This is a genomic window from Mycobacterium kansasii ATCC 12478 (assembly GCF_000157895.3).
In the GTDB taxonomy this organism is placed as follows: Bacteria; Actinomycetota; Actinomycetes; order Mycobacteriales; family Mycobacteriaceae; genus Mycobacterium; species Mycobacterium kansasii.
Genome location: NC_022663.1, coordinates 456,910 through 514,580, shown reverse-complemented (window position 1 = coordinate 514,580; position 57,671 = coordinate 456,910). Strand labels below are relative to the sequence as shown.

32 protein-coding genes and 4 pseudogenes (2 of these 36 only partly in view) are annotated in these 57,671 nt (G+C 67.0%); 25 read left to right on the top strand and 11 right to left on the bottom strand.

Translation table 11 applies throughout. The annotated features are described in order from the left end of the window. Positions 1-1,469: the 3' portion of a proteasome ATPase gene (gene arc / locus MKAN_RS02200; RefSeq protein ID WP_036395977.1), read on the top strand. The gene continues 370 nt to the left of window position 1, outside the view; the window shows 1,469 of its 1,839 coding nt (coding positions 371-1,839); its start codon lies off the left edge, out of view; the stop codon is at positions 1,467-1,469. Between the two features lie 4 nt (positions 1,470-1,473). On the opposite strand, the gene MKAN_RS02195 is transcribed toward arc, so the two are convergent. From MKAN_RS02195 to MKAN_RS02185, 3 genes are all read right to left on the bottom strand, one after another. After that, positions 1,474-2,118, bottom strand: a complete 645-nt coding sequence (locus tag MKAN_RS02195; protein WP_023364691.1) for a hypothetical protein — start codon at positions 2,116-2,118, stop codon at positions 1,474-1,476. A gap of 9 nt (positions 2,119-2,127) precedes the next feature. Next, positions 2,128-3,318, bottom strand: coding sequence for a hypothetical protein (locus tag MKAN_RS02190; RefSeq protein WP_023364690.1), 1,191 nt, complete (start codon positions 3,316-3,318; stop codon positions 2,128-2,130). A 79-nt stretch (positions 3,319-3,397) separates the two neighbouring features. Then, positions 3,398-4,672, bottom strand: coding sequence for a DUF2314 domain-containing protein (locus MKAN_RS02185; RefSeq protein WP_036396029.1), 1,275 nt, complete (start codon positions 4,670-4,672; stop codon positions 3,398-3,400). Between the two features lie 699 nt (positions 4,673-5,371). Between MKAN_RS02185 and dop the strand changes: the two genes are divergently transcribed. The 4 genes from dop (at position 5,372) to prcA (ending at position 8,862) form a co-directional block, all read left to right on the top strand. Beyond that, on the top strand, positions 5,372-6,868 hold the full coding sequence (gene dop / locus MKAN_RS02180) for a pup deamidase/depupylase (protein ID WP_023364688.1): 1,497 nt from the start codon (positions 5,372-5,374) through the stop codon (positions 6,866-6,868). A 133-nt stretch (positions 6,869-7,001) separates the two neighbouring features. Continuing rightward, positions 7,002-7,196, top strand: a complete 195-nt coding sequence (locus MKAN_RS02175) for a ubiquitin-like protein Pup (RefSeq protein WP_023364687.1) — start codon at positions 7,002-7,004, stop codon at positions 7,194-7,196. Continuing rightward, a complete protein-coding gene (gene prcB, locus MKAN_RS02170) occupies positions 7,193-8,059 on the top strand; it encodes a proteasome subunit beta (RefSeq protein ID WP_036395975.1) in 867 nt (288 codons plus the stop codon). The genes MKAN_RS02175 and prcB overlap by 4 nt, the downstream gene beginning before the upstream one ends. Beyond that, on the top strand, positions 8,056-8,862 hold the full coding sequence (gene prcA / locus MKAN_RS02165) for a proteasome subunit alpha (protein ID WP_023364685.1): 807 nt from the start codon (positions 8,056-8,058) through the stop codon (positions 8,860-8,862). Before prcB ends, prcA begins: the two co-directional genes overlap by 4 nt. Before the next feature lie 203 nt (positions 8,863-9,065). On the opposite strand, the pseudogene MKAN_RS31625 reads toward prcA, so the two are convergent. Beyond that, positions 9,066-9,434, bottom strand: a pseudogene (locus tag MKAN_RS31625) (cation:proton antiporter domain-containing protein); the annotation flags it as partial. A gap of 609 nt (positions 9,435-10,043) precedes the next feature. Here MKAN_RS31625 and MKAN_RS28595 point away from each other — a divergent pair. From MKAN_RS28595 to MKAN_RS02120, 8 genes are read left to right on the top strand one after another with little or no spacing between them, the layout of a single operon-like run. Next, positions 10,044-18,338 (top strand): MupA/Atu3671 family FMN-dependent luciferase-like monooxygenase, encoded by an 8,295-nt coding sequence (locus MKAN_RS28595; protein ID WP_023364683.1) that lies wholly within the window; start codon positions 10,044-10,046, stop codon positions 18,336-18,338. Positions 18,339-18,350: 12 nt separating this feature from the next. After that, positions 18,351-19,409, top strand: coding sequence for a phytanoyl-CoA dioxygenase family protein (locus tag MKAN_RS02150; protein ID WP_023364682.1), 1,059 nt, complete (start codon positions 18,351-18,353; stop codon positions 19,407-19,409). Further along, on the top strand, positions 19,402-20,685 hold the full coding sequence (locus tag MKAN_RS02145) for a hypothetical protein (RefSeq protein ID WP_133163563.1): 1,284 nt from the start codon (positions 19,402-19,404) through the stop codon (positions 20,683-20,685). The genes MKAN_RS02150 and MKAN_RS02145 overlap by 8 nt, the downstream gene beginning before the upstream one ends. Next, the gene (locus MKAN_RS02140; protein WP_023364680.1) at positions 20,682-24,536 is read left to right on the top strand and encodes an SDR family NAD(P)-dependent oxidoreductase; all 3,855 of its coding nucleotides are present in this window, start codon (positions 20,682-20,684) and stop codon (positions 24,534-24,536) included. The genes MKAN_RS02145 and MKAN_RS02140 overlap by 4 nt, the downstream gene beginning before the upstream one ends. Further along, positions 24,536-28,984: a type I polyketide synthase gene (locus tag MKAN_RS02135; RefSeq protein WP_023364679.1), complete on the top strand. Its 4,449-nt coding sequence runs from the start codon at positions 24,536-24,538 to the stop codon at positions 28,982-28,984. Before MKAN_RS02140 ends, MKAN_RS02135 begins: the two co-directional genes overlap by 1 nt. Continuing rightward, on the top strand, positions 28,981-29,919 hold the full coding sequence (locus MKAN_RS02130; protein WP_023364678.1) for a chlorinating enzyme: 939 nt from the start codon (positions 28,981-28,983) through the stop codon (positions 29,917-29,919). The genes MKAN_RS02135 and MKAN_RS02130 overlap by 4 nt, the downstream gene beginning before the upstream one ends. A 3-nt stretch (positions 29,920-29,922) precedes the next feature. Further along, positions 29,923-31,704 carry an alpha/beta fold hydrolase gene (locus MKAN_RS28590; protein WP_023364677.1) on the top strand — a complete coding sequence of 594 codons (1,782 nt, stop codon included), beginning with the start codon at positions 29,923-29,925 and terminating at the stop codon, positions 31,702-31,704. Positions 31,705-31,706: 2 nt separating this feature from the next. Next, positions 31,707-32,909 (top strand): condensation domain-containing protein, encoded by a 1,203-nt coding sequence (locus tag MKAN_RS02120; RefSeq protein ID WP_036395967.1) that lies wholly within the window; start codon positions 31,707-31,709, stop codon positions 32,907-32,909. 17 nt (positions 32,910-32,926) lie between these two features. Here MKAN_RS02120 and MKAN_RS02115 read toward each other — a convergent pair whose 3' ends face one another. Continuing rightward, entirely contained in the window at positions 32,927-34,300 is a 1,374-nt protein-coding gene (locus tag MKAN_RS02115; RefSeq protein WP_023364675.1) for an MFS transporter, read from the bottom strand. Positions 34,301-34,753: 453 nt separating this feature from the next. Here MKAN_RS02115 and MKAN_RS02110 point away from each other — a divergent pair. From MKAN_RS02110 to MKAN_RS02075, 8 genes and pseudogenes are all read left to right on the top strand, one after another. Beyond that, positions 34,754-38,608 (top strand): annotated as a pseudogene (locus MKAN_RS02110) (non-ribosomal peptide synthetase); the annotation flags it as partial. 1,375 nt (positions 38,609-39,983) lie between these two features. Continuing rightward, positions 39,984-41,342 (top strand): Pup--protein ligase, encoded by a 1,359-nt coding sequence (gene pafA / locus MKAN_RS02105; RefSeq protein ID WP_099184121.1) that lies wholly within the window; start codon positions 39,984-39,986, stop codon positions 41,340-41,342. A gap of 10 nt (positions 41,343-41,352) precedes the next feature. Further along, complete coding sequence (locus MKAN_RS02100; protein ID WP_023364672.1) at positions 41,353-42,351, top strand: helix-turn-helix transcriptional regulator; 999 nt, start codon at positions 41,353-41,355, stop codon at positions 42,349-42,351. Beyond that, a complete protein-coding gene (locus MKAN_RS02095; RefSeq protein ID WP_023364671.1) occupies positions 42,348-43,316 on the top strand; it encodes a helix-turn-helix transcriptional regulator in 969 nt (322 codons plus the stop codon). Before MKAN_RS02100 ends, MKAN_RS02095 begins: the two co-directional genes overlap by 4 nt. Before the next feature lie 67 nt (positions 43,317-43,383). After that, entirely contained in the window at positions 43,384-43,650 is a 267-nt protein-coding gene (gene tatA, locus MKAN_RS02090) for a Sec-independent protein translocase subunit TatA (protein ID WP_023364670.1), read from the top strand. A 138-nt stretch (positions 43,651-43,788) separates the two neighbouring features. After that, the gene (gene tatC / locus MKAN_RS02085) at positions 43,789-44,646 is read left to right on the top strand and encodes a twin-arginine translocase subunit TatC (protein ID WP_023364669.1); all 858 of its coding nucleotides are present in this window, start codon (positions 43,789-43,791) and stop codon (positions 44,644-44,646) included. Positions 44,647-44,667: 21 nt separating this feature from the next. Beyond that, positions 44,668-47,394 (top strand): DEAD/DEAH box helicase, encoded by a 2,727-nt coding sequence (locus MKAN_RS02080; protein WP_023364668.1) that lies wholly within the window; start codon positions 44,668-44,670, stop codon positions 47,392-47,394. 58 nt (positions 47,395-47,452) lie between these two features. After that, positions 47,453-48,235, top strand: coding sequence for a DUF4333 domain-containing protein (locus tag MKAN_RS02075; protein WP_036395961.1), 783 nt, complete (start codon positions 47,453-47,455; stop codon positions 48,233-48,235). A gap of 14 nt (positions 48,236-48,249) precedes the next feature. On the opposite strand, the gene MKAN_RS02070 is transcribed toward MKAN_RS02075, so the two are convergent. Further along, complete coding sequence (locus tag MKAN_RS02070) at positions 48,250-49,206, bottom strand: 5'-3' exonuclease (protein WP_023364666.1); 957 nt, start codon at positions 49,204-49,206, stop codon at positions 48,250-48,252. Between the two features lie 46 nt (positions 49,207-49,252). Between MKAN_RS02070 and MKAN_RS02065 the strand changes: the two genes are divergently transcribed. Both MKAN_RS02065 and MKAN_RS02060 read left to right on the top strand, forming a co-directional pair. Further along, positions 49,253-50,374 carry a M24 family metallopeptidase gene (locus tag MKAN_RS02065; protein WP_023364665.1) on the top strand — a complete coding sequence of 374 codons (1,122 nt, stop codon included), beginning with the start codon at positions 49,253-49,255 and terminating at the stop codon, positions 50,372-50,374. Positions 50,375-50,402: 28 nt separating this feature from the next. Continuing rightward, positions 50,403-52,643, top strand: a complete 2,241-nt coding sequence (locus tag MKAN_RS02060) for an alpha/beta hydrolase-fold protein (RefSeq protein WP_023364664.1) — start codon at positions 50,403-50,405, stop codon at positions 52,641-52,643. A 27-nt stretch (positions 52,644-52,670) separates the two neighbouring features. Here MKAN_RS02060 and MKAN_RS02055 read toward each other — a convergent pair whose 3' ends face one another. The 5 genes and pseudogenes from MKAN_RS02055 to MKAN_RS02040 form a co-directional block, all read right to left on the bottom strand. Beyond that, complete coding sequence (locus MKAN_RS02055; protein WP_225722985.1) at positions 52,671-53,222, bottom strand: hypothetical protein; 552 nt, start codon at positions 53,220-53,222, stop codon at positions 52,671-52,673. Further along, a pseudogene (locus tag MKAN_RS02050) lies at positions 53,209-54,015 on the bottom strand (alpha/beta hydrolase); the annotation flags it as partial. The pseudogene MKAN_RS02050 and the gene MKAN_RS02055, both read right to left, overlap by 14 nt. Before the next feature lie 67 nt (positions 54,016-54,082). Then, on the bottom strand, positions 54,083-54,316 hold the full coding sequence (locus MKAN_RS30205; protein ID WP_133163582.1) for a hypothetical protein: 234 nt from the start codon (positions 54,314-54,316) through the stop codon (positions 54,083-54,085). A gap of 3 nt (positions 54,317-54,319) precedes the next feature. Further along, positions 54,320-54,778, bottom strand: a complete 459-nt coding sequence (locus MKAN_RS02045; protein WP_023364660.1) for a hypothetical protein — start codon at positions 54,776-54,778, stop codon at positions 54,320-54,322. 76 nt (positions 54,779-54,854) lie between these two features. Next, positions 54,855-56,838, bottom strand: a pseudogene (locus tag MKAN_RS02040) (putative alpha/beta hydrolase). 159 nt (positions 56,839-56,997) lie between these two features. Here MKAN_RS02040 and MKAN_RS32860 point away from each other — a divergent pair. Further along, a complete protein-coding gene (locus tag MKAN_RS32860; RefSeq protein ID WP_373365735.1) occupies positions 56,998-57,591 on the top strand; it encodes a hypothetical protein in 594 nt (197 codons plus the stop codon). Further along, on the top strand, positions 57,592-57,671 hold the 5' end (the start) of the coding sequence (locus MKAN_RS32685; RefSeq protein ID WP_023364656.1) for a hypothetical protein. Its footprint extends 985 nt past the window's final position; only the first 80 of its 1,065 coding nucleotides appear in the window; its start codon is at positions 57,592-57,594; the stop codon falls past the right edge of the window.

Below are 57,671 nucleotides of genomic sequence, written 5' to 3'. Positions count from 1 at the left end.
TGACATGCTCTCCGAACATCGACGCCAAGTCCCTCAAGAAGGGCCAAACGGTCCGGCTCAACGAGGCGTTGACCGTCGTCGAGGCCGGCAGGTTCGAATCGGTAGGCGAGATCTCCACGTTGCGTGAGATCCTCGCCGACGGTCACCGGGCTCTGGTGGTCGGCCACGCCGACGAGGAACGCATCGTGTGGCTGGCCGAACCGTTGGTCGCCGAGGACCTGCCCGACGGCATTCCCTCTAACGACGGGGCCCTCAACGACGACACCCGGCCGCGCAAGCTCCGCCCCGGCGACTCGCTGCTGGTCGATACCAAAGCCGGGTATGCCTTCGAGCGCATCCCCAAGGCCGAGGTCGAGGACCTGGTGCTGGAAGAGGTCCCGGACGTCAGTTACGAGGACATCGGTGGCCTGACTCGCCAGATCGAGCAGATCCGCGATGCGGTGGAACTGCCCTTCTTGCACAAGGAGTTGTACCGCGAGTACGCGCTGCGCCCGCCCAAGGGTGTGTTGCTGTATGGCCCGCCCGGCTGCGGTAAGACCCTGATCGCCAAGGCGGTGGCCAACTCGCTGGCCAAGAAGATGGCCGAGGTTCGCGGCGACGACGCCCGCGAGGCCAAGTCGTACTTCCTCAACATCAAGGGCCCCGAGCTGCTGAACAAGTTCGTCGGCGAGACCGAACGCCACATCCGGCTGATCTTCCAGCGGGCCCGGGAGAAGGCCTCCGAAGGCACGCCGGTGATTGTGTTCTTCGATGAGATGGACTCGATCTTCCGCACCCGCGGTACCGGCGTTTCCTCTGATGTCGAGACGACGGTGGTTCCGCAGCTGCTCAGCGAGATCGACGGGGTGGAGGGTCTGGAGAACGTCATCGTGATCGGCGCCTCCAACCGCGAGGACATGATCGACCCGGCTATCCTGCGGCCCGGACGCCTGGACGTGAAGATCAAGATCGAGCGTCCGGATGCCGAAGCGGCGCAAGACATCTTCTCGAAGTACCTGACCGAGGCGCTGCCGCTGCACGCCGAAGACCTCGCCGAGTTCGGCGACGACCGCACCGTCTGCATCAAGGCGATGATCGAGAAAGTCGTCGAGCGGATGTACGCCGAGATCGACGACAACCGGTTCCTGGAGGTCACCTACGCCAACGGTGACAAGGAAGTCATGTACTTCAAGGACTTCAACTCCGGAGCGATGATCCAAAACGTCGTCGACCGGGCCAAGAAGAACGCGATCAAGTCGGTGCTCGAGACGGGCCAACCGGGGCTGCGGATCCAGCATCTGCTCGATTCGATCGTCGACGAGTTCGCCGAGAACGAGGACCTGCCCAACACCACCAACCCCGATGACTGGGCGCGGATTTCGGGCAAGAAGGGCGAGCGGATCGTCTACATCCGCACCCTGGTCACCGGCAAGTCGTCGAGCGCCAGCCGGGCTATCGACACCGAGTCGAACCTGGGCCAGTACCTGTAGGGGTTCAGGCCATCACCAGCGAATAGCTGTTGGCGAGGTCGTCCTGCAGGACACGGGCGGCGCGGGCGGTGGTATCGATGCGCAGCTCGTCGGTGAGCCTGTTCGGCTGATAGCTCCACCCGCTGGGCAGGTTCAGCCGGTCCGCCAATTTGGGCAGGTCGGCTCGGGACAGGTTGGGGTCGACCACCTGACTCCAGGTCTGCATGACCCAGCGCTGCCCTTCGGGGTCGCGCAGTTCGTAGATCTCTTCGCCGGCGTTGAAGATGAAGACGGTATTGCGGCTGACCTGGTTGACGGTGTACGGCGCTGGGTTCATCGACGACAACAAGACCGTGGCCTGTTGGAGCATCTCGATCCCGCCGAAGCTCTTGATCACCGGCGGACCCTGGGGAGCCTTTTCGATGGCGTTCATCAGCCAGTAGCGCGGACCGTTGAGCAACGCGGCCGCGGCACCGTGTTCGGTGGCGATCGCCTTCGGGTCCAGTGCCGACCACAGCTCGGCGGGGCAGTCGTTGAGCGGGAAGCTGTTGTAGACGGTCGCCTGCGGACCTGCCTCGCCGGGGGTTACCAGAAGTACTTCGCCATAACGCTTCCCGGACAAGTCGCCTGGTGGCTCCAAAACGACTGCTCCGTCTTCGATGGTGGACATCAGGCGAAATTAATCACTGTGGTCAGCGGCGTCAACACGGGGGGAGTAGCCGGTGATGCTGGCGTGGTATCTGTTGCGGGCGATCAGGGTGGCATGCAGGTCGTCGATCAGCGGGTCGACGAACGTGGTGCGGTATTCGGCGTCGTCGACCGCGCGAGCACTGATGTACATGAAGGTCAGCGCGCCTAGGAACAGGCACATATGGATCAGCGAATCCGGCACCGGAAACGTCAGGCCCAACACGGTCGAGCTGCTGGGCGCGCCGCGGGTCCATTCGTCGAGCAGCGCCGAACTCAGCACGATCAGCCCGAGCATCACATAGATCACCGCGGTCAGCAGCGCCACCACCATGATCTGCACCAGCTGCGAGACGGCCAGCACGAAGACCATGTTGACACGTTCGGCCCTGGTCAGCGGGGGGCTTCCCGGGGAATCGGGCAGCATCGCAAACGGTGTGTGTGCCAGCCGTTCACAGTCTCTGGGCAGCGCCGCGGCTGACTGCAGCATGGGCCGGACCCGCTCCCTGGTGGCGGAGACAACGAATGCGGCGGCGATGCTGAGCAGAAACGCAATCGCGAGCCCCAGTCGCTCGGCCCCGATCGTCGCGGCCATGAGCCAGACGTTGCCGTTGAAGAACACCAACGTGGTCAGCAGGACGACCGGCAGCGCCCGCACAGCCAAGGCCCCGATCGTCGCAACCTGCGAGACGGTAATGCGCACCGCCCAGCCGACCACTGACCCGACACCACTGGCGGTCAGAAGCAACACCAGTGCCGTGAAGATGACTGCGCCCGGCAGATGGGACGGGTCGGTTTCGACGACGATCACGATGCCCACCATGCTGACCGCTACGGTGGCTGCGATCGCCCGCTTGCGCCCGTCCGACATCCGCGACACCAGCCAGCCGATCCCCACAATCAGAACAGGGGCCAGCGCGACGATCGTCAGAACAACCCAATCCCGCGGGGTGGGGTTCTCGCCGATGTTGACATCTTCGCCGTTGGTGATCAGGAACAAGGGGAAGGTCCAGCAGTGAAACGCCGCATATGCGGCCAGCGCCGGCGCCGACCTGGACCACAGCCGCCGCCATCGGGACCGCTTGGTCAGCACAGACGGCAAGCCATGCTGCAAGAACCAGCTTTCGGCCGCGGCAGTTGCCGGCGCCAGGCCTGCCGGCATGCGGCGCGGGGAGAGCTTCATGCCGGCTCACCCTAGTCCTCAAATAAGCGAGCCGGACCCGTCACGCCGGGCGTGGTGGCGATGAGCATCGACCGAACGCCTAATTGAGCTGGCTGCGGATCAGTCTCTCGGTCTCGTTGCCGTCGATGACGCCGTCGCGCCGCTTGTGCATGTAGTCGAAGACCGTCGATTCGGCGACCTCGACGGTCTGGCCCGCGTGCAGGCCCAGGCTGCTGGCCGGCTCGTTGACGAGGAACCCGGTGATCGCGTCATCGGTCCAGCTCGCGACCTCCACCCACATCCACTCCCGGATACCACCCGCACCTTCGAACGGGGCTTTCAGTTGCAGGAATTCACCTGGTGCCAGCCCGTCGTTGAACAGGGCGCGTAGCGCCGGCAGCTTGCTTCTGGCCTGTTCGCTGGCGGCGTTGAGTGCATCGTCATGCATTGTCGGAACGACCGGTGACCCGGAGCCGAATGCTGCGGCCAACACCGCGTGGCGCCGAGTGTGAACATCCTCGCCAGTCCCGCGATCAAAAGTGAGTTCGAGGATCCGGTTGTCGGGATCACCGGCTTCGGGCGTCCCCACTTTCAGGGTGAGCGGCGCCGTCCCGGTGCCAGCGGAACCGATGCGGCGGACGTCGAGATCGAACTCTCCACGACGTTCGACGACCGGTCCGTCGGTGATCGCCTGACAGAACGCACTGACCAGATCCCCGACCTGTTGGCTGACCGACCGGGGCAGCTGGTTCACCACGACGTCGGGCAGCCCGAATTTCGCCATGCCAAGCGTGACCAGCCGCACATGGCCGTCGGGCTGGTAGGCGTGAATGACCGTGTGGTCGCTGATATCCGGCGTCGGACCGTTCCATTGGTCGATGCGCATTTCGATCCATGCGGCCGGGGTGAAGACTTCCCGCGTCTCGTTGTCCCAAATAAGGCCGCCGGTGCCGGAGGCCAGTTCACCGGTTAACCGCAGCGCCGTACGCAGGCGGCTCAGGGCTTGGCCCTTCGGATAGACGAAGTTGAGGACCAGCGCGGCTTCGGTGGCTTGCAGCGCCGCCGTCTGCTGCAGGCTTACTCCACGACCGAACAGTTGGACAATATCGGGGCTCGGGGGCGGACAGTCGTGCTGCGGATCGGCGGTGATCCAGGCGTTCACCGTGGGCTCTGTTTCGTCTCCGCTGAGACAATCGGCGTGGTGGAATTCCCTGAATTCCCTGGCCAGCAGCGCATCCAAGGTGGCGAACGGGTCCGCCGACGGCTTCGGTAGGTAGTAGATCGCGAACGCATAGCTGATCTGTTCGGCTTGAAGCGGTCCCGCGGGAATCAAGTCAGCGCCGGACTGCGCGTGCTGAAATGGGTCGGGATTCACAGCCGGTCCCCGCACGTCGTCCGGCGACGGCAGCTCAGCACTGCGGGAATCAACAAAGGCCACAGCCCTTTTGGCGTCAACGCGGATACTCCGAAGTCTGGGGTGCAAATGGTCGGGGCGAGTCGGGGCGACCGTACCAACAGGCAACTGAATGCGCCAGTCGATCAATGCAAGCGCTCGCGATCGACATGCCGCAGGGGGCTGGCTAGCAGAAGGTCGCTAGCCCGATTGCCCGCCTCCTCAACGGCCCGCTACGCGGGCCGCTCGGAAGTTGTGGGTCGGCGGGCCTAGCCCGATTGCCCGCCTCCTCAACGGCCCGCTACGCGGGCCGCTCGGAAGTTGTGGGTCGGCGGGCCTAGCCCGATTGCCCGCCTCCTCAACGGCCCGCTACGCGGGCCGCTCGGAAGTTGTGGGTCGGCGGGCCTAGCCCGATTGCCCGCCTCCTCAACGGCCCGCTACGCGGGCCGCTCGGAAGTTGTGGGTCGGCGGGCCTAGCCCGATTGCCCGCCTCCTCAACGGCCCGCTACGCGGGCCGCTCGGAAGTTGTGGGTCGGCGGGCCTAGCCCGATTGCCCGCCTCCTCAACGGCCCGCTACGCGGGCCGCTCGGAAGTTGTGGGTCGGCGGGCCTAGCCCGATTGCCCGCCTCCTCAACGGCCCGCTACGCGGGCCGCATCGTCGGCGGGCCTAGGCTCTAAAGCATGCAACGGATTATCGGCACGGAGGTCGAGTACGGCATCTCATCGCCGTCGGACCCGACCGCCAACCCGATTCTCACCTCGACGCAGGCGGTGCTGGCCTATGCCGCTGCCGCGGGTATTCAGCGCGCCAAACGCACCCGCTGGGACTACGAGGTGGAATCGCCGCTGCGGGACGCCCGGGGCTTCGACTTGAGCCGCTCGGCCGGGCCACCGCCCGTGGTCGACGCGGACGAGGTGGGGGCGGCCAACATGATTTTGACGAACGGCGCGCGCCTCTACGTCGACCACGCGCACCCCGAATACTCCGCACCCGAGTGCACCGACCCGCTCGACGCGGTGATCTGGGACAAGGCCGGTGAACGGGTGATGGAGGCGGCCGCGCGGCACGTCGCCAGCGTCCCCGGCGCCGCGAAACTGCAGCTCTACAAGAACAACGTCGACGGCAAAGGCGCGTCCTACGGGGCGCACGAGAACTATCTGATGTCTCGCCAGACGCCGTTCTCGGCGATTATCGCCGGGCTCACCCCGTTTCTGGTGTCGCGACAAGTGGTGACCGGCTCCGGCCGCGTCGGCATCGGGCCTTCCGGCGACGAGCCGGGATTCCAGCTGTCGCAGCGCGCCGACTACATCGAGGTCGAGGTCGGACTGGAGACGACGCTGAAACGCGGCATCATCAACACCCGCGACGAACCGCACGCCGACGCCGACCGGTACCGCCGGCTGCACGTCATCATCGGCGATGCCAACCTTGCCGAAACATCGACCTACCTCAAGCTGGGCGCTACGGCGCTGGTGCTCGACCTCATCGAAGAAGGGGTTGACCTGGCTGATTTGGCGCTGGCCCGGCCGGTACATGCGGTCCATGCAATCAGCCGTGATCCCACCCTGCGGGCCACAGTGGCCCTGGTAGACGGCCGCGAAATGACCGGTCTAGCGCTGCAACGGGCGTATCTGGACCGGGTGGCCAAGCTGGTCGACAGCCGCGACCCCGACCCGCGGGCGTCCGACATCGTGGAAACCTGGACGCACGTGCTCGACCTGCTCGAGCGCGACCCGATGGAATGCGCAGAGCTGCTGGACTGGCCGGCCAAGCTGCGGCTGCTCGACGGATTCCGGCACCGGGAGAATCTGAGCTGGTCGGCGCCCCGATTGCATCTGGTTGACCTGCAGTATTCCGATGTCCGCCTGGACAAGGGCCTGTACAACCGGTTGGTAGCCCGCGGTTCCATGAAACGGCTGGTCAGCGAACACCAGGTGCTCGAGGCGGTGGACAACCCGCCCACCGACACCCGGGCGTACTTCCGCGGCGAATGTCTGCGCAGGTTCGGCGCCGATATCGCCGCCGCCAGCTGGGACTCGGTCATTTTCGATTTGGGCGGTGACTCGCTGGTGCGGATACCCACGCTCGAGCCGCTGCGGGGCAGCAAAGCCCACGTCGGCGCGCTGCTGGAGTCCGTGGACAGCGCCGCCGAACTGGTGGAACAACTCACCAGCTGAGATCCGTTGGTACGGCAGGGAGCGTAAACCCGGAAACGTCGGCGCTGACCGGTACTGTTAGGGAAAGACCAGCGGGCGTGCGGTACGGCGCCCGCGGCCTGTAAGCAGGCCATGACGAGAGCAGGAGGCGGCGATGGCTCAGGAGCAGACCAAACGCGGCGGTGGCGGCGGAGACGACGACGACTTCGCCGGCAGCACTGCCGCGGGCCAGGAGCGTCGCGAAAAGCTCGCCGAGGAAACCGACGATCTGCTCGATGAGATTGACGACGTGCTCGAGGAGAACGCCGAAGACTTCGTCCGCGCGTACGTCCAAAAGGGCGGACAGTGACCTGGCCGTTGCCTGATCGCTTGTCCCCTAAATCGGCACTTTCCGGATCCGCTGTAGACCTCTCATCGTTTGCTGACTTCCTGCGTCGCCAGGCGCCGGAGTTGTTGCCGGCCGGCGTGGGCGGCGGCGCGCAGCCAAGCGACCAGTTGCCGCACGGCACCACCATCGTCGCCTTGAAATACCCCGGCGGCGTCGTCATCGCCGGAGACCGGCGCTCCACCCAGGGCAACATGATCGCCGGGCGCGACGTGAAAAAGGTGTACATCACCGATGACTACACCGCCACCGGTATCGCCGGCACCGCGGCGGTCGCCGTCGAATTCGCCCGCCTGTACGCCGTCGAACTCGAGCACTACGAGAAGTTGGAAGGGGTGCCGCTGACGTTCGCCGGCAAGGTCAACCGGCTCGCGATCATGGTGCGCGGCAACCTGGCGGCGGCCATGCAGGGGCTTATTGCGCTGCCGTTGCTGGCGGGCTACGACATTCATGCCGCCGACCCGCAGACCGCGGGGCGCATCGTCTCGTTCGACGCCGCTGGCGGCTGGAACATCGAAGAAGAGGGTTACCAGTCGGTGGGCTCGGGATCGCTCTTCGCCAAGTCGTCGATGAAGAAGCTGTATTCGCAAGTCACTGACGGCGATTCGGCGTTACGGGTGGCTGTGGAGGCGCTCTACGACGCAGCCGACGACGACTCGGCCACCGGCGGCCCGGACCTGGTCCGCGGAATTTATCCCACGGCAGTCGCCATCGACGCCGACGGGGCGGTCGACATCCCGGAGAGCCGTATCGCCGAGCTGGCTCGCGACGTCATCGGAAGCCGTTCGCGCGCTGACACTTTCGGGCCAGACGGCGGTGAAAAGTGAGCTTTCCGTATTTCATCTCGCCCGAGCAGGCGATGCGCGAGCGCAGCGAGCTCGCGCGCAAGGGCATCGCGCGCGGCAAAAGCGTGGTGGCGCTGGCCTACTCGGGCGGCGTGCTGTTCGTCGCGGAGAACCCGTCGCGGTCACTGCAGAAAATCAGCGAACTCTACGACCGGGTGGGCTTTGCCGCCGCCGGCAAGTTCAACGAATTCGACAATCTGCGCCGCGGCGGCATCCAGTTCGCCGACACCCGCGGCTACGCCTATGACCGTCGCGACGTCACCGGACGCCAGCTCGCCAATGTTTACGCCCAGACACTGGGCACCATCTTCACCGAGCAGGCCAAACCCTATGAAGTCGAGCTGTGTGTGGCCGAGGTCGCCCATTACGGCGAGACCAAGCCACCCGAGCTCTACCGGATCACCTACGACGGGTCGATCGCCGACGAGCCGCATTTCGTGGTGATGGGTGGCACCACCGAGCCGATCGCCACCGCGCTCAAGGAGTCCTACGCCGAGAACGCCGATCTGCCCGACGCGCTGCGGATTGCGGTGGAGGCGCTGCGGGCGAGCAGCGCCGACACTTCGGGAAACGGTCAGCCCGCCCTCGGGGTGGCCAACTTGGAAGTCGCCATTCTCGACGCCAATCGGCCACGGCGGGCGTTTCGTCGCATCACCGGGGCTCAGCTGGAAACACTGCTGCAGAAGGCGACTTCCGGGGAAGCCGCAGACTCCGAAGAGTCCGAGGAGCCCAAGGACTCCGACAAGCCCGAAGACTCGAAAGCCGACGGCGAATCGTCAGAGTAGGACCGCGCGCGCAGGTGGACACTGCCGCGGCTTTGCGGTAAGGGGCCGTCCGGTAACCGTTCTGGCTCTGCTGCCGCGGCGGCGTCGATGTCTTCCTGGATAACCCTGTCGGGATAGATGATTCCAAGCGCCGGTTGACAGAACATCGTGGTGGCCAAGGCGACGACCACCATGATGGTGAACATGTCGGTGTCGAAAATGCCGACCTCGTTGCCGACCGTCAGGACCACGAGCTCGGTCAGTCCGCAGGTGTTTATGAGCACGGCGATTGCGGCGCTGTGCCGGACCGTCATTCGCTGCAGGCGGGCACCGGCGAAGGTGCCGCCAAGTTTTCCGACGCCGGCCGCGGTGAGCACCAACAGCAGTTGCGACGTCAGGTCGACTCGTGTGAAGTTGCGCAGCTCTACGTTGAAACCCGCGATGACAAAGAAGACAGGCAACAGCACCAGCGAATTGGTGGTGCCAAGTCGGTCGAGGATCGCTCTTCTGAAATGTCGTGCACCCTGTCTGGGCATGCTCGCTCCGAAAAGGAACGCACCGAAGATCTCGTGTATAGCAATTCTCGCCGTCATGAACGCCGACAGGAGGGGTCCGAGCTCGGCCAACATCCTGAGGTAGGACGTCAGCTCGCTGGGAAAGAGGCGAATATCCGGGCGACCCGGTAACAGGCCGAGCAGGCTGGGTCCCAGCGCAATCCCCGCCACCACTTCGCCGATCAGCGCCGGCTGCCCGAGCCTCTGTGCGACCTTTCCGAACAGCCGGGCAGCCACGACGATGACCGCGATTTCGAGGACATCGAGAAGCACAAGCGTGAGCGTGCGATCTATCGCACCCACCTGCTCGTGTGGCCCCGGGCCGGGGTGGAAACAGCCGCCCGCCATCTTCGTCGCAAGCCCGACGACAATGTCTCACGGCGAGAGCTTCGACCACTCCAATCCGTGTCATCGAGTCGCGCCGGCCGGCGGCTACGTCGGTCCCTGGCCCCGGCTCGAAGCCCATGCCGCGTCGTCTAACTGCGTTTCCCGATGCGTTTTCGCCCCTCGCGGAAGCGGATGTTAGCGACTAACGTGACGGGAGGTCGGAAACGTTGGCTCCGGCCAGCGCTTCGGCAGGCCGACCAGCCGGCCAGTGACCGCGGTTTGAACGCCGCCCGTCGTCGATGCTTCGGTGAGGAGTATCGGATGCAGGGACCCGGGTTCGCTTCGCCAGGCGATTCGCTGGGGGAGCCGATCGACGTCCACGAATTGCTGGCGAAGACCCGAGAAACCCTGGCACGACAGCGCGAGACGATTGAAGGACTCAGGGCCGGCCGCCGCGAACCCGTTGCCGTGCTCGGCATGGGATTGCGATTGCCCGCCGGTATCGAGACGGCCTCGCAGCTGTGGTCGTTTCTGCGGGCCGGCGGCGATGCGATCACGCCCATCGATGACGACGGCTGGAATGTCACGCTCGATCGTGACGGTGCCGGGCGCCGCCACGACGCACCCCCGCAGAGTGCCGCGCTCATTGCCGATCACGATGCATTCGACCCGGCGTACTTTTCCATCTCGCCGAAGGAAGCCGCGGGGATGGACCCGCAGCAACGGATGATCCTCGAAGTCACCGACCGGGCATTCGCGGACGCCGGGGTCTCGATCCGCTGCGCGGCGAGTGAACGGACCGGGGCGTTCGTCAGCACGAGCAGCGACGACTATCTCCTGCAAAGCGCCGATCTTTGTCGGCGTGAGCTTTTCGATGCTTACACCGGGACCGGCACGGCTCGCGCCGTTGCGGCCGGCAGGCTGGGCCATGTCTTCGGACTTACCGGGCCGATAATGCACGTCGACACCGCGTGCTCGTCATCGCTGGTGGCTCTGCACTTGGCTTGCCGCAGCCTGCACGACCGCGAGTGCACTCTGGCGGTGGTAGCCGCCGCGAACCTCATCGCCACCCCGCAAAACCTGTTGTTGCGCAAGGCGTTAGACGCGGTGGCGCCTCGTGGCCGGAGCAGACCCTTCGCCGACGACGCCGAGGGCTTCGGGCAGGGGGAAGGGGCGCTGGCATTCGTGCTGCAGCCGCTGTCAGCCGCGTTGGCTGCCGGGAGACGGCCACGCGCGATCATCCGGGGCTCGGCGGTCAACCACAACGGCCGCGGCGCCGGACTTACGGTGCCCCGCAGCAGTGCGCAGCGCGACGTCATGCGCGAGGCATTGACTTCGGCCGGCGTTGACCCCGACGATGTCGATTTGGTGGAGGCCCACGGCACCGGCACCCGGCTGGGAGATCCCATCGAACTTGCCGGTCTTGGCGAGGTGTACGGGTCGACCCGCACGGTTCAGCTTGGCTCGGTCAAGTCGAATTTCGGGCATCTGGAGGCTGCCGCGGGCCTGCTTTCGGTGGCAAAAATCGTGCTGTGCATGGACAATGACGAAATTCCGCCCACCCTGCATGCGGCTCGGTTGAACCCGGAAGTGCCATGGGAAGCCATGCGATTCGCGGTCACCACCCGGCCTACTTTCTGGTCCCGCCGGCAACGGGGGCGGCTGGCCGCGATCAGCTCGTTCGGCATGGCCGGCACCAATGCCCACGTCATCCTCGCGGATGCTCCTGACCTTGCTCCACCGCAACGTATTCCGCGTCCGGTGCAGGTATTGCTGGTTTCGGGTCGCAGCGACGCGGCGCTGCATGACCTGGTGGCCGGTTACGCTGAGCTGCTGGATTGCGGTGCGGCCGAAGCGTTCCCCGACGTCTGCGCCAGTTCGGCGGTCGGTCGGGACCACCACCGATTCCGGCTCGTGGTCGTCGCACCGGACGCGCAGACGGCGCTGGGCGAGCTCAGGTCCTGGCAGTCGGACCAGCCGTCGAAGTTGGTGGCCGCCACCGAAGCTGACGCGCCCAATCGGATCGTCGTCGTTCGAGACGATGCCGATGCTGCCACAGTCGATGCCGCGCTCGTGGATCTGCTGCCCGGCCAGCAGTGGGTGGCGTGCACCGCATCAGCCGCTGCCCGCCAGGACGGGGTGCGTGTCGAAGTCGCGGCGGCGTCGCGCTGCGCAGCCGAACCCGGCTGGGCCAGCGCTCAACTCGATGACGAGCAGCGGCTAGCCATCGCGCTGCACCTGGCAGGTGCCCACGTTGACTGGTCACGGGTGTATCCCGCCGCGACCTTCGCGCTGGTGCCGCTTCCGGCGCATCCTTTCCGCCGCAGACGACTCTGGATCACGCGGCCGCCGAAACCGCTTGACCGCAATGGCGCAATCAACGAAAGGACAGCCACGATGGCGGATATCTCGCTTGCCGGTGCACGCCCGCCACAGCACAGCGCAGTGGTAACCGCGGTGGCAGCTGTCATCACGGGCTGGATCGCCGAGCTACTCGGCATGCAGCCCGACGAGGTGGAGCCCCGCCGCCCACTGCTGGAGCAGGGCGCGGACTCGATGGTCCTGGTCGAGGTGGTGAGCCGGGTCGATACGACCTTCGGGGTGGTGCTGGTGCTGCGCCAGCTTTTCGAGGAGTTGCTTACGGTCGCGGCGATTACCGATTACGTGACTCAACACGGCGGCACGGCGCCATCGACGGCTGACGACCGCGGCGACTACCTGAGCACGCTGACCGATACCTACACCCGCATGACGGCGCGTTCGATCGCCGAATACCGTTCCCAGCTACCGGTGATGTGCAATAACCGGCGTAGCGCTTCGGAAATACGGCCCGAGACAGCGGCTTTCGCAGCGCCGCTTCGGGTGGTCTCCTCCCGGGGCGCGCATATCACCGATGTGGACGGCAACGACTACGTCGACATCGCAATGGGTTTCGGAGTCAACTTCTTTGGTCACCAAGCGCCATTCATCGTCGACGCGCTGCGCGACCAACTCGCCACCGGGATCCAGCTGGGCCCCGAATCGGCCGTTGCCGGCGAAGTCGCCGCGTTGCTGGCCGAACTCACTGGTCAGAATCGAGTATTGTTCTGCAACAGCGGAACCGAGGCTGTGATGACCATGATGCGGCTGGCCCGTGCGCACAGCGGTCGCGACACCATCGCGATGTTCCGCAATGCCTACCACGGTCACTTCGACTCGACTCTGGTCAACCCGACCGGAATCAACGATATTTCAGCAGCCCCGATGGCCATCGGCATTCCTGCCGGCCTTGTTCATGACGTGATCGTGTTGCCCTACGCCGACAACCGGGCGCTAGCCGAAATCCGCAGCCGCGGCTCGAGTTTGGCCGCGGTGCTGGTCGAACCCGTGCAGAACCGCCGCCCCGACCTGCATCCCGTCGAGTTCCTTCGGGAGCTACGCGACATCACCAGGTCGCAGGATGTGCTGCTGGCCTTCGACGAGGTGCTCACCGGGTTCCGCATCCATCCCGGCGGCGCGGCGGCACACTTCGGTGTCACACCGGATATCGTCAGCTACGCCAAGGTCCTTGGCGGCGGCATGCCCATCGGGGTCGTGGCCGGTCGAGCCGATGTGATGAACCGTGTCGACGGGGGAACGACGCCCCCGGGGCCACCGGTCACGTACACCGCCGGCACATTCTGCCGCCATCCGCTGGCGATGGCGGCCGCGCGTGCGGTGCTGCGCAAACTCAGCGACGACGGGCTGCGGCTCACCAGCCGGCTCAATGCGCGCACCGACGACATGCGCACCGAACTGAACGCACGATTCACCGATCTGGGCGTGCCGTTCGCGATGCACAACTTCGGCTCCTTTTTCCGCTTCTCCCTCAACGGCAATCTGAGCTTTGCCTACCAACCGGTGGAGATGGACTACTTCAACGCCGCGATGCTGACCAAGGGCGTCTACATCGCCGAAGGAGGCACCTGCTTCCTCTCCACCGCGCACAGCGATGCCGATATCCAGCGGATAATCGACGCGGCCGGCGGCGCGGCCCGCGAGTTGCGTGATGCCGGCCTGCTCAACCGGTTGACATCAGACGTTCCGGCGGCTCACCGAGCCGCGCGGTTCGTCGAGCCCAAGGAGCCGGTCGTGTCCGGCGGGTTGGCCGGGACCTGCGCGGTCCCAAGGCAATCCGAACCCCATACGCCGCAGGTGCGGACTTCCGGCGGGTCGCCGGCCCCGGTGCTCAGCCTCTCCTTCTTCGGCGACTACCCACGCAACACGCCCGGCATGTTCGACGTGATCCGCAACGCGGCCGCGGCGGCCGACGGGCGCCTCGCGACGTTGTGGATCCCCGAGCGCCATTTCCACTCCTTCGGCGGCCTGTCGCCCAACCCGTCGGTATTGGGGGCGTTCCTCGCCGGGATCACCACGAAGATCAGAATCCACGCCGGCAGCGTCGTCCTCCCGCTGCACGACCCGATTCGGGTGGCCGAGGAGTGGGCCATGATCGACAACTTGTCCGGTGGCCGGATAGGCGTTGCCTTCGCCTCCGGTTGGCAGCGCAACGACTTCATCCTGGCGCGCGAGCCGTTCGACCGGCGCCGGGAAGTGTTGTGGCGGGACATCGACACCGTGCATCGGCTGTGGCGCGGCGATCCAATCACCTTCCAGCGCAACGGTATCGAGACCGAAGTCAGCCTGTATCCGCAGCCCCGGCAAACGGACCTGCCGACCTGGATCGCTGCACTGGGCTCCCCGGAAACCTTCCGCACGGCGGGAGAGCGCGGCCTGTCGATTCTGACCAACCTGGTCGGCCAGACCACCGAGCAACTCGCGTCGAATATCGCTCTCTACCGGGATGCCCGGCGCGGCGCCGGTATCACGGGTCCCGGGCATGTCACCGCCCTGGTTCACACGCTGGTCACCTCGGACGACTCCGCGGCCCGCCTGGCCCGCGGCCCGCTGCACCGCTATCTCGGGTCGTCGGTCGACCTGTTCAGCGCGGTCACCGGCAGCCGCGAACAACACGCTTTCGAACGGCTCACCGACAGCGAACGCACCTACCTGCTGGATCGGGCGGTCGATCGTTTCCTGCAGGACAACGCGATAATCGGCGATCTCGACCATGCGCTTGACGTCGCCCGCCGCATCGCCGGTCTGGGGGTCGACGAGATCGCGTGTTTCGTCGACTTCGGCGTCGCCGCAGATGATCTGCTGGGCGGTGTGGACCAACTGGTGCGGCTTGGCGAGCGGCTGCACACCACCGAGCGACCCCCCGCGCCGCAGCCCGCGAAGGTGTCGGGTCGCACCGAGCGAGCGCGGGCGGCCGTTGACCTGACCGCCACCATTGACCCCGACGAGGTCATCCTGGCGGTGAAAGCGGCCGTGTCCGCCCAGCCGCACCTGCAGAAGCTCGTCGAGCCGGCGGGTCCGCCCACCGTGCACCTGGTCGACCTCTCCCTGCTGGACGACGCCGAACAGGACGAGCAAACGGCCCAGTTGTGGGACTACGCCGAAGATTTCGGTGCGCGCGATTGCGGCGAAGTGCTCTTGATTCGCCGCTCCGGCGGACGGACCCGGCTGATGGCGAGGCTGCCCGGAACCGCCTCGTCCCTGGACGCCGAGCGACTGCTGGACGCGGTGGTTTCGGTGCTGCGCTCGTCCCGGACCGACGATACGGGCGGTGTGGAAGCTCAGCTCGCGGCCGCGCCCAACGAGCAACTCATGTGGTGGGCCTGTGAGTCCGACCCCGATACGGCCCGAGCATGCCATGTCCGGACCACGCTGGAGGTGGCGGAACGAGTTGACATCGACGCCCTGCAGGACGCCGTGATCGCCGTCGCGGGGCGCCACCAGGCGCTGCGCTCGACGTTCGGCGCCGAGGGCGAGACCCTGCTGGTGCACCGGGACCTCGCGCCCGTCGTACACGTCGTCGACTTCACCGCGTTGTCCGACGCCGATCGAGACGAGGAGCTGGCGCGCTGGTACGCCGAAGACGCGGAGCAGCTCATCGACATGGCCGTGGGACCGTTGTGGCGGATCGCTGTGTTGCGGCTCACCGAGCAGCAATGCCGAATTGTGTTGACCGCCCATCACATTGTCTTCGATGGCGTCTCGGAGCGGATAGTCCTCGACGAGCTCGCGGCGGTGTATCGCGGTGCCGCCCAGGAGTTGCCGGAGCCCGTCGACTTCGCCGCTTGGCGGCGCGAGCACGCCGGGCGCGCAACGGCAGCCGATCGCCAATTCTGGCGCACGTGTCTTGCCGCGCGCACCGCGGTCACCCGCCCCACACAGCTGGCCGCCGGCGCGGGTGGTCGGCTGCGCACGATGCTGCCGGCCGAGACCGTGGCCGCGCTGCAGCGCGTCGCCGCCGATATGGGATGCACCCGGTACGTCGCGCTGCTGGCCTGTTACCTGATGCACCGGGCTCGCTCGTGCGCCGGCGCGGACGCGGTGGTCGTCGGCGTCTCGGCCGACCCGCGCGATGCCGCGGCCCGGCACGGATTGGTTGGCTACCTGTCCAACTTGTTGCCGCTGCGGCTACAGCTGGATGCCCAGCTCCATGTCGCCACGGCGTTGCCGGTTGTTCGCGCCGCGCTGTTGGACGCCTACGAGCACCAGGGGTTGCCGTTCGCCGAGATCCTCTCGCAATCACCGGGGACACATGTGTCCACCTGTTTCAACTGGGACCACGTGACCCAACCGAGGTTCGGGTCGGCCTGCGCTCGTGCGCTGCCGGACCCGGCGAGTTTCGTGCGCTTCGAATTGAGCCTCAACGTGGTGGAAACCGCTGAGCCCCAACTGATCTTGGAGTGGGATTACACCCGCGACTCCTACGACGCTGACGCAATTGCCCGGGTGGCGCAGAGTTACGCCGACATCGTCGCCGAGCTGGTCAGCGGCGACGAGCTCGTTACCGCAGAGACCATCCATGGGCGGTTCGCGGCACGGGCCGCCGAGTCCCCGGCAACGGTGGCCGCGTACGACGGCGCTTCGAGCGTCACCTTTGCCGAACTGGATGCGCGCTCGGATCGGATCGCTGCCGGCCTACTGTCCGCCGACCTGCCGGCCGAGGCTGTCGTCACCATCGTCGGATCGCTGTGTGTGCCAATGGTCGCGGCGATGCTCGGCGTCCTCAAGGCCGGCGCGGCCTTCAGTGTTGTCGCGGCCTCAACGTCTGAAGCCGCGCTCGCCGCACACATGCGGGCGTGTGGATCGCAGTTGGTGATCCACACCGGGCAGCAGCGCGGCACACAGCGGCCGGATGGACACCACGATGTGGCGACACTGGCCGAATCGACGCCAACCGCCCGGATGCCCGTCATCCCGGCCGCGCACGCCGCCTACGTGATCATGACCTCCGGATCGACCGGCGAGTCCAAGCCTGTCGTCGTCTCGCATGCCAACCTGTTGAGCTATCTCGACGCGCTGGCGCAGCGGGTGGACATGACCGGACAACGCTGTCTGGTTGTGGGTTCACCGGCATACGACCTCTGTTACAGCACGCTGTGGTCCGCGCTGACACGTGGCGGCACCCTGCTGCTGGCCGACGAAGACACGAGCGTCGACGCCCAGGCGCTGGCGGACCTGACGTCACGACAGCCGGCCGACGTGCTCAAAATCGCCCCGACTCATCTGGATGCGTTGTTAAGCACGGGCACGGATGTATTCCTTCCGCACGCACAGCTCATCTTCGGTGGCGAGCCGCTGCGCTGGCCCACGGTGCGTCGCGTGCGGGCTGCCCGGCCCGGGCTGACCATCTGGAATCATTACGGCCCAACGGAATCCACCGTGGGCGCCACGATGTACTGCATCGGCGATCCGGATCCGTTCGAGTCGCGGGCCACCGTGCCGATCGGCTCTGCGCTCAACGGACCGGTGCGGGTTGACGGCGACGAATTGCTGGTCGGCGGACCCGGGGTAGCCAACGGCTATCTTGGCTTGCCCGCGGAAACCGCGGAGCGCTTCGTGTGGCGATCCGAGGCCGACGGCGCGCGCAGCCGCTGGTATCGCACCGGGGATGTGGTTGCCGAGGTGGCTGACGGATGTTTGGAGTTCGTCGGGCGCCTGGACGACCAGGTCAAGGTCCGCGGTCACCGGGTTGAACTCGGCGCGGTCGACACGGCCCTGCGGGCGGTGGCCGGGGTGCGGGCGGCCGCCGCCTGCCTGCTGGGTGACGGCGAAGGCTCTTGTCTGGCAGCCGGTTTGGTGCTGACTGAAAACACCACACCGCAGGCCGTGCGTACCGAATTGGCGTCCCTCCTGCCCAGCCATTTGGTACCCACCACCCTGGTGGCGATGCAGCGGCTGCCGCGTGCGGGATCGGGCAAACTCGACCGAATCGCGTTGGCCGCCGCCATTGGCGCTGCCTCGCCGCAGCGGCCGGCGGGCAACGCAACCGGTGCCTATCCGGCGGACCCGCTGGACGCGATGACCCAGATCTGGCGAGACGTGCTGGAACGTGACGCGGTCAGCCCCAACGACGACTTGTTCGACCTCGGTGGCCATTCTCTGCACGCCATCAAGATCGCGGCCCGGATACGCAAAGTGTTCGGCCGGCGGGTTCGGATCCGGGATGTGTTCGACTCGCAGACGCCCCAAGCGTTGCTCACGCATATCACCGAGCTACCGGAAGCCGCTCGGTTGTCCTAAGGAGAGACGGTTATGAGCACGTCAGCCACCGCAGTCCCGGCCACAGTGCTGCGCGCGTTCCCCGCGCTGGCCCGCCAGCTCGACGCGAGCCCCGTGCAGGCCAAAGTGCTGTTCGTCCACGACGACTTTATTGTGCGAGCCGGACCTACCCGGTACAGCCCAGAGATCTTCAGCGACTCCACCGCGGCATGGCGCACGTTCTGCGCCAACAATTTCCGCGCGGACGACCCGCGGCCGCCGGAAGCGGCCAGCCTGCCGTTGCACGAATGGAACACCGAGTTCAGCTGGCGGCCAATCGAAGGACCGTCGCGGCTGCTCGACGAAGCCCAGCGTCGCCACTACAACGACGACGGCTACTGCGTGCTGCCCGACGTTGTGCCGCCGGATGTCGTCGAGACGCTGATCGCGGAGGTAGACCGGCTGGAACGCATCGGCGAGCAACGGTTGCGAGGAATGCAGGAGGGACGCGCCTTCATCGCCCGCGCCGACGAGATCACCTTTACCACCCACATCGTTCGCAATTCACCGTTCACGCGACGCTTTTATACATCAAAGCTGTTCTGCGACATAGTCTTCGACATCATCGGCCCGGACGTGCGGTTGTATTGGGATCAGGCGGTGTACAAGAAGCCGTTCTCGCCCCTGCCGTTCCCCTGGCATCAGGACAACGGGTACACCTTCGTCGAGCCGCAGCAGTACCTGACGTGTTGGGTGGCACTCAGCGACAGCGACGAGTCCAACGGTGGCCTTCAGATGGTGCCCGGCGTGCACACCCTCGGCACCATCGCGCACCGGCGTACGCCGCTCGGATATGTCTGCTACGACGAGACACCGGCCACCGCACAGTCATTGACGACGAAAGCCGGAACGATTGTGTGCATGAGCGGCACCACGCCACATCAGACCGGACCCAACTCCACCGGGGATATCCGGCGCGCGCTGGTGGCGCAGTTTGTTCCCGAAGGCGCCGTGGCGATCACCAGGGAAGCCGACGGCAACATCGTGCGATTGCCGACCAACGACCCAACGCGCCAGTTCCCGATCATCGCCGCAGGTGCCAGTGTTGGCTGACGAGGACACCGCGACGGCGCTGTCCCCGTATCGATTTGCAGAATCGGCGGCCAGTATCCCGCCGGCAGTGCTCGTCGAACTGGCCGCTACCGCGCGACGGCTCGTCGCACTGTCGTTGGCTTTGCCGTCCCGGCTCGCGAACGCGGGCATGCTCGAAGAGGTCTTCGGCGGCGCCGACGAGGACTGGCTGACCTTTGTGCTCGAGCCTCCCGACGGGCTGGACGGATGCCTGTCCAGACCCGATCTCATCTACTCCGACGGCCGGTTTCGCTGCATCGACGTCAACGCGGCCCACGCGGGCGGCTGGCTGATCCACCTGGGTTGGGCCCGGCAGCACGGCTGGTCACCGACGATTGCCGACCCGCTGGCCGCCGTGTGCGATATGGTGCACGCCTGCGCCCGGGAGTCGGGTGTGGCGACAGCGGGGGAATCCGTTGGCCTGGCGGTGGTCCGGGCGCCGGGCTCGGCGGAGTTCACCGAATCCGTCCGCCGCGCCTGCCTTCCGGTGTGGCGCGCGGCGGCGGCTCGGGCCCGCGTCACACCCGGCGGGTTGTACTTTGCCGGTTACGCAGACCTCGACCATGGCCCGAGTGGCATTTCCTGTGCGGGGGAGCGCGTGCACGCCCTGCTGGAGGGTGACGTGCTCGACGGAGCCCCCCGGATGCGGTGCGTCGCCGCGGCCAAGCGGGGCCTCGTCTCGTTGCATAGCGGCCCGCTCGCCGCGGTGGTCAACGACCGCAGGGTGCTCGCCGAACTGAGTCGGCAAGCCGATGAGGCACTACCGCTGTTGACGCCCGCGGAGCGCCGGCTGGTGTGCGACACCGTCGCATGGACACGAACCATCCGGCCGGGCCCCACCCGCTGGCGTGGGCAGTGGGTGGATCTTCCCGGCCTGGCCGTCTCGCGGCAGCGCGGGATGGTGCTCAAGCAGGCCACGTCCGACGGCGGCAAGCAGGTTTATCTGGGTTGCTGCACCCCGGCCGCGGCGTGGCGCGACATCGTCGAAAATGCCTGCGACACCGGGGATTGGGTGGTTCAGGAGTATCTGCCACCGCAGTATCCGCCGGGCGCGTGGGATAGCGAGCCCGCGGTCGACCCGATCTGGAGCGCCTTTGTTGTGCGCGGACGGTACGCGGGCGGGCTGGTCCGGCTGCTGGGCGCCGACGACTACCCGAACATCGCCACCGCCACCAGCATGGCCGAAAGCCCAAACGGTGACGACCACGTTCGGCTGGCGCCTATCGCCACGAACTTCGAACTGAAGGAGGCTAAGTGAGCATCGGCAGCCTGGGATCGGACCTGCGGTCCGATATCGCACGGATACTCGCTGCCTCACCAGACACGTTGGACTACACGGTCATTGAGCGCTGCACCGAGGCGGGTGAGCAACGCCTGGTCGCCTATGTGGTGCCGGCCCAACCGGTGACCAGCCGCGGGGTCCGGGACACGATCACCGCCGGCGCGCCTCAGGCGCCGGTCGACGTGGTGCTGGTCTCGAGCGTGCCCCGCACCGCCAGCGGTGCGGCGGACATCGGGAGCCTGGCGATGCTACCGGTGCTCGACGAAATGACGCTCGCGCGAACCGAAGCGGCCATGCAGTCCGCCTGCGGCGCGGCTGCCGAGATGACCGTGGCCTTCGCACCGGCGAGCGCGGACGGGTATGCCGGCGCGATCAGCACGGCACAACCGTCGGCCCGGGAACCGGTCCGCGACCCACTGGCGCCGGCTGCCGTCCTCAGCGGCGGGCAGGCCCGCGGTGGCGGCCCGGCGACGCTGGGTGCACTGCTCGTTTCGGCTGCCGCCGAATGCCCGTATCGGGACGCACTCCGCCTGCTCAGCCGCGACGGGCGACCCACCGTGGCCGGTTATGACGAGCTTCTCGACGAGGCCCAGCGGGTGTGCGGCGGCCTGCAAGAACGCGGGCTGCGACCCGGGGACCGCATTGTGCTGGCATGCGGTGAACCCACCGGGTTTGTGCCCGGCTTCTGGGGCGCGGTGCTGGCCGGGCTGATCGTTGTCCCATCGCCGCTGCCGGACACCGTTGAGCCGCAATCCGCAATACAGGCACTGCAGGCCGTCATGTCGTCGGCCGCGGCGGCTGTGGTGGTGACCGATCTGACCACGGCGCGAAACACGCCAGGATTTGCCGACATTGATCAGTTGCGCGCGGCCCGGCCCGGCTCGCTGGTGAGCCGATCGCCCGACGACCTGGTTCTCGGATTGCCCACCAGCGGCAGCACCGGCAAGCCGAAACTTGTCGGTCAGACGCACCGCGCGGTCCTGTCCAACGCCGCATCGGCGTGCGCCCACAACGGATTTCGCTCCGACGAAATCTCCCTGAACTGGTTCCCCCTCGACCACGTCGGCGGGCTGGTCATGTTCCACATCCGCGACGTCTGGTTGCGGTGCCGCCAAGTCCAGGTGCCCACCGATAAAGTCTTGCGTGAGCCGTTGACCTGGCTGGAACTGGTTGACCGGTACCGGATCACGGTCACCTGGGCACCCAATTTCGCCTATCAGCTGGTGACGGCGCGGCTGCAAGCGTTGCCGACCAACCAGCGGCCAGCATGGGACTTGTCTTGTCTGACATTCATTCTCAACGGCGGCGAACCCATCATCGCCGATCAATGCTTGAACTTCCTGAGCGCGCTGGCCCCCTACGGCCTGCCGGCCGCAGCGATGCACCCGGCCTGGGGAATGTCGGAAACGTGTTCAGGGGTGGTCTATTCGGCAGCTTTCGCCCCTGGGTTGGTCGATCGGACGAGCACGCATGTGCCGGTGGGACAACCGGTTCCGGGCTGCACGGTACGGGTGGTCGACGACACTGGAGCGGTGCAGCACCACGGACAGCCGGGGCAGCTACAGGTGCGGGGGCCGATGATCGCCGCCGGCTACCTCGACGACGACGCGGCCACCGCGGCGGCGCTGGATCCCGACGGGTGGTTGCACACCGGAGATCGCGCGGTGATCGGGCCTGCGGGCCTGACCATCATCGGCAGGGACAAAGACGTCATCATCGTCGGTGGCCGCAACATCACCGCGAGCGAGGTCGAGGCCGTCGTCGACAAGGTGTGTGGGGTCGACCCGTCATGGAGCGTCGCATTCGGTGTCCGTGCCGGCGGCGCCGCAACCGAACAGATCGCGGTCGTTTTCGTGCCGCTGCCCGGGCACCCCGTCGCGGAGGTGGCCGAACGCGTGCGTCGTGCGGTGCTGCGGGAGTTCCACGTCAGCCCCACACCGATCCATTCCGTCACCCGAAACGACGTGGCCAAGACGTCGATCGGCAAACCGAAGCGGGCACTGATTCGTGAGCGGCTGCTCGGTTGCGCCCCGGGCGCAGATATCCGCCCTGCGGTGGTCGAGGTGCTGTGCACACCCACCCTCGAATCAGCGACCCCGGGGCCGGCCCTGCCGGTGTTGTTGCTGAGCGACCGCGAGGAATTCACCGCCGCGCTGGCCCAAGCGTTGCGAAGTCGAGGACATGCGTTGAGCACCAGCGCTTTTGAGCTCACAGATGCCCAGGAACGCAGACGTATCCGGTCGCTGCTCGACGGCGGCCCCGAGCATGTGGTTCATGTGCTGCCGGTGGGGCCGCCGACACCCGACGAGGTTGCCGGGCGATGCGCCGACCTGGCAGCCCTGCTGCGCGTCATGGAGCAAACCGGCGGGTCGCGACTGTCGGTGGTAGCCCCGACGGGCTGCGAATACGGCCAGTCGCTGGCGGCGTTTGCGCACAGCGCCGGGCGCGACCTGCCCCGGCTGAAGGTCCGGTTCATCGGCTCAGCGGTTTCACCCGAAGCGGTAGCCGACGAGTTGTCCCGGGAGGAACCGGCCGAGGTGGACCTTGGGCTGCCGGTGCGGCGGATCCTGACCACTGCGGCAGCGCCGATCCGGGCGGCCGGGGAGTCTGCACTTCAGCGAGCAGGGCGGTACCTCGTCATCGGTGGCCTGGGCGGTGTCGGACGACACGTCTGCGAATACCTGCTCCGCCAATTCGGCGCGCACCTGCTGGTCGTGGGGACATCGGAGCTGGACTGCACCCAGCCCGCCGGGCCGCGCGGGCGCAACCTGCTCGCGCTGCGCGAGATGGGAGACGTGACCTATCTCGCGGTCGATGTCGCCGACGCCATGGCCCTGCGTGCTGCCGTCGAGGTATTCGAGCAGCAGCACGGCGGGCCCATCGACGGAATGTTCGCGCTGGCCGGCGAGCTGGTGCCACGGTCGGCGGTGCAGCTGTCGGCGGCCGACATCGACGACATGCTCTACGCCAAGGGTCGTGGCGCCATCGCCGTCGAGCGGCTCCTGGCCGAGCGTGCCCACGCGATCGAGGTCTATTTCACGTCGGTGCACAGCCTGGTCGGCGCGCCGGAACTGGCCGCTTACGCGGCCGCCAACCGGTTCCAGGACGTGCTGGCCGCCCGGCACCGGGACCGGGGCAGACGCGCCTGGTCGATCGCATGGAGCCGGTGGGCCGGTCCCGGGATGAGCCTAGACGTCGCCGGCGGTGACCTGGCGGCCGAGATGGGGCTGGCCACCATCGACCCGGCCGTGGGGATCGACGCACTCGACGCCGTCCTGCGTTCCCGGCCGGGCTGGTACGCGGTGGGGCTGGACACCGGTAATCGGCGCCTGGCGCACCTGGCCGGAGGCTTGCGGCCGCTGGAACGGATCGAGGTCCGGATGGCCGGGCCCGCAACGGATGTCACGGCAGCGGTCACCGACGCGTTCGGGGTTCCCGTCCCGGCGCACGTGGTGGGACAGCAACCGGCCGGGCCGCCGGCACCGGCCGCGGCGGGCGATCAGGGCTCGGCCATGGCAGTGCTCGCCGGGATCTGGGCCGAACTGCTCAAGTTGCCCGACGTGTCGGCCGCGGACGACTTTTTCGAGTTGGGCGGTCATTCATTGCTGGTGCCGCGGCTGCAGGAACGGGTGCTGCAACTACTGGGTGTGGCGTTGCCCGCGGTGGCGGTGTTCGAGTACCCGACGCTGCGGGAACTGGCCCGGGTGATCGAGGACCGCAGCGCCTGCGAGGTCAGCCGTGCGGACCAGAACCCGCCACCGGCCGATGATCCGCGTGCAAACCTGCGCCGGCGTGCCTCGCTACGCGAGGCATCCAGGACGAGCTGATGAGCGAGTTCGACGTCGCCGTGATCGGGCTCAGCTGCCGGTTTCCCGGTGCTGCCGACCCAGAAGCGTTCTGGCACAACGTGGTTGGTGGCGTTTGCGCCATCCGCCGGCACTCGCGCGCCGAGCTGCTACGGCACGGTGTTCCGGCGGCATTGGTGGACTCGCCGGAGTATGTGCCCGCCGACGGGTTTCTCGAGGATGCCGACGCTTTCGACGCGGGTTTTTTCGGCATCAGCGATCGCGAGGCGGCGCTGACCGATCCGCAGCACCGGCTGTTCCTCGAATGCGCCTGGGCGGCAATGGAAGACGCCGGGTATTCGCCGCAGTCGCCGACGGCGGTCGTAGGCTGCTTCGCCGCCGCCGGGATGAGCCTTTACGCGGGGGCCAGAATGTCGTCGTACCTCACCGAGGCGGTGCTCGCCGACACCGACCTCGTCGAGGGCAGCGCCGTGCCGTTGATATCGGTGGCGAACCGGGGCGACTACCTGGCCACCCGGGTCGCTTTTCAGCTGGGCCTGCGCGGACCGGCGATCAACGTACAGACCGCGTGTTCCAGTGCGCTTGTCGCGACCCACTTGGCGATCCAGAGTCTGTTGTCGGGCGAGTGCGATATGGCGCTTGCCGGCGCCGCCGCGGTGCACGTGCCGCTTGCCTGCGGCTACCTGCACCACAGCGGCGGGATTCTGTCGCCGAGCGGTCGCTGCCTGCCTTTTGACGCCGACGCTGACGGCACGGTGGGCGGCAACGGTGTCGGGGTGGTGGTGCTCAAGCGGTGCGCGGATGCCGTCGCCGCCGGCGACCCCATCCGGGCGGTCATCACCGGATCGGCCATCAACAATGACGGCCGGGACAAGTCCAGCTTTGCTGCACCCGGCATGCGGGGCCAACGCGAGGTGATCGCCGCGGCCCACGCGCTGTCTGGGCGCAGCCCGCAGACCATCGGTCTGGCAGAGACCCACGGAACCGGTACCCGGCTCGGAGATCCCATCGAGATCCGTTGCCTGCGTGCGGTATTAGACGGCGACGGTGGCACCGGCTGCGCCATTGGCGCGGTCAAGGCCAACATCGGACACCTGGACACCGCGGCCGGCGTGGCCGGATTGATCAAGGCGGTGCTGGCCGTGCAGCACGGCGTCATCCCTCCGGTAGCGGGCTTTCGCACGCTCAACCCCGAGATCGATCTGACCGGCAGCCGGCTCTATGTGCCGACCGCGGCCGCGCCGTGGCCCGGACCGGAAGGGGACCGCCGACGCGCCGCCGTCAGCTCATTCGGTGCCGGCGGAACCAACGCGCACCTCGTGGTCGAACAGGCACCGGTCGCAACGGCACGCCAACCCGGCGCGGGCGGGCGGTACCTGATCGCCGTCTCCGCCCACGACGGGTCGGCCCTGCGTGACTCCGCGCTGCGGTTGGCCGACCGACTGCGCGGCACCGAAGACGTCGACCTCGCCGACGTCTCGTTGACCAGCCTGGCCGGCCGCGCGCCGCTTCGCGCCAACCTTTCGGTAGTGGCCGCCACCACCGCAGAGGCTGCCGACAACCTGCGCATTGCGGCCGAATCCGGCGACAAAGCAACGTATTTGACGCCCGCTGCGGCAGGCCCGGTGATATTGCTGTTCCCGGGGCAAGGGGGTGAGGCTTGGTCGGTGCTACAGCGGTGGCTGGAGGTTGACGAGGATTTCCGACGCGAGTTCGACGCGCTTCACCAGCAGGCCCGCCCGCGCCTTGACGCCGACCTCGCCGAGATCATCGCCGGCAGCGACGACCCGCGGCGACGACAGGCCGCCTACCTGCAACCGGCCTTGGTGGCCGCGGCGATCGCGCTGGCCCAGACGCTGATCACGGCGGGAGCGCGGCCCGCCCTGGTGCTCGGGCACAGCCTTGGCGAGCTGGCTGCCGCCGCGATCGCCGGTGTGTTCAGTCCGGTCGAGGCGGTGGTGTTGGCGGGGGTGCGTGGCCGCCTGATGGACCAGCGGTGCGCGGGCGGCGCGATGGCGGTAGCGGTCACCGACGCTCGGCGCGCCGCTGCCGCCATCGATGCGGCCGGCGCTGCCGATGTCGCAGTGGCGGTGATCAATTCCGAGCACAGCGTCGTGTTGTCCGGGCCGGAGAGCCAGCTGGCCGCCGTTAGCCAGGTACTGCGCTCACGCGACGTGAGGCTCACACCGCTGGGTACCACGCACGCCTTCCACAGCCCGATGATGGCGTCGGTCATCGCCGATGTCGCTGCGGCGGCCGCGATGGCCGACCCGCGCCCACCCGACATCCCGATGCTTTCGAGCGTGACTGCGCACACCGGTGACCAGGTCGCCGACCCCGCGTATTGGGGTCGCCAGGTACGCGACCCGGTGTTGTTCGGCGACGCGGTGCGGGCCCCGGTCATCCCCACCGGTGCCGTTTTCGTCGACCTCTCACCCTCCGGCGTTCTTGCGGAGATCGTCGCGGTCAACCGCGCGGCGCTGGCAGAGCATCTGGTCCGGCTGGACCGTCACGACCAGGCACCGCCCAGCGGGCGCCTTCTGCTCGGGCTGCGTGACCGAGGCATTCCGATTGACTGGTCGGGCACCGCACTGCACCGCCGCGCACGCCGGATTGCCCTGCCCACCTACCCATTTCGGCAAACCAGATACTGGCCACGGTTACGCGCCGCCGGCGGCGCTCCGTTCTTAAGCCCGGTCCGGCTTGCCAGTGTGGTGTGGACGCCACTGGACGCCGGCACGTCGGCCATCGCCTGGACACGCCCGGTTGTGCTGGCACCGCAAGCTGCGGCGCCGGTGGTCGAGGCGTTGCGTAATCGGTTGCCGGGCTGCCGGACGGTTCCGGATTGGGACAAGGTGCTACATGCAGACCTCGGCCGGGCGACCCGGTTATTGGAGAGCGCGCTGCAGTCGGCTGAGGCGATCGTCGATCTCACCGGGGTCGGTGGTGCCGGCCCGGCTGATGCGACAGACCCGGCCCGGGACTGGATCTCGCTGCGCTCCGCGATGGCCGTGGCGAGCGCCAGCCGTCAGGTGCCCGTCGTGAGCGTCACCGCCGGGGCTGCCGATGTGCCGGGATCAGCGTTGAACCGCCCCGATCAAGCAGCGGTCTGGGGTTTCGTCCGGTCTGCTCGTGCCGAGGCACCCGGCATCAGCTGGCGGCTGATCGACTGCGACGGCACCGTCGATGCGCAGACGGTGAGCGCGGAGATGCTCCGAAACGATCACTCGGAGATTGCCCTGCGCAGCACGCTGCGGCTCGCCCCGATGCTGATCGACACGCCCGGCACCGCCGGCAAGGCGGGACTGACCGGACTCACCGGACCGCTGGACACCGTCGTGATCGGGGGCGGCACCGGCGGCATCGCCGCCCGGATGATCGAGCGGTGCGCCCGCAACGGTGCGCGGCGCGTGGTGCTCGTCGCCCGCAACCCACCGGTCCAACCCGTCGCCGGCCCGCCCGGCTGCGTCGTCGAATGGGCACAGGCGGATGTGGCTGTGCGTGCCGACGTGGAGCGACTGGCCCGGTCCCTGCCCCAGGGGTCGGTTTCGCTGGTGATCGCGGCCCCCGGGATCCTTCGCGACGCGATAGCCTCCCGGGTCACCGAATCCGACTTGCGGGCGGTGCTGGCGCCCAAAGTGCTTGGCACCACCTTGCTGGCGTGGCTGGCTGCCCAGCATGGCTGTCCGATGTTGGTGATGTCGTCGCTGGCTTCGCTGTTGGGTTCGCCGGGACAGGCCGCCTACGCCGCGGCCAACGCGGCGCTGGAGTCGATCAGCCGGGCCGCCGGTTCGACGGTGACCACAATTGCCTGGGGGCCGTGGGATCAGGTGGGCATGAGTCGGGGCCTGAATTCGGCCTCGGGGCCGCGGGCACTGCCGGCCGACCAATGGCTCGACGCGCTGGCGCGGGTACCGATGGGCGGGGGTACCTGTTACGCGTTGCCAGATCCCGTTGTGGCAGAAGGCGATTCCGGGGTGATGCGGAGGCCCGAAGCGCTGGCCGCGCAGGTTTGGGCCGAGCCGCCGGATCACGACGCGCCTGCTAGCACCGACCGGTGGCGGGCCGCCGTAGCGGGCGGAGAAATCCCCGGGTTCGTTTGCCGTGCGGTTGCGGCACTGCTGCGCAGTGACGTCGTGGCCGTCGATGCTCCGTTGGTAGATCTTGGCTTAGACTCCCTGGCCGGCCTTCGGCTGCGCCGCGACCTGATGGTTGCTACCGGGATCGACCTGCCGCCGACGCTGATCTACGACTATCCCACGTGCGCTGCCCTGGCCGCCCAGCTGGCCTCCCACCTGGTCTCGGACCAGGCCGCCGTGACGGCGCCCGGCGGCGGCCGGCAGCCGCACTCGGGCTCCGTCGGCTCCATCGGCTCGGTCGGCTCCATCGCCGAGCTGAGCGCCGAATTGAAGCGGGAACTCACACGATCCCTCGAAGCTCTAGATGAACCGGAAAGGACTCTCAGATGAGTGGTGGCGTAAGCGCACACACGATCGACGACCCCGACCTGCGAGCGTTCGAGGAGAACGGGGTCATCGGACCCTTCACGCTCTACTCGCCCGATGAGGCGAAAGCGATGTTGCGACGCATCCGCATCGCCAACCAGGACCGTAGCCACATCCTGTTCGACAACGAGGTCAACTACGATCGTCACTTCGACATCCCCGAGCTGGCAGCACATATCGGGCATCCGACGATCATCGAGAAGGTCAGCAAGATTCTCGGTCCGGATTTGCTCGCGTGGCGCACTGAGTTCTTTCCGAAATTTCCCGGCACGCCGGGCACCGAGTGGCATCAAGTCCGCAATTACCAATACGCCACCGGAACTGCGATGCTGCAGCACAGCACGCAATCCGATGACCTGCCGCTCGACATCACGGTGTGGACCACCTTCACCGAAGCGACCAAGGAAAACGGCTGTATGAAATTCCTGCCCGGATCACACCGCACCCTCTACTACGACGAAAGCAAGTCGATCACTATGGGCCGCGCCGGCGAGTACAGCTCCGTTGATGCCATGGAGAGCAGCGGATCGTTCTTCGGCTACGACTTCAAGGAATTCCGCGTCGACCCCGCGTGGGTGCCGCCCGAGGAGGAAGCGCTGGCCATGGAAATGGAAGCCGGGCAATGCGTGATCTTCACCGCCAGGTGCGTGCACGCCTCGTACCCGAATACGACCCAACGGTCCACCCGGTTCGCGATCGCGTCCCGATACGTGCCCACGGAAGTCAAGGTCTACCCGGGCTGGCCCTCGTTCGAAGCCCACGGCGGGTACTTCGACCTCACGCACTACGGTGCCGTACTGGTAGCCGGCCAGGACACCTACGGCCACAACAAGATTCGTAGCACCGACAACAGAGGCCAGCATTTTCCGCATCACACCGTGGCCGCGGTAGCGGGGTGATCGGTGGCCGGTTACCAGCGACAGGCCGCCGGCTTCGGCCTGCTCTGCTACGGACCTGCGGACATCACGGATCCGCACCGCTCGCTGCTGGCCTTTCCGCACGGCGGAGGCAGTCCGCACTCGTTTGCCAAGCTTAGCCAGGAGCTCGGTCCGGGCTACCGCGTCACCGCCGTCGATCCGCCCGGACGGCCGCGATCGCGTGGGCCCGTCCTGCGCGAGCTGGGCGAGCTGGTCGAGTTCTATCTTGAGCACCTGCCGGCCCACCTGCTCGGCGGGGTGCTGGTCGGTCACAGTGTCGGTGCCTATGTTGCGTCGGCGCTGGCCGCACGTCTGGAACAGCAGGGCCGGCCGGCACGTGCGGTCGTCATGTCGGCCGTCGTGCCGCCGGCCTACCTGGACCCGGCCCGACCGCTGTCGAAAATGACCGACGCGCAACGGCTTGACTGGTGCCGCACGCTGGGCACCTTTCCGGTCGGCGACAAGGACAGCGCCGCTCTTTTCGCGCTGTTCGCCGAGGCGATCCGGGCGGATTGCGAGGTGTACGAGTCGGCGGTGTGCGTATCGCTGGACCATACGACGCCGTTGCTGGTGCTCGTCGGCGAGGCGGACCCGGCGTGTCCGGTTCAACAGGTGGCACACTGGCCAGACACCCACCCTCAGGCGGTGATTCGGACGCTGCCCGGCGGCGGACACATGCTCCCGCAGGATGCCGCGCACAGCTACGCGGCGGAAGTGGCCGGCTTTCTGCGCCACGGCCGCAACGGTTCCATAGCGACACGTCCAGTCGCTGGGCATCGGCGGCCCTGGCGCCGGGAGGATATGTGGTTGCGCGCCCGACAAGGCCGCCGGTGTCTGCCGGTCATCTTTCCCCGCGGCAGGGACACACCGGCGGCGCTGCACCACGTCCTTGTCGAAAACGACTGTCTGGAAACATTTTTGACTGATCATGGAGCGCTATTGGCCCGGGGGTGGAACGTGGCCGACGCTCGCGGGCTGCAGCTCATCGTAGGGTCGACGGGCATTGAACCGACACCCTATGTCGGCGGAAACTCGCCCCGGACCGCGTTGGGAAACGGAATCTATACTTCGACCGAGTATCCGCCCGAAGCACCGATCAGCCCCCACAACGAAATGTCGTATGCGGACCACTGGCCCACGCGGCTGTACTTCTGCTGCCAAGCGCCCGCGGCCCAGGGCGGTGAGACGCTGCTCGCCGACGGTCGCGCCCTGGTTACTCACCCGAGGCTGGAGGAAGTCGTCGATTGCATGCAACGCAAGGGAATTCGTTACCTACGCACCATGCACAGCGGATCGGGGCCGGGCAAGTCATGGCAGCAGACCTTCGAGACTGCCGACCAGGAAACGGTGGCCGGCTTGCTGCGAGATTCGGGCGCAGCCGCGACGTGGCTACCCGGCGGAGCGCTGCGTATCGTCGAGTGCCGGCCGGCATTCATCCATGATTCGAACTCAGGCCGGCAGGTGTGGTTCAACCAGGCCGAGCAGTGGCATCATTCGGCCCTTCCGGTCGAGATTCGCAACGCATTGCTCGATGAGTTCGGCGAAGACGGGCTGCCGCACAATGCGGCCTACGGCGACGGCGAGCCCATACCGGAACGCCATCTCGACGCCATTCGCCATGTCTTGGAAGCCGTTTCGGTGGCACACTCGTGGCGCCACGGTGATGTCCTGGTGGTAGACAACGTGACGACGCTGCACGGCCGAGCGCCCTACCGGGGCCAGCGGCGCGTTCTTGTCGCGATGACCGACCAGGTGGCGCGCGGGTGAGCATGCCAGGTTGGCTGATCGGGTTACGTGAGGCTCGCAGTCCGCTCGGAGCCGATTTTGCTCCACTGGTTTTCGAGGCTTCCGCCATTGACCTGGACATGCTGGTTGCGCGACTGGCCGTCTTGGCATCGCGGCACGAGGCCTTGCGGCTGTTGTGGCCCGACCTGTCCGCGGCTGCGCCCGAAACCGTGGTGGACGCCGTTGCCGGGGCCGATACCCATGCCGGCGACATCGGCAGCTTCGCCGCCGAGCTGGCGCTGGCCGGGTATCGACGAGCGGGGAAACCGTTGTGGCGGGCGCGATTGGTCGCAACGGTTCAGCCGCAGCAGCAGTATGTGGTCATGGGCCTGGACCGATTGATCAGCGACCCGTGGTCATTGCATGTGCTGGCCCAGGAACTCTGCATGTTGTGCCAAGCCGGCCCGCCACCGGACTTGGGCCCGGCACCGGCGCAATTCGGCGCGGCGCTGGCTGAGCGGGCCGGCGGGTCGGACGAGTCCGACGCGAGGACCGAGCGGCTGCACTGGCGGCGACAGCTTGCCGGTGCGAATTTTGGCGCCGATCCGCGGGTGCCGCGCGCTGCCGCGACGACGGCACGTATCCGCCGGGTGCCGCTGACGGTCGCCGACGAACACGCCATGGTTTCCCTGGCTTCGGCGTACCGGACCACGCTGCTGGCCCCGGTTGTCGCCGCGGTGCACATGGTTTGGCGCCGGCAGGTCGACGCGGCCGAAACGGTGCTCTTGACCGAGGTCGGTTACCGCGGCACCCAAGCATTGGACGGCACGGTGGCGCCGCTCATGGAGCCGCGTCCGATGCGAATTGTGTCGGATGTAGGTGCGGGGGCGCTGATTTCGCAGGCCCGCGGTGCTCTTCTGGATGTCTTGGACAACAGCTGCGTGCCACTGGCTGCCGATCCCGCCCCGATGCAGCCGTTTTTCGATCACCCCGACCGGATGACGGTGCTGGCTGAGTTCGATACCGCCAACCGACCCACCGTGCACGAGTCCGCGCTGAATCTGCTTGACGAGCCGAGCATCTGGGCGGTAGGCCCGCCGCGCGCCGATATCCACGTGATGGTCCGGGGCGACCATCGCGCGCCGTCGGTGTATGTGGCCGACAACCCGCTTGCGGTGACCGGGCGATTCGCCGATGAGTTCGCCCACCAATTGGTGTGGGCGCTACGCGAGATGTCGGAGGTGTGATGCCCGAGTGCTCGCTGCTACGCCGGGCACGCCGCGGACAGCAACCCGCGGAAGAACCGATGCGCACCAACCGGCCGGCGCGACGCCGCTCCGGCCCGCTCGGCCAGGCAGCGGCCGGCAGCACCTCGCGAGACCACAACGGCGGCGCCGAAGGCCCCCGCCAGCAGCGGCCAGCCGATCAGCCCCACCGGCATCAGCACGGCCATCACGGCAGGACCGATGACCTGTTGACCGGTGTAGGCAAGGCTGAAGGCGCCCAGGTAGCGGCTCGAGGCCACCTCGGGTGACAGCTCTGCGGACAGTTCGTAGGCGGCAACGTTGTGGAGATTTTCGGCGACCGAGAGCAGGATGACCGCCGTCAGCACCGCCACGACCGCGATGGCGGTGGGTGCGGCCTGGCCGATAGCCAAGAAGCCGCAGCAGCTGATCAGCAGCAGACCCGCCAGTCCCAGTACCCGATTCGCGGCCACAGCCCCGTTTGCGAACCGGGCCACGTAGACCTGCAGCACCGCGGTCAGCACCGTGTTGACCGCCATGAAGACCGGCACCCACCCCGCGGGCACCGCGGTGTGCTTGATCACCCAAATCGGCAGCAACACGATCAGCACGCTGTCGTGCAGCCACAACACGCCGTTGCCGATCGTGAAAACCACGAACCATCGGTCGCGAAACGGGGACCGCGGGCATGCGGCGGCCCCAGCCGTCGGACCGGCCGTCGGAGCGGTTGCCGGAGCGGGCGCTGCCACCGCTTCCGTCCGCGAAACCGTCGGCCACACCATGGCGGCCGCCACGAGGAAAGAGACTCCGTTGGCGACAAAGAGCACGGTAAACACCGACATCGCAGCGGTGGCGAACGCCGCCGCGGCGACCAGGAAGCCCGCGGTCAGGCCCACGTTGCGCACGCCGCGGATTGAGGCCATCGTCCGGGTGCCGTCCTGGTTGCCGATCAACGCCCGGACCACCGACTGCTGCAGCGGTGTGCTCGCCCGGTCGGCGGCGGTCAGGACCATGGTGAGTACCAGGAAACCCTTGAAGCCGGAAACGCCTGCATAGCAGCAGTAGCCGAGACCACGCAGCACCAGCAGGCCGATGTAGAGCCTTCCGGGCCCCAGCCGGTCCGCCAGGCGGCCCAGCGGCACCGGGACGAACAAGGCGAGGATTCCGGCCGCGGTGCTGGCAAGGGCGACTTGGGGCGCACCGATCTTGACGATGCCGACGAAATACAGCGTGAAGGAGGCAAAAAACAGCCCAGTGCCCAGCGAGTCGATTCCTGCACTGATGGCCAGCATGCGACCCGCCGCGCTGCCGGGCAGCAGCATCGCACCCAGCCGGTGTATTCCACCGCGTATCGCCGGGCCCCTGGAGAATCCCTTGCGGTTGATGCCAACCATTGGTGCTGCTGCTCCCTCTCAAGGGCCGCTATCGCGGCGGGTACGTCGACCAGCACAGCTTCGCCAGAGGCGCTACGCGAATCCTTGGCGAATTCTGAAAACGCAAGAGGCGTTAGGTGAGAGCCGGTTCGAGACGTCCGAGCGACGCACCACCGAGCGATCGGTTATTGCCGCGAACGGGTGTAGGTTGGATATCTCGCCGGAGCCGAGTGCAGGGATTGATCGCGATGCGTGTCTGCCCGTACGTCAGCGTGGAAAGTGCCCGTGGCCCCGGATCGATGCGGCGTCATATGTGCCCTCGTCGACGCACTGTCGGCGCCCGGCCCGGTCGTTCACTTGGGCATGGCCGCTGACGGCGTCCAACCTTTGGCGGCCGCGGCGCCGCCGAAGCTGGTGCCGCTGTCCTATGCGCAGCGTCGGTTGTGGTTCATTGACCAACTGGAAGGGCCCTCGCCGATCTACAACATGGCGCTGGCACTGCGGCTGTGTGGACCGCTGGACGTCGAGGCGCTACGCGTGGCGGTTACCGATGTAGTCGGCCGCCACCGATCACTGCGCACCGTCTTTCCGGCCACCGACGGGATCCCCGAGCAGCGTGTCATCGACGCCACCGCCGCCGATGCGGGCTGGCAAGTCACCGACGCCGTGGCGTGGCCGGCGAGCCGGCTGCCGCAGGCAATTGCCGCGCTGGTTCGCTACCGGTTCGACCTAGCCAACCAAATCCCGCTGCGGACAGAGCTTTTCAGCGTCGGCGCTGACGAACACGTGCTGGTCATCGTCATGCACCACATCGCCGCCGACCGGTGGTCGCTCAGCCCGCTGCTGCGCGATCTGGCCACCGCTTACACCGCCCGTTGCGCCGGAGCAGTTCCGGGCTGGGACGAGTTGACACTGCACTACGTCGATTACTGTCGGTGGCAGCGCGACCAGCTAGGTGAGCTCGACGACACCACCAGCCCCATCTGCGCCGGGCTGGCGTACTGGCAGCAAACCCTGGCCGGGTTGCCAGAACGGCTGGAGCTGCCCGCCGACCGGCACTACCCGCAGGTGGCCCGGCACGAGGGCGCCGGTGTGGCCGTCGACTGGCCGGTGGCCTTGCGCCAGAGCGTCGCCCGGTTGGCGCGCGAGCATCGCGCCACCAGCTTCATGGTGATCACGGCCGGCGTGGTGGCATTGTTGGCCCGCCTTAGCGGCAACACCGATATCGCCGTGGGCATCCCGGTCGCCGGGCGCACCGAGGCCGCCTTCGAGGAGATGGTCGGGCTGTTCGTCAATACGGTGGTGCTGCGCATCAGCGTGGCCGGTAACCCCAACCTCACCGAGCTGATCACCCGGGTCCGTGAGGCCAGTCTGGACGCCTACGACCACCAAGACGTGCCCTTCGAGGTGGTCGTCGAACGGCTCAACCCCACCCGCAGCCTTACTCATCATCCGCTGATCCAAGTCATGTTGGCCTGGCAAAGCCCGGCTCCAGCCGACGAATTGATGTTGCCCGGGCTATGTGTCAGTTCCATCCCGGCCGATACCTACGCCGCGCCCCTTGACCTGACCCTCACCTTCGGCGACCGCTTCACCCCCAACGGTGCGCACGCCGGCATCGGCGGCGAAATCATCTACCGCACCGACGTTTTCGCTGCTCCCAGCATCGAGAGGTTGCGGGACCGGCTGGAACGGCTGCTGACCGCGATGACTGCCGATCCGAGCGCGCCGTTGTCATCGATCGACGTGCTCGACGCCGCCGAACACGCCCATCTCGATGCAATTGGCAACCGCGCTGCGCTGGGCAAAACCTTTGCACCGGTCTCGATTCCGGAGCTGTTCGGCGCCCAGGTCGCTCGCACGCCCCGGTCGGTGGCGCTGACCGGTGTGGACCGTAGGCTGACCTACGCGCAACTGGAGCGGGCGGCGAACCGGCTGGCCCACGCATTGATCGATGCGGGTGTGGGCCCCGGCGCGGTCGTGGCGCTGCTGCTGGCGCGCTCCGTCCCGGCCACCGTCGCCATCATCGCGGTGCTCAAGACCGGGGCCGCTTATCTACCCATCGACACCCAACACCCAAGTGCGCGTATCGGTTTCATGCTCACCGACGCGTCGCCCAAAGCCGCGATCACCACCACCGACCTCGCCCCGTTGCTCGTTGCCGCCGGGGCGACCGATCTGGCCGTCATCGACGTCGACGATCCCCGAATCGATACCTATCCCAGTACCGCGCCGCCGACCCCCGCCGCCGACCACGTCGCCTACATCATGTACACCTCCGGTACTACCGGGACCCCCAAAGGTGTTGCGATTACCCACCGCAATGTCACCCAACTCTTCGACGTGGTGCCTCCGTTCACCGCCACCGCCGGAAAGGCCGGCGCCCAATGCCATTCGTATTCGTTCGACTTCTCGGTGTGGGAGATGTGGGGAGCGCTCCTGCACGGCGGACGGCTGGTGGTGGTGCCGGACGCGGTGGCGCGCTCGGCGTCGGACTTGCATGCCCTGCTGGTGCGGGAACACGTCGACGTGTTGACTCAAACGCCCTCTGCCATCGGGATGTTGCCGCGGCGCGGGCTGGAGTCCGCGGCTGTGGTGCTGCTCGGCGAGGTGTGTCCCGTCGAGCTGGTGGATCGCTGGGCGCCCGGCCGGATGATGATCAACACCTACGGCCCGACTGAGGCGACTGTCTGGGTGTCCACGAGTACGCCGCTGGTTGCCGATTCGGCGCCGCCGCCGATTGGTTCGCCGGTGCCGGGTGCGGCGTTGTTCGTGTTGGACGGCTGGCTGCGCCCAGTGCCCGTGGGGGTGGTGGGGGAGCTGTACGTGGCCGGTGCTGGGGTGGGCTGCGGGTATTGGCGCCGGCCGGCGCTGACCGCGGCCCGGTTTGTGGCGTGTCCCTATGGGGTTGGGCAGCGGATGTATCGCACCGGGGATCTGGTGCGCTGGCGCGCCGATGGGCAGCTGGATTATCTGGGCCGTGCCGACGAGCAGGTGAAGATCCGTGGCTACCGCATCGAGTTGGGTGAGGTGAGCACGGTGCTGTCCGAGGTCGCCGGGGGCCAGCAGGCGGTGGTGATCGCGCGTGAGGACCGTCCCGGTGACCGGCGGCTGGTGGGATATGTAGCCGGGCAGCTGCAGGTTGAGCAGCTCCGCGCGCAGCTATCCGAGCGGCTGCCCGATTATATGCTGCCCGCGGCGGTGGTGAGCGTGGCGACGCTGCCGTTGACAGTCAACGGCAAGCTCGACAAACGCGCCCTGCCGGCCCCCGACTACGCCGACACCACCCGCTACCGCGCGCCGACCACCGCGGTGGAGGAAACCCTCGCCGGCATCTATGCGGAGGTACTGGGTCTACCGCGGGTGGGCATCGACGAATCCTTCTTCGATCTGGGCGGCAACTCGCTGCTGGCCATGCGGGTGGTCGCCGGAGTGCGCCGATCCTTGAAAGTCGACCTGCCGGTTCGCAGCCTGTTCGACGCGCCGTCGGTGGCGAGCCTGAGTCAGCTGCTGCGCCGGCCGACGCGGTCACCGGAGGTGACTCCGGTTGAGGTGCTGCGGCATGCTGCCGGGGTTCCGCTGTTCTGCATTCACACGGCCGTCGGGTTGAGCTGGCCTTATCACGCGCTGGGCGCCTACCTGGACTGCCCGATTGTCGGCATTCAGCAGGTTGTCGACGATGACGCCAGGCCCGACTCAATTCGTGACATGGCGCAGCACTATGCCGACACTGTCCAATCGTTGTATCCCGGCGGGCCATACCACCTGCTCGGCTGGTCGTTCGGGGGAATTGTGGTGCACGAGCTTGCCGTCGAGCTTCGCCGGCGGGGATGCGTCGTCGGGCGACTCATCGTCCTCGATGCGACTCCACGCGCCGAGGAAGCGGATGATGCAGCCACTGCCGCGGCGCGGGAAGGTGAAATTCTGAAATATGTACTGCGCGCAAATGGGATTGAGCTGCCGGCCGATGATCCTGGACCCTTTACCTATCAGCAGGCAGAGGAACTAATCCAGCAACGACAGGATGCGAATTTCGGGCTCCCGTCCGCCCAGCTGCTTCAGATTCTGATCACCAACAGCATCGCCAATGAAAGGTATCGCTCCGAGCATGCGCCAGCGGTCTTTGACGGCGACCTGATTTTATTCGCGGCTACCCGCAGCGGAAATGGTTCGACGCTGCTCGAGGATTGGCGGCCGTATGTCCGCGGCCATATCGTCGAGTACCCCGTTGACGCCACGCACAACGAAATGTTGAATGCCGAGTCGCTCAGGTTATTTGGTGCACAACTGAATGCTGCATTAGTTGACGGCCAGGTATCGGGGCGTTAGCTTCGCCGGGCGATTGATTGCCGGTTTTCGTGAGCGCTGACGGTTTCGACTGTGCCCGCGTGGCGGGCTCACGGCGCGTCGGCCGCCGTGGACGCACGCTCGACGCCGTGGCTGCGCGCTCGACGCCTTGGCTGCGCGCTCGACGCCTTGGCTGCAGGCTCGACGCCCTGGCTGCCTCTGCTACGCCCGCCGCGAACTTCGAGTGTGCCCTGACGGCGTCGATTGTGCATTGACGGCTTCGAATGTGTGCCCGTGGCGAGCTCACGGCGCGTCGGCCGCCCTGGCTGCACGCTCGACGCCCTGGCTGCACGCTCGCCGCCCTGGCTGCACGCTCGACGCCCTGGCTGCACGCTCGACGCCCTGGCTGAACGCTCGCCGCCCTGCCTACAACGCTCGACGCCCTGGCTGCAGGCTCGACGCCCTGGCTGCCTCTGCTACGCCGGCCGCGAACTTCGAGTGTGCCCTGACGGCGTCGATTGTGCATTGACGGCTTCGAATGTGTGCCCGTGGCGAGCTCACGGCGCGTCGGCCACCCTGGCTGCACGCTCGACGCCGTGGCTGCACGCTCGACGCCCTGGCTACACGCTCGACGCCCTGGCTACACGCTCGACGCCCTGGCTACACGCTCGACGCCCTGCCTACAACGCTCGACGCCCTGCCTACACGCTCGCCGCCCTGGCTGCACGCTCGACGCCCTGGCTGCACGCTCGCCGCCCTGCCTACAACGCTCGACGCCCTGGCTGCACGCTCGACGCCCTGCCTACAACCCTCGCCGCCCTGCCTACAACGCTCGACGCCCTGCCTACAACGCTCGACGCCCTGCCTACAACGCTCGACGCCCTGCCTACAACGCTCGACGCCCTGCCTACACGCTCGACGCCCTGGCTACACGCTCGCCGCCCTGGCTGCACGCTCGACGCCCTGCCTACACGCTCGACGTCCTGGACGCCTCCGCTTATGCTCGCAGACGGATTCGAGCGTGCACTTACGTCGTCAACTGTGCGCCCACGGCGGTCAACGGACGCGTCGACCGCCGTGGCGAAACCCGGGCACTGCGCCGGTCAAGCAGAGGCCCGGGTGTTCTCGGATATTCGAAGTAACCGCCGATACAGGAACCGCGCCGGCGCCCTAAGTTGCACGCCCTAAATTGTCGCTCAAAAGCGGCAAATCGGACACCAACTCCCTCGTGCAATAGGTGCACAGCCACGGCTGCCGCGCAACCGGGACGCCGTGAGCGCCGCCCGCATAGCAACCCGCTCCCGGATCACCGCTATCAGCCCCGCGCAGCCACCGCTCACGGGTCAGACTGGGTTGGTCCCGACAATGGGCGCGGCTTGCTCACCACCGCGTCAAGACAACCAGTACCCTCGATTACGTGCAGCGACGAATCATGGGCATCGAGACCGAGTTCGGTGTCACCTGCACCTTCCACGGCCATCGTCGGCTCAGCCCCGACGAGGTCGCGCGCTACCTGTTTCGCCGGGTGGTGTCCTGGGGGCGCAGCTCCAACGTTTTCCTGCGCAACGGCGCGCGCCTATACCTCGACGTGGGAAGTCATCCCGAATACGCCACCGCCGAATGCGACAGCTTGGTGCAGCTGGTCACCCACGACCGGGCCGGCGAATGGGTGCTCGAGGACCTGCTCATCGATGCCGAACAGCGCCTTGCCGACGAGGGCATCGGCGGCGACATCTACCTGTTCAAGAACAACACCGATTCGGCGGGCAATTCCTACGGCTGCCACGAGAACTACCTGATCGTCCGGGCAGGCGAGTTCTCCCGCATCTCCGATGTGCTGCTGCCCTTCCTGGTCACCCGCCAGCTGATCTGCGGGGCCGGCAAGGTGCTGCAGACCCCCAAGGCCGCGACGTTTTGTCTGTCTCAGCGCGCCGAGCACATCTGGGAGGGCGTCTCCAGCGCCACCACCCGATCACGCCCGATCATCAACACCCGCGACGAGCCGCACGCCGACGCCGAGAAGTACCGGCGGCTGCATGTCATTGTCGGCGACTCCAACATGTGTGAGACCACCACCATGTTGAAGGTGGGCACCGCCGCGCTGGTGCTCGAAATGATCGAAGCGGGGGTGGCGTTCCGTGATTTTTCCCTGGACAACCCGATCCGCGCCATCCGCGAGGTCAGCCACGACGTCACCGGTCGCCGGCCGGTGCGGCTGGCCGGGGGGCGCCAGGCCAGCGCGCTGGACATCCAGCGCGAGTATCACGCCCGCGCCGTCGACCATCTACAGAACCGGGAGCCAAACCCGCAGATCGAGCAGGTCGTCGACCTGTGGGGGCGCCAGCTCGACGCGGTCGAGAGCCAGGACTTCGCCAAGGTGGACACCGAGATCGACTGGGTGATCAAACGCAAGCTGTTCCAGCGCTACCAGGACCGCTACAACATGGAGCTGTCCGACCCCAAGATCGCCCAGCTGGACCTGGCCTACCACGACATCAAACGCGGGCGCGGTGTCTTCGACCTGCTGCAGCGCAAGGGATTGGCGGCACGCGTCACCACCGACGAGGAGATCGCCGACGCCGTCGACCACCCGCCGCAGACCACGCGTGCCCGGCTGCGCGGCGAGTTCATCAGCGCCGCGCAGGCCGCCGGACGGGACTTCACCGTCGACTGGGTACACCTCAAACTCAACGACCAGGCGCAGCGCACCGTGCTGTGCAAGGACCCGTTCCGTTCGGTGGACGAGCGGGTCAAACGGCTGATCGCGAGCATGTAATTCAAAGCTAATGGCGACCTCGAAAGTCGAACGTCTGGTCAATCTCGTCATCGCGCTGCTGTCCACTCGCGGCTACATCACCGCCGAGAAGATCCGCTCCAGCGTCGCGGGATATTCCGACAGCCCGACCGCCGAAGCGTTCTCCCGGATGTTCGAGCGCGACAAGAACGAACTGCGCGACCTGGGCATCCCGCTGGAGGTCGGGAAGGTGTCGAACCTGGATCCAACCGAGGGTTACCGCATCAACCGCGACGCCTACGCGCTGCCACCCGTAGACCTGACCCCGGACGAGGCCACCGCCGTCGCCGTCGCCACCCAGCTGTGGGAGTCGCCGGAACTGGTCACCGCCACTCAGGGCGCGTTGCTCAAGCTGCGGGCCGCCGGAGTGGACGTCGACCCCGTAGACAGCGAAGCCGCGGTGACCATCGCCTCGCCGGCCGGGCTGACCGGTCTACGCGGGTCCGAGAACGTGCTCGGAATCCTGTTGTCCGCCATTGACTCTCGGCAGGCCGTGCAGTTCCGCCATCGGTCGTCGCGGGCCGAGCCCTACACCACCCGCACCGTCGAGCCGTGGGGCGTGGTCACCGAGAAGGGCCGCTGGTATCTCGTCGGCCACGACCGCGACCGCGGTGCCACCCGCGTTTTCCGGCTGTCGCGGATCAGTGGGGAGATCACCCCGATCGGCCCGGCAGGCGCGATCGCCGTGCCCGACGACGTCGATCTGCGCGGCATCGTGGCCGCGAAGGTCACCGAGGCGCCGACCGGTATGCGGGCCACGGTCTGGGTCGCCGGCGGGCGGGCCACCGCGCTGCGCAGAGCCGGGCAACCCGTCGGCCCCCGGAGACTGGCCGGTCGCGACGGCGACGTGATCGAACTCGACATCGGATCCAGTGACCGGTTGGCGCGCGAGATCGCCGGCTACGGAGCCGACGCAATTGTCCTGGAGCCGGCCATCCTGCGGGAGGACGTGCTGGCCCGGCTGCATGCCCACGCCGGGGCAGCGCGATGACTGCCGTGTCCACCCGGCTGGTGCGGCTGCTCAACATGGTGCCGTACTTCCAGGCCAACCCACGGATAACCCGCGCGGAGGCCGCCACCGACCTCGGTGTGTCGGCCAAGCAGCTCGAGGAGGATCTCAACCAGCTGTGGATGTGCGGGCTGCCCGGCTATTACCCGGGAGATCTGATCGACTTCGAGTTCTCCGGGGACACCATCGAGGTGACGTTCTCGGCGGGCATCGATCGGCCGTTGAAGCTGACGTCTCCGGAGGCCACCGGGCTGCTGGTGGCGCTGCGGGCGCTGGCGGACATTCCGGGCGTCGTCGATCCGCGGGCGGCCCGCAGCGCGATCGCCAAGATCTCGGCGGCAGCCGGCGCGGCCGGCCCCGCCAGCACGGTTTCGGCCGCCGACCAACCGGCACCGGCCGAGCACGCGGCGGCGGCGACGGTGCGCGCCGCGGTGCGCGACAAACGGGCGCTGACCATTGACTATTACTCGGCGTCGCACGACACCCTCACCACCCGGACCGTCGATCCCATCCGGGTGCTGCTGATCGGCGGCCACAGCTACCTGGAGGCCTGGTCACGCGAGGCCGAAGGGGTTCGGCTGTTCCGGTTCGACCGGATCGTCGAGGCCTCCGAGCTCGACGAGCCGGCCGCGCCGCCGGAACCTGCGCTGCAGGCGCCACCGGACACGGCGCTGTTCGACGCCGATCCGTCGCTGCCGTCGGCAACGCTGCGGGTGGCGCCGTCGGCGTCATGGATGCTGGAGTATTACCCGATACGGGAGCTGCGTGAGCTGCCCGACGGATCCTGCGAGGTGGCCATGACCTATGCCTCGGAGGAGTGGATGACGCGTCTCATGCTGGGCTTCGGCTCCGATGTGCAGGTGCTGGCGCCGGACTCGCTGGCCCGGCGCGTGCGGGCGGCCGCGGAGGCCGCATTGCAGGCCTACCGGGCCGCTGCGCAGGAGTGACGGCGCGGCCGGGCGGTTTGGCAGCTCTGCTGCGGTAGCATCGGGTCAACGTCTGGAGGTAATCAAAGTGGGCAGTCTTAGTCCGTGGCACTGGGCGATCCTCGCCGTCGTGGTGATCGTGCTGTTCGGCGCCAAGAAGCTCCCCGATGCGGCGCGGTCGTTGGGCAAGTCGATGCGCATCTTCAAATCCGAGATGCGGGAAATGCAGAGCGAGACCAAAAACCAGCCGCCCGCCCTCGACACCAACCCGGCAAGCCCAACGCCGGTGCAGTCGCAACGAGTCGAGCCTCCGGCGAGCACTGAGCCGGGTCACACCGAGGCGCGGCCGGCTTAGCCCGGCACCACCGTCTCGGTGCCCAAGCGTCACTGATCGAACGTGGGGAATGGTTTCCGGGCCTCAGCGCGTGCCGCCACTGTTCTTAAACGGCTGAACCCCCGTAACAGGCGCAGCCGCGTCAATCCTGACGCAACGATGTCGCTGGTCGACCATCTGACCGAGCTGCGGACCCGGCTGCTGATCTCGCTGGCCGCCATCCTGATCACCACGATTTTCGGGTTCATCTGGTATTCGCATTCGGTGTTCGGGCTGCAGAGCCTGGGCGAGTGGCTGCGCCATCCCTATTGCTCGTTGCCGCAGTCGGCGCGGGCCGATATCAGCGCCGACGGGCAATGCCGGCTGCTGGCCACCGCGCCGTTCGACCAGTTCATGTTGCGGCTCAAGGTGGGGATGACGGCCGGCGTCGTGCTGGCCTGCCCGGTCTGGTTCTACGAGCTGTGGGCATTCATCACGCCGGGGCTGTATAAGAAGGAGCGCCGCTTCGCGGTGGCGTTCGTGATCCCGGCCGCGGTGCTGTTCGTCGCCGGTGCCGTGCTGGCGTATCTGGTGCTGTCGAAGGCGCTGGGCTTCCTGTTGACCGTCGGCAGCGACGTTCAGGTGACCGCGCTCTCGGGTGACCGGTACTTCGGCTTCCTGATCAACCTGCTGGTGGTGTTCGGGGTCAGCTTCGAGTTTCCCCTGCTGATCGTGATGCTGAACATGACGGGCATGCTGACCTATGAACGGCTCAAGTCCTGGCGGCGCGGCCTGATCTTCACGATGTTCGTGTTCGCGGCGGTGTTCACGCCCGGGTCCGACCCGTTCTCGATGACCGCTCTGGGGGTGGCGCTGACCGTGCTGCTCGAGCTGGCCATCCAGATCGCCCGGCTGCACGACAAACGGAAAGCCAAGCGGGAGGCGCTGATTCCCGATGATGAAGCGTCGGCCATCGATTCCCCCGAGCCGGTACCGGCGCCCTCGGTCATCGGCGGATCACATGACGACGTCACCTAGCGATCGCATCAGGGCGGTGGGGTGACAGATCTGCCCGAGCTGACGCGGTTCATTGCCGAGCTGCCCTTCTCGCTCGACGACTTTCAGCGGCGCGCCTGTGCCGCCCTGGAATGCGGCCACGGCGTGCTGGTCTGCGCGCCCACCGGCGCCGGCAAGACCGTGGTCGGCGAGTTCGCCGTACACCTGGCCCTGGCGGCCGGGGGCAAATGCTTCTACACCACACCGCTGAAGGCTTTGAGCAACCAGAAGCACACCGACCTGACGGCGCGCTACGGCCGCGACCAGATCGGACTGCTGACCGGAGATCTCTCCGTCAACGCCAACGCGCCCGTCGTGGTGATGACCACCGAGGTGCTGCGCAACATGCTCTACGCCGATTCACCTGCGCTGCAAGGTCTTTCCCACGTCGTGATGGACGAGGTGCATTTCCTGGCCGACCGGATGCGCGGGCCGGTGTGGGAAGAGGTCATCCTGCAACTGCCCGAAGAGGTGCGGGTGGTCAGCCTGTCGGCGACGGTCAGCAACGCCGAAGAGTTCGGCGGCTGGATGCAGACCGTGCGGGGTGACACGACGGTCGTGGTCGACGAACACCGGCCGGTGCCGCTGTGGCAGCACATCTTGGTGGGCAAGCGCCTGTTCGACCTGTTCGCCTACGACGCCGACGCCGAACAGCCTCGTGTCAACCCGGACTTGGTGCGTCACATAGCGCATCGCCGCGAGGCCGACCGGATGTCGGACTGGCAGCCGCGCCGGCAGGGGGGAAGAGGAGGCCCGGGACGGTCGCGCTTCTACCGTCCGCTCCCGCGGCCGGAGGTGATCGCGAAGCTCGACTCCGAGGGGTTGTTGCCGGCGATCACGTTCGTGTTCTCCCGGGCCGGGTGCGACGCTGCCGTCCAGCAGTGCCTGCGCTCGCCGTTGCGGCTCACCGGCGAGGACGAGCGCGCCCGGATTGCCGAGGTGATCGATCACCGCTGCGGCGATCTGGCCGACGCCGACCTGGCGGTACTCGGCTACTACGAGTGGCGCGAGGGCCTGCAGCGCGGTCTGGCCGCCCACCACGCCGGAATGCTGCCGGCATTCCGGCACACCGTCGAGGAGCTTTTCGCCGCCGGCCTGATCAAGGCGGTGTTTGCCACCGAAACGTTGGCGCTGGGCATCAACATGCCGGCCCGCACCGTGGTGCTCGAGCGGCTGGTGAAGTTCAACGGTGAGCAGCATCTGCCGCTGACGCCGGGGGAGTACACGCAGCTGACCGGCCGGGCCGGCCGGCGCGGTATCGATGTCGAGGGTCACGCGGTGGTGATCTGGCATCCCTCCGACAACACCAGCGAGCCCGCCGAGGTCGCGGGCCTGGCCTCCACCCGGACCTTCCCGCTGCGCAGCTCGTTTGTCCCGTCGTACAACATGACGATCAACCTGGTACACCGGATGGGTCCGGAACAGGCGCACCGGCTGCTGGAGCAGTCATTCGCCCAATACCAGGCCGACCGATCCGTCGTCGGACTGGTCCGCGGCATCGAACGCGGCAAACGGATGCTCGACGAGATCGCCGCCGAACTCGGTGGCCCGAACGCGCCGATCCTGAACTATGCGCGGCTTCGCGCACAGGTGTCGGAGCTGGAGCGTTCGCAGGCCCGGGCGTCGCGGCTGCAGCGCCGCCAGGAGGCCAACGACGCGCTGGCGGCGCTGCGCAAGGGAGACATCATCACCATCACGCATGGCCGGCGCGGGGGGCTGGCGGTGGTGTTGGAGTCCGCCCGCGACAGCGCCGACCCGCGGCCACTGGTGCTGACCGAAAACCGGTGGGCCGGGCGCATCTCGTCGGCCGACTATTCGGGCGGGGCGCCCCCGGTCGGATCGATGGCACTGCCCAAGCGCATCGAATACCGCCAGCCGCGGGTGCGCCGGGATCTAGCGTCGGCGCTACGGTCGGCCGCCGCGGGCCTGCCCGCGCCGGCTGATCGTCGCGGCAAGAAACGCACGCGTCAGGACCCGGATCTGGAGTCGCTGCGCGAGCAGCTGCGCCGCCATCCCTGCCACCACGCTGGCGATGTCGAGGTTCAGGTTCGCCAGGCGGAGCGTTACCTGCGCATCGAACGCGACAACACGCAGTTGCAGAGAAAGGTTGCCGCGGCCACCAACTCGCTGGCCCGCACCTTCGATCGGATCGTCGGCCTGCTGACCGAGCGGCAGTTCATCCACGGACCGCCGACCGACCCCGAGGTCACCGACGACGGCCGGTTGCTGGCTCGCATCTACAGCGAAAGCGACCTGTTGGTGGCCGAGTGCCTGCGCACCGGCGCCTGGGCGGGCTTGAAGCCGCCCGAGTTGGCGGCGGTGGTTTCGGCGGTGCTCTACGAATCGCGTGGTAGTGACGAACCATCCGGTGTGGAGGCACCCACACCGGGGTTGCGCCAGGCGCTCAGGCAGACCGCGAGGCTGTCGGCGCAATTGCGGGCCGACGAGCAGACGCACCGGATCAGCCAGAGTCGGGAACCCGACGACGGCTTCGTCAACGTCATCTATCGTTGGGCGCGCACCGGTGATCTGGGAGCCGCATTGGCTGCCGCTGATGTCAGCGGCACCGGGTCACCGTTGTCTGCAGGCGATTTCGTGCGCTGGTGCCGGCAGGTGCTCGATCTGCTGGACCAGGTGCGCAACGCCGCCCCGGACCCCGAGGTGCGCGCCGTGGCAAAGCGCGCCATCAACGACATCCGGCGCGGCGTCGTCGCGGTTGACGCCGGGTAGGCTGGCCCGGAGCTACGGTTATGTCCGGAATGTGACCGCAGGAGGACCAGGAGAAGCAATGAGCGGACCGCAGGGATCAGACCCCAGGCAGTCGTGGCAGCCGCCCGGGCAGGGCGATCATTCCTCGGACCCGACGATGGCCGGGTCACCGTGGCAGCAGCAGCCAACTCAGGATGCGACGTGGCAGACTCCCGCCTACACGCCCGCGGAGTACCCCCAGTACCAGCAGCCGGTGGACCCAGCGTATCCGCAGCAGTATCCGCAGTCCGCGCCCGCCTACGGGCAGCCCGATTTCGGTTCGCAGGCCACCCAATTCGGGGCACCTCCGCAGTTCGGCCAGCCCGGGCAGTACGGTCAGGCGGCCCAGCCCGGCCAATACGGCCAGCCGGCACAGTACGGCCAGCCCGGCCAGTACGGGGCGCCCGGCCAGCCCGGCCAATACGGTCAGCCAGGTCAATATCCCGGGCAATACGCTCCCTACGACCAGGCGGCGAAGAGCTCCAAGCGTTCGATGGCGATCATCGGCGGCGTCGTCGGCGTGATCGTCGTGCTGGTCATCGGCATCGTCTTGGTAGTCGGTTTCTGGCAACCAGGGTTCTTTGTCACCACCAAATTGGATGTGAACAAGGCTAACTCGGGCGTCCAGCAGATCCTGACCGACGAGACCAACGGCTACGGGGCCAAGAACGTCAAGGACGTCAAGTGCAACAACGGGGTCAACCCCACCGTCAAGAAGGGCGCCACCTTCGAATGCACCGTCAGCATCGACGGCGCGTCCAAGCACGTGACGGTGACGTTCCAGGACAACAAGGGCACCTACGAGGTCGGCCGGCCGCAGTAACGGTCACGATGCTGTCATGCTGGCAGTGCGTCCAGTGCTTTCTGTAGCCGGGTAATCGACGACCCGACGCCGTATCGAGTCGCCAGTTCTGCAGTGCGCGCCGGGTCGGCGGCCACCAGCGGTAGGGCATCGGTGGGCGTCGAAAGCTGCACCGGCGAGTCGGTGGCCACCCGCACCACCGAACCGGCGACCTCGATGTAGTCCGATGCGCCAAGCACTTTCGCTCGCAAACCCTTGGCCATCCCCGACTTGGGGTCGTGAGCGGCCGACATGATCTGATCCAGCGAGCCGTGCGCGGCCAGCAGGGCGGCTGCCGTCTTCTCCCCGACGCCGGGTACCCCGGGCAGCCCGTCGGAGGGATCGCCGCGCAGCAACGCCAGTTCGGCGTAGGCCGATCCGGCCCGATCCGCCGGCAAGCCGTACCGTTCGGCCACCTCGGCGGGCCCGAACAGGGTGGCTTTGGACAGCCCGCGCCCGAGGTAGAGCACCCGAACCGGCACCGGATCGTCGGCCACCACCTGCAGCAGGTCACGGTCGCCGCTGACGACGACCACCGGATCGTGGCGTTCCTGCGCCGCCAGGGTGCCGATCACGTCGTCGGCCTCGAAGCCCGGTGCGCCGGCCGTCGGAATCCCGTATGCGTCAAGAAGTTCCATGATCATGTCGACCTGAGGGGTGAGCTCGTCGGGCACCTCTTCGATGTCGGGCCGGCCTTCGGGTTCGGTTTCGGCGACGCGGTGCGCCTTGTAGGACGAGATGAGGTCCACCCGGAACTGTGGCCGCCAGTCCAGATCCAGGCACACCACCAGCCGGCCGGGCCGATGCTGGGTGATCACCACCGCCATCGAGTCGATGAACCCGCGCACGGCGTTGACGGGCCGGCCGTCAGGGGCGGTGATCGATGACGGCACGCCGAAGAACGAGCGAAACCACATGCTGGCGCCGTCCAGCAGCAGCAGGGGAGCGGACATCTGGGCAATCCTGCCAGGCGGCGCGAGCGCGGTTAGCCTGGCTGCCATGAACTCTCGCCGATTCGACTCCGCGGTGTACGAGCGACGGTTGGCTGCGGCGGCCGCCAATACCGCCGATGCCGGTCTGGCCGGCCTGGTGATCACCCCGGGATACGACCTGCGCTACCTCATCGGTTCGCGCGCGGAGACGTTCGAGCGGCTCGCCGCGCTGGTGTTGCCGGCCTCGGGTGAGCCGACTCTCGTCGTGCCGCGGCTAGAGCTCGCCACTTTCATGGAGTCTGCCGATGCTCTGGGGCTAGGCGTGCGGACCTGGGTCGACGGGGATGATCCCTACCGACTGGTGAGCGCCGCGCTGGGCGGTGGCCCGGTGGCGACCGGAGTCAGCGATTCCATGCCGGCTTTGCATCTGCTGCCGCTGGCCGCTGCGTTGGACGTGCTGCCGGTGTTGGCCACCGACGTGCTGCGCGAGCTGCGAATGATCAAGGAGGAAGCCGAGATTGACGCGCTGCGCCGGGCGGGTTCGGCCATCGACCGGGTGCACGCTCGGGTGCCGGAGTTGCTGGTGCCGGGCCGTACCGAGGCCGACGTCGCCGCCGATATCGCCGAAGCGATTGTCGCCGAAGGGCATTCGGAGGTGGCGTTCGTCATCGTCGGCTCCGGCCCGCATGGCGCGGACCCGCATCACCGGTTTTCGGACCGCACACTGCAGGCGGGTGACATCGTCGTGGTCGACATCGGGGGGACCGTCGAGCCCGGATACCACTCCGACTGTACTCGGACCTACAGCATCGGCGAACCCGAACCAGTTGTGGCGCAGCACTATTCGGTTCTGCAGCGGGCGCAGCGCGCCGCGTTTGACGCCGTGCGACCCGGTGTACCCGCCGCCCAGGTCGACGCGGCGGCGCGTTGTTTGCTGGCCGAGGCTGGTTTGGCCGACTATTTCGTGCACCGCACCGGGCACGGCATCGGGCTGTGCGTGCACGAAGAGCCCTACATCGTGGCCGGCAATGACGTGGCGCTGGCTGCGGGCATGACGTTTTCCATCGAGCCGGGCATCTACTTCCCGGGCCGGTGGGGGGCCCGCATCGAGGACATCGTGGTGGTAACCAAGGACGGTGCCCTGTCCGTCAACCAACGGCCGCACGAGCTGACCGTGGTGCCGGTTTGATGTCGGCGGTGCCGGGTAGGTTGGCGTCGTGTCGCTGTTGGATCTGACTCTGCTTCCGTTACGTATCGCCCGCCATGTCGCGGATGTGGTGGTCCGCCCCGCGTCGCCGGCACCGCCTGCCGAATTGGTCGTGGTCGACGGGATGCCGGAGGGGGTGCCGCCGGCCGCGCGTAAGCCCGAGCCGAAGCTTCCGGTGCCGTCGGGATGGCCGTTCGGCGAGGAGTTCCCCCGTACCTGCGGGGCGGCTCGGGTGGCCGGCGGGGCGTTGTTCTGGACCGACTTTCTCTACGACGACCACGGTGCGACGGGCCTGCCGGTGGGAGATCTGAAAGTCCAGGCGCCGCCGCGGGGCACCTACGTCTATCCGGCCGGGCCCGCGGCCGGCAACGGCGCCGACATCTTCCGCGTCGCGATCGGGCTCACCGAGACCCACACCTGGTGGCGCGTCGACTGGAACACGCTGGTGGACGCGACCGTGCCGATCGCGCTGTTCACCTTCGACACCGACCGGGGCCGGGCCGCCTCGGCCGACTGGCCGGCCGGGGCGGGGGTGCGTTCGGCGGGCATCGACATGGCCCTGCTGGTGTCGGGCCGCAGCGCCCGGCTGATCGACCTGACCACACAGGTTGCCACGCCCGTCGAGCACAGCGTCGACCTGCCGGCGCGGTCGTTTCTGGCGCAGGTGCCGCGGTCGGTGCTGGAGCCCACCGGTACCTGGACGGTTCGCTTGGCCGCGGGACTGGCCAACGCCGCAGGCGATGGGTTCGCCGATGTGCCCGCCGAGCACGGCGCGCTGCCCGGTCAGCCCAACGTCTACAACGTCGCGTTTCGTACCCATGATCAGGAGAAGCCGCATCTGAACTTCTGGTCCGACGCGGCCCAGGCCGCCGCGCTGACCAGCGGTGACGTTTCCGAGTTCGCGGTGGCGGTGCAGTGGGACCGGCTGGCGGCCCGCGAGACCGCTGCCGAGCCGGTGATCACCGGACCGTCGACCCGCTGGTACGTGTCCTCGGTGGAGCTGGGTCAGGGCGTTGCCGATGGCACGGTTCTGGACACCGATCCCCAGTTTCTGGGTCGGGTGCAGCCGTATTCGGTGTGCCTGCCGTCGACGTATGCGCCCGGGCAGGCGCTACCGCTGACGCTGTTGCTGCACTCGCTGGCGCTGGGGCAAACGCAGTTCGCCGCGATCGACCCGCGCCTGCTGCACGAGGTGTGCGAGACTCGCGGCTCGGTGGTGGTCACGCCGCTGGGCCGGGGCCCGTCGACGTGGTACTTCGACGCCGGCGAACTCGACGTGTGGGAGGTGTGGGCGCGGGTGGCCGAGCAGTTGGGAACCGATCCCAACCGCACGGTCATCTCGGGATATTCGATGGGCGGTTATGCCGCCTACAAGCTGGGGCTGAGCTATCCGGAGGTGTTCGCCCAGGCCGTGGTGCTGGCCGGGCCGCCGACGTGTGGGGTGCGGCTGCTGCCCAACGTCGACATTCCGGCCGACTTGAACCTCGATTCGCATTGTGCCCGTGAGGGCGACACCTGGGAGCTGCTGGGAAACGCTCGCTGGTTGCCGTTCGTGATCGCCCACGGGTTGATCGACGAGTTGGTTCCGTTCGCCTCGGCCGCCGAGCAGGTGCTGGAACTGGACCGGCTGGGCTATCGCTACCGGTTTACCGTCTATCCGCTCGAGGATCACATCGCCTGGGTGCTTCAGGACAAGTTCGACGATCCGATCGCGCACATGGGAACCGGTCTGCGCCAAGCGGATCCGGGTCACATCACGTTTGCGTGGTATCCGCAATTGGTGCGTGCGGACCTCGGTATCGGGCCGCACCAGGTGTGGTGGTTGTCGGAGTTGACCGCCGATCCCGCCGTGACTGCCAGGCGCGGCGCTACCGCGGAGGTCGATGCCCGCTCGTATGCGCGGCCGGACCCGATGCACAGCATTCGCCGGCACCGCGGCTTTGTCCCGCACTTCGACCCGACACCGGGGCTGTACACCGAATTGGATTGGCGGGTGGACGGTCCGGCTCCGGTGCTGCCGTATCTGACGTTGCGGCTCACCGGCGTGGCCAGCTTGACGGTCGATGTCGAGCGGGCCGGGCTGGCCTCGTTGCCGTCGTCGAGCATCGCGGTTGCGTCTGATACTGCCGCGCAGATCACGCTGGCCGGGCTGCCCGACGGCCTTCAGGTGCGGTTGGATGGTCAGCCTGTCGAGTCGATCGTTGCGGTTCCGATTGGGCGGCACCAGATTTCGTTGGTGCGGACGGGTTAGCGAGTGCGGCGGCAGCTAGGCGCAGCTTCACTGGCCACGAAGCTGGTCTTTGATGCTGAACCCGTTGCTGTCAGTGCGGTGGTTATTCATATCGCGGCATTCGCCGGAAAGCTCGCTAGCCCCGTCGGCGCCGAGAAATGGACTTACGCCAATAGTTGCCATGACACCATCGTTGTGGATCGCCGTTCCGAACAAGTGCTGTCCTGAGGGTGCTCCAGATGACCAACCGTGGGCCACCATCGTCGCCGCGACTTGCTCGAAGTAGGCGCTGTGATCGATGCCGGGGGGAACGTTGAAAGTCATGTCGACCCGACCACGGTAGGGTGGGTCGCCCTGGTCGTTGCAGGACTCCCAGCTGAATCCTCCTGAAACATCTCGCAGACCAGCTACTTTCGTAATCTGTTTGGCCGGCTCGATCACCTGCGCCATGGCCTGCTCGTCGGAGAGCGGATGCTCGGGGTGATCAGCATCGTGCGCAAACGGATACATCGGAGAACAACCTCCCAACAGCAAAACCATTGTCAGCGCTACTGCCGCAAGCCGGAGCAGGCCTGACCGGCGGAAGTTACTTGAAATCATGGTCACTAGTGACAGAATCTCCCGGCCGGTCCCATTCGGGGTCGACAGTGGCAGGCGTGGTGACCTCAACGTGCGGTAGCGGAATGGTCCCGAACGGGGTACGTATTTGAGTCGGGCTGGAGATCCGTTCTTCGGCTCGATGGGGGGCCAGCATTCCCTCTCGCGCGAGGTGGTCACCATGGCCGACAGTGATTTCGGTGATATTGTGCAGCGCCTCGCTGCCCTTGTTGTAGTAGTGCGAATGGTCGTTGAACCAGGGGGTCACGTTGTGCGTGCCGGCGACTTCGGCGCGGAAGCGCACCGACCCGAAACCTTCGTGAGCGGGATCGGTGCCCAGTCCCGCTAATGGCCCGAGAGGGGCGCCGAGTGCGTCGTTGACCCAATTGGGCACCGCGCTTCCTGATTCGGCGATCCAGCTGATCGCGTCGGTGGAGGCGGCACCCACGTAGACCCGTCCGCCGTTGAGGTGAAAATCAGCGGCGCTGGGCGCAAGATCGGTTCCCGGGCAGCCGATCAACACGGCGTCGTTGGCGCGCATGCCGCTGTTGGCGAACGCATCGGCGACTGTGGTCGATCCGTAGGAGTGCCCGATGACGGTGACGTGCGACGGAGTGCCACCTTCGTGGGTAACTGCTAGGCCGTTGACGTCGGCGGCCAGCACCGCACCCCCCTGGCGCGCCATCCACGGAGTGCCGACCTGTTGCAGCTTGGTCGGGTCGGTCACGGCCGCTTCGAGACTTTGGAACTCGAACGCGGGAGCGTCATAGCCCATCCAGGCGATCACTGAGGTGGAATCCAACCGCAACCTCCCGAAACATCCTCCAGCCCAGCAGTTTTGGTAATCTTCTTGGCTGTCTCGACTACTTGACTACTTGATCCATGGCATGTTCGTCGGCGAGCGAACGCTCGGGGTGATCGGGGTCGTTCCCAAACGGATACATCGACGAACAAACTCCGGAGGCGAAGATCGCCGCGGTCAGCGCCGCAAGGCAGACCAGCCATCGTCGACGATGGCTGATTGACATCACTCCACACGAAGAAAAGGGCCGCTCGTCAAGAAAGCAACCAGTACGGGATGCATTGCTGTCGTTCAAACTTCATCCTCCACGTAGCTGGTCGCTGATATTGAGCCAGCGGGCGTGACGATGGTCGCCCATGTTGCGACACTCGCCGGAAAGCTCGACATCGCCATCCGCGCCGAGAAAGGGGCTCACCCCGATGATTGCCATGACGCCATCTTTGTGGATCGCCGTTCCGAACGGGCGCAGCCCAGGTGGGGGGCCGGCCAACCAGCCATGCGCCACCATCGTTGCGGCCACTTGCTCAAAGTAGGCGTTGCGATCCATGCCGGCGGGGACGTTAAACTTGACGTTTACGCGGCTACGGTAGGGCGGATCGCCCTGGTCATTGCAGGACTCCCACCCAAATTCTCCCGAGACATCCTGTAGTCCAGCTACTTTGGCGATCTGTTTCGCTGGCTCGATCACCTGCGCCATGGCCTGCTCGTCGGATAGCGGATGCTCGGGGCGATCAGCATCGTGCGCAAACGGATACATCAGTGAACAACCTCCCAATGGGAAAGCCATTGTCAGCGCTACGGCCGCAAGCCGCAGCAGGCCTGACCGGCGGAAGCTACTTGAACTCATGGTCATTGGTGACGGAGTCCCCTGGCCGGTCCCATTCGGGGTCGACAGTAACAGGTGTGGTGATCTCGACGTGCGGTAGCGGAATCGTTCCCAGAGGGGTATGCACCTGGGTCGGGGTAGAGATTCGTTCTTCGGCTCGGGGTGGAGCTAGCATTCCTTCCCCTGCGAGATTGTTTCCATGGCCGACGGCGATTTCGGTCATGTTGTGCAGCGCCTCGCTGCCCTTGTTGTAGTAGTGCGAATGGTCGTTGAACCAGGGGGTGACGTTGTGCGAGCCGGCGACTTCGGCGCGGAAGCGCACCGACCCGAAACCTTCGTGAGCCGGATCGGTGCCCAGTCCCGCCAATGGCCCGAGAGGGGTGCCGAGTGCGTTGTTGACCCAATTGGGCACCGCGCTACCTGATTCGCCGATCCAGCTGATCGCGTCGGTGGAGGCAGCACCCACGTAGACCCGTCCGCCGTTGAGGGTGAAAATCAGCGGCGCTGTGCGCAAGATCGGTTCCCGGGCAGCCGATGAGCACCGCATCGTTGGCGCGCATGCCGCTGTTGGCGAACGCGTCGGCAACTGTGGTGGACCCATAGGAGTGCCCGATGACGGTTACGTGCGATGGGGTGCCACCTTCGTGGGTAACTGCTAGGCCGTTGGCGTCGGCAGCCAGCACCGCGCCACCCTGGCGCGCCATCCACGGTGTGCCGACCTGTTGCAGCTTGGTCGGGTCGGTCACGGCCGCTTCGGGACTTTGGAACTCGAACGCGGGAGCGTCATAGCCCATCCAGGCGATCACTGCGGTGGAATGGGTTGGGTCGGCTTTGGCCGACTGGTCGTAGAGGTTGATGGCGTCGTTATGTGCGTCGTACAACCAGCCTCCTTTCACGCTGTTGTTGGTGCCGGGCACAATGACGGAGGTGTTTTGTGCTCTGTCGGGGTTGCCGATTGCGATCGCCGCTCTGCCTTTGCCGTTGAAGGCGAGTGGATCGTATGGCCACAACATGACAGGCCTCGAGCGGGCATCTGAGCCGGCCTTGTCGTGGTTGAGGCCCTCGTTGGTCTTTACCGCGTTCTGATACCGGGTGATGTCTGCGGCGGTGAGGCCGTACTTGCCGGGGTTGCTGAACACATCGTTGTCCCGGTTGTTGAGCGCGTTGTCCCGAAGGCTCTCTGGCGACAGTCCATGCTGTCCGGCGGCATCTTCGACGCGGCGGAGGTCGTCGTTCATCACCGCGACGTTGACTTGATCGCGTACCTCGGCCGGAATGCCATTGAGGTTGCCCAACTCCTGCGGGTGCTGATCGACCAATAGGCGTCGTTGCTCGTCCCTGAGGGAATCCCACCAGCGCTTGACCTGCTCGGGGTTGGTGTCAGGTGGTGGGATCAAGAGTTCGTCGGCTACTTCTATCTCTGCCGGGTCGACGCCGTCGGCGCGCAGATTGCCGAGCCTGCTTTGCAGGATCGCCGAATAGCTGTCGCGAATGTGGTTGAGCTGGACCAGCACTGCCCGCGTTTCGGCAACGGCGTCGTCGCACAGCGCATTGGCCTCATCTTGATCATCGTTGGCGAGGGCCTCACCGATCTCGCAGTCGATATCCTCAAGGTCCTGCTCGAGCGCCGAGATATACCAGCCGGCGGACCGTTGCGCTTCAGCCAGGGCGACCGCGATGTTCTCTAAATCGACACCGATCCTCGGCAGTTGCGCAGCCTGGAGCTTCAGCGACGTGGTTACGCGTTGCACTTCAGCGGAGTCGTTGACTGGGTGATCGCCGTTCTCCCGGTTCCAGGCCCATTCGAAACGCTGCCGCGCCTGATTGAATGCTGCGTCGGCCTCGGCCGTCGAGACACCCGCGTCATGGAAAGCTCTGGCTAGATCGGAAATCTGAGTCGGGCGACCCGCTTGGAGGCTCCTGTTGACCGTCCACGGATCGCCGCCGGCTTCGGCAATCAGGAGGGCGATGCTTATGTAGCGGAGTTCCATTGGATCACCGGATGTATTGCGGCCCAACGTTTCTCGTTCTGCAGCCTATGCTTCCGCGGCGGCTGGCGCGCTATTGTCCAGTTGCGCGTCGGGCGGATGACGCTGCCGGTGTCGACCAACATCACGAACTCATCCTAGCCAGCTGTGCGGATGCAATGCTTGCAGCGCATCGGCCGCGGCTTGGCACACCCCATCGAGCAGGACGCCGATAACCTTGTGGCGGCGCGGATCTCGGCAATAATCGCTGAAGCCGTCGCCGGCTGCGCCGTTCGCGCGTGCTCTTGTTTCGATAGCGCTGAATTCCTGGGGGTACTGGTCGACCAACAGGGCGTCGCTGCAAATTGCTGGGCGGATCCCGCCAACGCTTGGACTGGTCCTGGCGTCGGGATCAAGAATTCGTCTGGTCGGTCGACCTGCGGTGAATTGCCGACCCTCGCCACATCATTAGACTTCCCGAGGATGGAGACCGGTGAGCTGCGTGTCGATGTCTATCAGCTCAGAGCCTCGGCGAGCCAGTGGCGTGAGCTCAGCACTAGGTTCAGCGTCCTGGCATCACCGACACCGGGGCGGCCGTGTCAACCCACGACCGCGGCGGTGGGCGGCGCTCATACGGCGGTCGGCCTCGCCGCAGAAGTATTGACCATCCGGACCCAGGCGACGACCGGTGCGGTGAAGGCAGGTGCCGAGGGGTATGGCAGCAACGAAGTGACGGCGGCGGGGGAGATGGCGGCCGTGCGACCGCGGATGGTGTAGATGCTTCCGACCCTGTCGCAGCTTCAGGCCTGGGATACCGAGCATCTCGTCGATGCGGCCCACTACTGGTCCAGGACCGC

Bases quoted from the DNA above. Each gene is read 5' to 3' on its own strand.
- MKAN_RS02195 (WP_023364691.1), bottom strand. From the start codon at position 2,118: ATGTCCACCATCGAAGACGGAGCAGTCGTTTTGGAGCCACCAGGCGAC.
- MKAN_RS02190 (WP_023364690.1), bottom strand. From the start codon at position 3,318: ATGAAGCTCTCCCCGCGCCGCATGCCGGCAGGCCTGGCGCCGGCAACT.
- dop (WP_023364688.1), top strand. From the start codon at position 5,372: ATGCAACGGATTATCGGCACGGAGGTCGAGTACGGCATCTCATCGCCG.
- MKAN_RS02175 (WP_023364687.1), top strand. From the start codon at position 7,002: ATGGCTCAGGAGCAGACCAAACGCGGCGGTGGCGGCGGAGACGACGAC.
- MKAN_RS28595 (WP_023364683.1), top strand. From the start codon at position 10,044: ATGCAGGGACCCGGGTTCGCTTCGCCAGGCGATTCGCTGGGGGAGCCG.
- MKAN_RS02150 (WP_023364682.1), top strand. From the start codon at position 18,351: ATGAGCACGTCAGCCACCGCAGTCCCGGCCACAGTGCTGCGCGCGTTC.
- MKAN_RS02135 (WP_023364679.1), top strand. From the start codon at position 24,536: ATGAGCGAGTTCGACGTCGCCGTGATCGGGCTCAGCTGCCGGTTTCCC.
- MKAN_RS02130 (WP_023364678.1), top strand. From the start codon at position 28,981: ATGAGTGGTGGCGTAAGCGCACACACGATCGACGACCCCGACCTGCGA.
- MKAN_RS02120 (WP_036395967.1), top strand. From the start codon at position 31,707: ATGCCAGGTTGGCTGATCGGGTTACGTGAGGCTCGCAGTCCGCTCGGA.
- MKAN_RS02115 (WP_023364675.1), bottom strand. From the start codon at position 34,300: ATGGTTGGCATCAACCGCAAGGGATTCTCCAGGGGCCCGGCGATACGC.
- MKAN_RS02100 (WP_023364672.1), top strand. From the start codon at position 41,353: ATGGCGACCTCGAAAGTCGAACGTCTGGTCAATCTCGTCATCGCGCTG.
- MKAN_RS02095 (WP_023364671.1), top strand. From the start codon at position 42,348: ATGACTGCCGTGTCCACCCGGCTGGTGCGGCTGCTCAACATGGTGCCG.
- tatC (WP_023364669.1), top strand. From the start codon at position 43,789: ATGTCGCTGGTCGACCATCTGACCGAGCTGCGGACCCGGCTGCTGATC.
- MKAN_RS02075 (WP_036395961.1), top strand. From the start codon at position 47,453: ATGAGCGGACCGCAGGGATCAGACCCCAGGCAGTCGTGGCAGCCGCCC.
- MKAN_RS02070 (WP_023364666.1), bottom strand. From the start codon at position 49,206: ATGTCCGCTCCCCTGCTGCTGCTGGACGGCGCCAGCATGTGGTTTCGC.
- MKAN_RS02065 (WP_023364665.1), top strand. From the start codon at position 49,253: ATGAACTCTCGCCGATTCGACTCCGCGGTGTACGAGCGACGGTTGGCT.
- MKAN_RS02055 (WP_225722985.1), bottom strand. From the start codon at position 53,222: ATGATTTCAAGTAACTTCCGCCGGTCAGGCCTGCTCCGGCTTGCGGCA.
- MKAN_RS02045 (WP_023364660.1), bottom strand. From the start codon at position 54,778: ATGTATCCGTTTGCGCACGATGCTGATCGCCCCGAGCATCCGCTATCC.